Genomic DNA, 48,513 nt, shown 5'->3' on the forward strand with positions numbered 1-48,513 from the left:
TGACCGTCACCCACCGCCCAACCGGGCGCGATGCCCGTACTCACTACCGGGTGCGCGAGGAGTTGGGCGATTATACGTTGCTTGAGGCACAGTTGGAGACCGGGCGCACCCATCAGATTCGGGTGCATATGTTGCATACCAACCATCCCGTGCTCGGCGACCAGACCTACGGCGGCAGGCGTTCGCGCTCGAGTTTTGGCTTGAACCGCCAGTTTCTGCATGCGCATCGCCTCGGTTTCTGTCACCCCCACGATGGCACCTGGCGTGAATTTGTTTCACCACTGACCGATGATCTCGAAGCGACGCTGACGAAACTCCGTGTTGCCGCAGGGACGCAGCGATGAACGCCAGGTTGCCCGATCTTTCGTCCAGTGTGCTACAATGCACACGTATCATATGGCTTTTGTTGTGATACAAGGCATCTGCTATCCGAGCGCTCAGCGCAGAGGTTTAGGAGTAGGCTATGCGAAAAAAGATTAGCATCATTGGTTCCGGGTTCGTCGGATCGACCACCGCCCACTGGGTAGCCGCCAAAGAGCTTGGCGATATTGTTCTGCTTGATATCGTTGAGGGTGTCCCTCAAGGCAAGGGGCTTGATCTCTATGAAGCCGCGCCAATCGAGGGCTTTGATTGCAAGATTCTTGGCACCAACTCGTATGCTGATACGGCCGACTCTGATATCATTGTGGTCACCTCGGGTGCACCACGCAAGCCAGGGATGAGCCGTGAAGATCTGATTAAGGTCAATGCTGATATTACCCGCAGCTGCATCTCGCAGGCCGCCCCACTCTCTCCCAATGCCGTGATCATTATGGTCAACAACCCGCTTGATGCGATGACCTACGTCGCCGCAGAAGCCAGCGGTTTTCCCAAAGAACGGGTGATGGGGCAGGCTGGCGTGCTTGATAGTGCGCGCTATCGTACGTTTATTGCGATGGAGACCGGAGTGTCGGTCGAGGACATTCAGGCGATGTTGATGGGCGGGCACGGCGACGAGATGGTGCCTCTGCCCCGCTTCTCCACGATTGGTGGTATTCCTGTCACCGAGTTTATTGGCCCCGAGCGCCTCGCGGCGATCGTCGACCGCGCACGCAAGGGCGGCGGCGAGATTGTCAATCTGCTCAAGACAGGTAGTGCCTACTATGCACCCGCCGCTGCAACGGCCCAGATGGTCGAGGCCGTGCTGAAGGATAAGAAGCGGGTCATTCCCGTCGCTGCCTATCTCACCGGGCAGTATGGGCTCAATGATATCTATTTCGGGGTTCCCGTGATTCTTGGGGCCGGCGGCATCGAGAAAATCATCGAATTGCCGTTAAATGAAGAAGAGATGGTGTTGCTCACCAAGTCGGCCAGTGCCGTGCGGAGCACGCTCGATATCTTGAAGACGCTCGGCTAGTCTTTGCGCTACGAGGAGGGAGGCCTGGATACGCCAGGGCCTTCTGAAACACTGGTTGTTGGCAGCAAACTTGCCAACAACCAGTCCATAACCCATCATATGGGGCAAGCACCAGCGCCGCACACATACGTCCTGTTCTGTCAATAAAGATGGTTCTTAGATGTGAAGGCCACAACAACAGCGAGTGAAATGTCTGGTTCGCAACCTCTCCAGCCCAAGCAGTGGATATTGCCTAAGGGCGAGCGTTTTTATGCGCTGGCCCGCTGGTTGACCATCCTGCTGCTGTTTTTAATTACCAACTTTCTCACTGATCAACCTGTATGGCCTGTCTCCAGTGCCAGTCCTCCCCTGGTCATTGTCTTTTGGATCTATGTTGCGGTGAGCGTACTGGCAACGATAGCTCTCTTTATTCCACCTGTCGCTTCCTGGCTCGAACTCACATATCTCATCGACATTGGCTTTATCTCCCTGATGATGTTTTTTGGTGGCGAGCAGATCGTCATCTTTTTTCCCCTCTATCTTGTCCCATTGATTAATGCGGCCATCCGCCAGACAAAGCTTATAAGCTTGCTTTCGGGGATCGTCGCTGCCCTCTGCTATATCGCTGCCTTTATCGGCTGGCGCCGGGTCTTTGCCTCTGACCTTGAGACAAGCTTCCTGGAGTATGTCGCCCTCTTCTTGCGCGGTTTGACCTTGATTTTTGTGCCCTGGATTACCGCCGGGTTGGCTGAACGCTGGAGCGAGAATAACCGGGCGAGTGTGCAAAACGCCCGCCACGAGGCTGAAAAGGCGCTCGAAGAGGCCCATGCGTATCGCGCCCAGAGCCGGTCGCTCTATGAGGTGGCCTATACCCTGTCGAGTACCGTAGACTATGGGCAAGTCCTGGAGGTGACGCTCCGCGAGAGTTATAAGCTGACCCCCTATACAGCAGGCATGGTGCTGCTTTCGGCGGGTGTGCCCGACGAACTGTATATTGGCGCAAGCCATCTTTTGAGCATCAGTGATCAGGCGCGGCAGATCAAGGTCACGGCTGGGCTCGCCGAGGCCTTGCATAAACCGAACCCTCACATCCTTGATCTTGCCACCCCCGATCCCGACCTGCTGCTCTTTGATAGCCTTACGAACTGTCGGTATGCCTGTCTCATCCCGCTCCGGGCCAACTTGCGCACCTATGGCATCGTGGTCTTTGCCATCGAGCGCGCTCAAACGTTTGCCGAAGATGAGATCGCAGGCTTAACCGCCCTGGTCAACTATGCCATTATTGCCCTGCATAATGCCCAGTTGATCTTCGATCTCCAGGAAGAGCGGAATAAGCTTATTTCGAAAGAAGAGGAAGTTCGCCATCAACTTGCCCGTGATCTGCACGATGGGCCGGCCCAGGCCGTTGCGGCGATCACGATGAATGTTGAGTTTATCAAGCGGTTGCTCGAACGCGACCCCGAGCGTGTACTCGATGAACTCGATAAGCTGAGTGCCCTGGCGAAACGTACGACTTACGAGGTACGTACGATGCTGTTTGAATTGCGCCCCCTGGTGCTCGAAACGCAGGGCCTCAAAGTGACGCTTGAACAGTATTTGCAACGCTTTCAGCAGAATAGTACCGGTACCAAACTCGTGCTTGAGGCTGATGGGCTTGAGGAAGTCCACCTCGAAACGAAAACCGAGGGGACGCTCTTTAATATCATTCAAGAATCAATTAATAATGCGCTCAAGCATGCGCGAGCCAAACATATCTGGGTGCGTCTCCAACGTGATGGCAATAACCTGATCGCCGTCGTGCAAGACGATGGAATTGGCTTTGATCTGAACGAAATTATGCGCTCATACGAAAAGCGTGGTTCGTTTGGGTTGCTTAATATCGATGAACGTGCCCGCCTGGTGAATGGGACAGCGGAACTGGCCTCTACCCCAGGGCAGGGGACAAAAGTTACGATTACGGTACCAATCAACACCAGTGGCTAAATCGATCGCTTTGCAACAATGAAAGGAACAACGGGTCTTCCCTATTTTTCATGAAAACATCACCACCCGAGCCTGATGAAGTGGCAACGAGCATTGCCCGTGTCCAGCGTGGCTGTCTCTTTATGGCAGCAATTGTGGTCGCACTTGCTATCTTGTTAACCAGTTCAACCGGTAATCTTTTTTTTCTGACGCTGCTCGTTGTTGCCGCTGCTATGGTCGTCTTGCCCCGTCTGCTGAAATAGGGCGTCGGAGGAGTTGACCTATGTTTTGTAGCTCGCCCGAGGAGTAACCGATGCGTGTGCGCTTCAGTGCCCGTACCCATGTTGGTATGCGGCGCGAGGTTAACCAGGATGCTTACGCGAGTAAGCAGTTTGGTTCAATCAACCTACTGGTTGTCTGTGATGGTATGGGTGGCCATGCTGCTGGTGAGGTTGCGAGTGAACTTGGGGTAGAGACGATTATCTCTGCGTTTCGGCCCGAGGTCGAACCTGAGGATATGCTACGTGAGGCCTTTATCGGGGCCAATCGGGCGATCTATGAAGCAGGGCGTGGCAGTATGGGCACCACCGGCGTGGCGGCCCTCTTTACCCCTGGTGGTCTCTATGTCGCGAATGTTGGGGATAGTCGGGCTTATCTCGTACGCGAGGGCCAGATTACCCAGATTTCGCATGATCACTCGTTTGTTTCCGATCAGGTGGCAGCAGGCTTGATGACCCCCGCCCAGGCCCGTTCTTCCAATATTCGCAATATTATTACCCGCGCCCTTGGCCATAGTTCCGAGGTGGAGGTCGATCTCTTTGCCCTTGCCCTGCGCCCCGGTGATACCGTGATTCTTTCGACGGATGGAATGCACGGCTTGATTACCGATGAAGAGATTGCCGAACTCGCGGGGATGCTGCCGCCTGATGCGGCCGTCGAACGCCTCGTTGATCTCGCCAATGAGCGGGGTGGTGTTGATAATATTACGGTGATGGTGGCCCAGGTTGATACCCTTACCGGCGATGATGATGAGCCACGCACGCATACCGCTGATGCCTCCAGCGTCGTGACCGCCCCCCGTAGCGCACCGGTCGAACGCCCTCTGACCCCGCTGGGAGGCCTGCTTGCACTGGTGATGCTCTTGCTCCTGGTGAGTACGGTGAGTTATGTCTGGCTCTCCCTTCCGGCTGGAGAGCTCCCCGCCGCCCAGCCCTCACGTGTCCCTCCTGCCGCGACCCTTTTTCCTCTCCCTCCCTCCCTGCCTACCGCTACGCCCTTGCCAACACCTGCCAGTAGCCCGACCCCAGATTTGTAGGAAAGGTATGCTGGCGCAAACGGCCAGTTTCGCTGGCCGTTTGCCAGGGCTACGCTGAAAATGGGCGAACCACGTTCCCCACGCCCCCGTTTTCCTTAGCTTCTTGGGGTATGGTATACTAAGCACGCAAACATGTTCGCACAAGGAGGGTGTGATGCCTATTCGGCTGCTTGATGCGACGGTTGCGGCGCAGATTGCCGCCGGTGAGGTAGTTGAGCGCCCGGCCTCGGTCATCAAGGAACTGGTGGAGAATGCGCTTGATGCAGGTGCGCGCCGCATTGCGATTGAGGCGCGTGGCGGTGGCCTGCGTGAGTTGAAGGTGCAGGACGATGGGGGCGGGATTGCAGCCCACGAACTGGAACTCGCCTTTGAACGGCATGCAACCAGCAAGCTCACTACCTCCGAGGATCTCTGGCGCATTGGTACCCTCGGGTTCCGTGGTGAGGCTCTGCCTTCGATTGCCAGTGTCGCCCAGGTGATCTGTGTGAGCCGTACCGCTGCCGAAGAGGTCGGCACCGAGTTGCGCCTGGCCGGGGGTGAGGTGCAGTCGCGTACCCCGCGGGGGTGCTCGCCGGGGACGAGTTTCAGTGTGCGCAATCTTTTCTACAATACGCCAGTGCGCCGTGAGTATCTGCGTAGTGAGGCCACCGAGTTGAGTGCGATCAGCGCGGTGGTGCAACAGTATGCCCTGGCCTATCCCGAGGTGCGCTTTACGCTGCAACTCGAAGGGCGCCTGGCTTTGCAGACCAGTGGCGATGGCGACCTGCGTGCCGTGTTGATCGAGCTCTATGGCCTTGATGTCGCCCGCCAGATGCTGCCCGTCGCCGCCGAGGTTGGCGAAGGTGAGCAGGAGATCCGGGTGGAGGGCTTGATCTCGCCGCCCGGCCTGACCCGTGGCTCGCGTAGCTATCTGCATCTCTTTGCCAATCGGCGAGCGTTGCAGCCACGTGGGGCGTTGCCTGCGGTGGTTGAGGATGCCTACCATACGATGTTGATGCGCGGGCGGCATCCACTTGTGGTACTGAATCTCTTTGTGCATCCTCTGGCGGTTGATGTCAATGTGCATCCCACCAAGAGTGAGGTCAAGTTCCGCTATGCGCCCAAAGTGCATGGCACCCTCGGGCGGGCCGTGCGCGAGGCGCTGGTCGCTGGGGCCGGGGTGCCAACGTGGGAGGTTGATGAAGCGACGGCGCAGCGCCGGTTCGAGTTGCGCCAGCTTGGGCAAGCGGCCCCGAGTGAACCTGAGCCGTCAGCGTGGGGGGTTGGCGCATCGGCATGGGATCGCGAGCGCAGTCGTTGGGATGCTGGGGGGAACGAAGCCCCCTTCTCATCTGGCGAAGCTCTTGCACCATCAGTTAGCCCACCGCCAACGGCTAACGCGTACGGTGATGCTTCCAGTGACGCTGCAGGTGACTGGCAGGGTGCCTTGCCGCAGCCCCGCACGGCAAACGATCTTCCCGCAGCCGAGCCGCTGCGTCAAAGCGGTAAGCTGCCACCGTTGCGTGTGGTGGGGCAGGTCGGATTGACCTATATTATTGCCGAGGCCCCCGAGGGGATGTATCTGATCGATCAACATGCCGCCCACGAACGCATTACGTATGAGCGCCTGATGACCCAGTTTGCGAGGGGCAGTGTTGAGTCGCAGGGCTTGTTGCTGCCTCGTTCAGTGCCCCTGACCCCGGCAGCAAGTGCGCTCCTGCTTGGCAATCCTGAGCGCCTGGCCGAATGGGGCTTTGTCCTCGATGAGTGGGGCGAAGGCGTGATGGTACGCGCTGTACCCGCCACCCTTCCTGCCGATCAATTGCCCCGTGCCTTGCACGAACTGGCCGATCACCTGGCTGGGCGCGGTGGTTCGACCCCGCTCGACTGGCGCGAAGCAATGCTCACCACCCTTTCGTGCCATACCTCAGTGCGCGCCGGGCAGACGCTCTCGCTCGAAGAGATGCGCCAGCTTTTGCAGCAACTCGAAGCCTGCACCAGCCCGCGTACCTGTCCGCATGGTCGTCCGACGATGATCCTGATGACCCCGACCCAGCTTGAACGCCAGTTTGGCCGATGAAGGGTCTCCTTTGCCGGTGCCAACACCAGCCATGCTGTCGTTCGCACCGGCAAAGGAGACGGATCAGGCCAGGGTGACCGGCGTAAAAGCTGCCTGACAGGGCGCATCAGGCGCAACATAGATCACGCCGTTGTGAGGATCAAGCACTAGCCCACAGATGCTCTCGCCCCGGTCAAGTCGGGGGACACGCATATCGGGGAGGCGACAGATGCAGCGTGGTGCCTCATGGCGGTCGCGCAGGATCGCTTGAAGCGTCAGCACATCAAGGGCACCATACCCCATCCGCAGCAACTCCCAGGCGCGCCCCTGGCGTTCACGCGAGGTCGAGGTTGCCTCGAGCGGGCATTCGCCAGCGGCGGCGGTTTGATCAACGCAATGGTTCGCGTGCGCCAGCAAACCATCTTCGGCCCAGACCTCAGCCACACCAGTCGGACTTATTTCGAGGCTAACCAACTGGCCCGTGGTAGTTGCAAGGGTGACACAGGATGATCCGCCAGCGGGAACGTGATCGGCCAGGGCGCGAGCATCAGCAAACGTCGTGGCCTGCAACATCTTGCGGAGCAAGATATGGACAGGCATGCCGACATGTTGCCCATCACTCTGCGAGCGTAAGAGATTCAACCCGACCACCAGGCCCGCGCTATTGAGCCCAACCTTCGCCAGCATCCCGGCTTCGGTCATCGTCAAGATTGCTGGTTCACCAGGGGCATGCACCCGGAGCATAAGGCACGCAGCACGCTGATCACCCTGCCAATCCCAGGTCTGGGCCAGCAACATCCGGCCATCGGTGGTTGCCGGGCCATAGGCAGCGGCGGTCGTACACTCGCCTGTATCACGGTCAAGTTCAGGCGCATCGGCGACCATGCCCAGGTTCAGCGGCTGCTCGTCGGGATGTTCCGGCACCCCGGCGGCGCGATTCCGCGCCATCGCGGCAGCGCCATCGGGGTGATAATAGCCAATTGGGATGCCCGCCATCAACTCGGTACGCACATTGAGCGCCACAATCTCGGCCAGCGCAACCCCGGCACCATCGGCAAGCCCACGCATCTCTTCAAGCAGATCAGGGGCCACCTCGGTCAACAAGGGCACAAAACGCAGCGCCTCGGCCTGGCTTGCCGCCCAATCGAGGGCGCGGCGATAGGCAAAAAGGCGCGCATAGCTCGCGATGCTGTGACGAATACGCGAAGGAACTGCCGCACCGTACATACGCCCACGTTCATAGGGCGTACCAGCAATGGTAATTTCGGGAAACATCAGGGCTGCCTTCATCATGCTCTACCCTTACACTCTAGTTTCAACATGGATGGATGATAGTATATTATACGTGTGACGCCTTCCACGGCGAAAGTTCGTGGGATTCAAGAGGAAAGGGCTGCTAGCCCAGGGCGAAAGCTCCTGGGGTTTACGCCCTCTTTCTCTAAACATCAGGGCGACGGCCTCATACACCTTCACCTTAGGGCGATCGCGCTAACAAACCTCGTTGGTACTGGCTGTTTTCGTCTGTACCAGCAAGATGCTTGGGTTGGCTGTAACCCCCAAGCTCCCGCCGGAGGCCTATGCTCAACACACGCGACCGCATCTTGAAATTAGTCGAAACGGGGCAAGTCTCTTCGCATGAGGCGGCTCAGTTGCTTGATGCACTGGCAGCAGAGACAAGCCCAGTACAACAGGGACAGACACGTCTGGTACGGGTGCGCGTCACCGATCTCCACACGAGTCATCAGAAGGTCAATGTAGCTATCCCTGTGGGCCTGATCAATGTCGGCCTACGGCTGGGGGCACGGCTCGTACCGCACCTCAGCGAGGCCGCACGGGACGAATTGCTGGGGAGCATCGCCCGCGGTGCGACGGGACGGTTGCTCGTATGGAACGACACCGAAGAGGGTGAGCGGATCGAATTGCTGGTTGAGTAGCCAGGCATAAGCCGCGACTCACTAGACATGATCGGGAGGGACATGCTATATTGCAATCCTACATCATTTTTGAAGGTGCTGTGTGCTTGCGTGCGGCGTAGCCGCGCGCAAGCACACAAACACTTTGACAAACCCGTTCGGGTTGCAATAGTGTTATGAGGGGCAGGTGTAAGCAGCGTGGCAGTGGCAATACCCTTTCAGATCGCCATTAGTGGGCAAGGAACGACTGGATATACCCTTCGTGCGACGAGTCCGGGCGGAGTTATTGAAACCCAGATCGAGTTACCCATGCTCACCAATGATATGGTGACCAATGGTGAAATGCTCGGGCCGATACTCTTTCCCCCGCCGGTGCATCAATTGCTGCTCGAAGCCGCCCACACCGCCAGCGAAGCGGGGAACCACGTCCAGATTCAGTTGCACATGGCCCTGCCTGAGGTGGCGGTTCTGCCCTGGGAATGGATCACGCTGGGGCGTTCAACCCCGTGGCAACCAGCGATCCGTGACGATTACCCACTGATTCGGGTTGGCCGCATCACCCGTTCGCGTCCCGCTTTGCCTTTGAGCGGCCCGATACGCCTCTTGATTGCGTGCGCACCAGGGGCGGCAGCGGCAGCAGCGGCACCATTGGGCCATGCTCTGGCGCAACCAGTGCGCGAGGGCCGCCTGGTCGTTGATCTGTTGCGCGATGCTGACCCGTTCATGCTGCGTGAGGCCCTAGCTGAAGAGCCGTGCCATGCCCTCCACCTTGTTGCTGCTGATGCAACGGGGCAGGGGGCGGCAGCGCGTCTACGCCTGGGTCGTGCGCTTGATGCCGCAGGTTTGGCTGGCATTATTGGCGATTACCAGGAGTTGCGCTTACTCACCCTTGCGGCTGATCTGGGGGCTGAAGCGGCAGCTCTGGCGAGCATTGCGGGGGCCGTGCATGACCGACTTGGCCTGGCCACCCTCGCGCTTGGCGACCTGGATAATGCAGGCGTTGCCACCTTTTGTGGGCCATGTTATGAAGCGCTGGTCGCTGATGAACCAGTTGATCTGGCCACAACTGATGGACGAGCAGCACTCGCGGATGCCGAGGATGCCTGGGGATCGCCGCGTTTGTGGGTGGTTCCTGGGAGTGAATATCTCTTTAATACCCGCATGGCGAGCGTCTCTCGTCAGTCTGTGGCTGCTGATGCGGTTGCTGGCGAGGCTGCGCCGGTGGGCAAGCCACTGCGTACCGAGCGTACGTTCGCCGAGGCTGGGCACATCGCTTCGCGCGCCTTGACGAGCGCCAAAGCATTTGTCGTCGGTACGACGACCGTAGGTGAGCCAGCCCAACGCGCTCGTAACGAGACCCCGCGCAAGCAAGGCTTTTCACCAAAACTGGTGGCGCTGATTATTGCAGTCCTGGTGCTGATCTTGATGATCAGCCAGGTGCTGCCCTCCTCTAATCCTCCGCCCCCTGTGCCAACCGTGGTACCCACGTCGGCTTTACCATTGCTGGAACCCTAGTTGGGGATGACGGTACGCGAAAACCAATTCCTTCACTGACCAACAAAGCCAGCGTAGCTGGCTTTGTTGGTCAGTGAAGGAACAATTCTTGGGGCTGCAGGTTGGCAAAAAGCGTCACCTAAATCCCCAGAAAACGGTATACTAAGGGAGAACCATTTTGACTGAGTGAGGAGTGGCTATGGAATTGCCCCAGCCTCAGGCGACAACGATCTTGCGCCCTTTGTTGATCATCGCTTCGCTGGTACTGATCCTGGGAGCTATGCGGGTTGCAGCACCGTTGCTCAACCCGTTGCTTCTGGCCCTTGTGATTACTTTGCTGTGTAATCCGATCTATCTCTGGCTGCAAAAACGTGGTATTGCTTCGTGGTTTGCGCTGCTGATCATGGTGTTCGGCATGATCGCCTTTGCCGCGATGCTGACCACCGCACTCGGGGTATCAATTACCCGTCTGACGTCACAACTTGGCACGTATCAACGTCTGCTCGCGCAACAAGAGCAAATGCTGCGTGAGTGGTTGGCAAGTTATGGATTTGTTGCCAATGAGTTACAGTTTTTTGGCTTGCTCAATAGTGTTTCGCTCGTGGGTGTGTTGGGATCGATCCTGGCAGGCATCGGCAACGTGCTGGGCAATTCGTTGATCGTGACCGTACTGGTCCTCTTTTTTCTCATCGAAATGCCGTCGCTCCGCAAGCGCCTGAGCTCGGGGCTTGGCGAGCAAAGCCCCCTCGTGCATCGGCTTGCCACTTTCGGTGGCAGTGTGGTGCGTTATTTTGGGGTGCGTACCTATATCAATCTTACGGTTGCCGTTGGCTCAACGATCGGGATGGTCTTGCTGCAAGTGCCGTTTTCGTTGCTCTGGGGGGCCTTGATCTTTGTGCTGGGTTATATTCCCTATGTTGGCATTCCGATGGCAGCCTTGCCAGCATTCTTGCTGACCCTGGCGGAACAGGGGCTGGTGCGGGCGATCATTGTGATTTTGATTATTACGACGATCAATCTGGCGATGGAGAATCTGATCGCACCTTCATTGATCGGACGCGAGTTGAGCCTGTCACCTGCCGTTGTGTTTGTGGCTTTCTTTTTCTGGACGTGGATTCTAGGTCCGCCTGGTACCTTTCTCTCGATGCCAATTACGGTTCTGGTCGTCGTGCTGCTCGATAGTTATGACGAAACACGCTGGATGGCGCGTTTGATGGGGCTGTCGCTCACTGATAAACTCGCGGAACAGGTCGAAGAATATGCGACGGGCGCAGCTTCGCCGCCGTCACCGTTGTCTGATCATCAGTCGTAGGGCAAATACGACGTATGCGTTCGATGCGCAAAAAGCCAGCTTAGCTAAGCTGGCTTTTTGCGCATCGAACTACATGCTTACATCAGTGCGCCTCGGGCTCTTTTTTGCTTGTCTTCTTTGCGACAAAAAAGCCCAGGCCGAAACCGACAAGCAAGCCAAGCAACGTGGGCATAATCCAGCCACCGGGCTTTTCAGGGACTGATTGTTGGCTTATCGTGGCGATCTGCTGACCACTATGCTCAAGATTTTCGCCAACCTGCGAGGCAAGCTCACGTGCGTCACGGGCAACTTTGCCGCGGGTTTTTTCGAGATCCTTGATCGCCCGATCAACCCGACGACTCGCCTTTTTCGCCGCTTTTTCCAATTTTTTCCGCCGTTCCGCAACCTGGTCACTCAAATCGAGTTCATCAACCCGACGGGCGAGCTGGCTCAGGTGAGCGGCCACTTCTTGGCCTACTTCGTTATCAAACCGACCACGGATCGTGCCGGCAAGCTGTCCAACCGCCTCGGAGGCATGTGTTTCAAGCGTATCTAACTGTCGCTCAAACTTGTTCTTCCGTCGCCACATTTGCTTCTCCTATCACTACAACGCGCATGTGTGCTATACTACCACCTTGAGGGATCGCCACGCGGCGAGGAGTAAAGATGGCCGCACAAGGCAATAAGAAACCATCCACTGGGCGCAAACCTGCTACCCGTACCAGCAAAGCACCGCGAAAAAGTGCGCGTGCGACGCCCCCCCCTGCCTTGATGCGCCCTGAACATCAGCGTGACCTCTTTGCTCTCGGGTTGTTGACGCTGGCCCTGGTAACCGTGATCTTTTTTGCAACTGGGATTGCCGGTGGGGCTGGGGCGCTCTATGTTGAGGTGATGCGTCAAGCCTTTGGCGGGGGCGCTGTTGTTGTACCAATTATACTCGGTTTGCTGGGTATTGCGATCTTGATTCAAGAGCAGTTTCGTGACTCGCGGCTTACCACAACCCACCTGATCGGGACACTCCTGATTATTGCCTCGATTCTCAACCTGCTCGAGTTTCCCGTGCATGATCTGTCGTTCGAGGCTCGGCTCAAGAATGAAGGGGGCGGATGGGCCGGTTTCTGGCTCGTGCAGGGCTTTGACAGCATTATTGGGCGCCCGGCCGCTGTGCTCGTGACGGTTGTGATTGGCCTGATCGGTGTGCTACTGACGTTTGATCTGACGCTGCGTGAGTTGCTCGGTGGGGCGGTTGCACGTACGGCGGCGTTTTGGCAGTTGCTTTGGAGTGCGCCGCGCCGTTCGCAGGCCTCCCGTCGGCCTGAGCCTACGGCACGTGCCGATACCGATCTTCCGTTTACGCCGCCACCTCAGGGTACCGACGATACGATTGTGCCCACGCCTATTGCGGCTCGCCCGACCCGCGCCAGTCTCTTTCAACGGCCTGGGACGTCAACCAAACCCGAACCAGCCACCACCGTGGTGCCTCCTCTGGCTACTCCTGCTACGCCCGACCCCGTGGTGCCTTCGGTTCTCGCTAAACCGTCGGTCGAATTGCCACCCGCCCGGCCCCACGAGGTCGTACAAGAGGCACTCGATGGTTTCGAAACGGCTTCCGTCCATCGCGCATGGCCGTTGCCTTCGTTGGATATGCTTGATCCGGTAACGATCGTTAGTCAGGTTGGCGATGATGTGATTCGCCATCGCTCACGGTTGATTGAAGATACCCTGGCGAGCTTCAAGGTTGAGGCGCAGGTCGTTCACGTCAATCCTGGGCCTGCAGTGACCCAGTTTGAGGTGCAGCCGGCGGTAGGCGTCAAAGTTAGCAAGATCACCTCGCTCGAAAAAGATCTCGCGCTGGCGCTCGCCGCGTCGTCGATTCGCATTGAGGCCCCGATTCCTGGCAAATCGGCGGTGGGCATCGAGATTCCCAATTCCTCGATTGCGCTGGTCAGTTTGCGTGAGGTGATGGATGGCGAAGAGTTTGAGGTGAGCCGCGCTCGTCTGAAACTGCCGCTTGGCAAGGATGTGAGCGGTACGCCAATGATTGCCGATATGACCCGTATGCCCCACTTGCTTGTCGCTGGTGCGACCGGCTCGGGCAAGTCGGTGGCGATCAATACGTTCCTCTGCGGGTTGCTGCTGCGCCATACGCCCGATGAACTCAAGCTGATCCTGGTTGATCCCAAGATGGTCGAGATGATTGTCTATAATCATATCCCCCATCTGCTCTCGCCCGTCGTTACCGAGCTCGAACGGGTGGTGCCAACGTTGAAATGGGCAACCCGTGAGATGGAGCGGCGCTATAAGATTTTTGCTCGCCACGGGGTGCGCAATCTTGATAGCTATAAACAACTTGCGCGCAAACGCGCTGACCTCGAGCCGATGCCCTATATTTTGATCATTATTGATGAGCTTGCCGATCTGATGATGATGGCCCCCGATGAGATCGAGACCTATATCTGTCGCCTCGCCCAGATGGCCCGTGCGACCGGTATCCATCTCATTATTGCCACCCAGCGTCCCTCGGTTGATGTCATTACAGGGCTGATCAAGGCCAATTTTCCTTCGCGCATTGCCTTTGCCGTCACGTCACAGGTTGATAGCCGGGTCATTCTTGATGTGCCCGGCGCCGATCAGTTGCTCGGACGCGGCGATATGCTCTATATGGCGGCAGATGCCGCCAAACTCGTACGCATCCAGGGTACCTATGTCTCGGATCGCGAGGTCGAAAAGATTGTTGACTTCTGGCGCAAGGCGATGCCTCCTGACGAAACTTCGACCAATCCGACGCAGAAGCCCGGTGGTTCGCTCGGGGTCAATGGCCCGCCCTTTAGCGGAACCTTGCCCGGGCCTCGTCCGGCTGAGACTGGGACGCAATCTGCGAGTGCGTCTGATGAGACGTTTAAGCCCCCCGCCGAATTTCTTTCGGTTGATGAACAGGATGCACTCTTGACCCAGGCGATCGATCTGGTGCAACAACATCAGCGCGCCTCGGCCTCACTGTTGCAGCGCCGCCTCCGCATTGGTTATAGCAAGGCTTCCCAGTTGATCGATCTGCTTGAACAACAGGGCGTTGTCGGGCCAGCCGAGGGAGGCCGCTCGCGTGAAGTGTTGCGCTCGTCGTCGCCTGATCGTTAACACGGCGACCGCCCTCACACGCCGCGTGCCTCTGCTGGCGACAACGGCCAGCGAGAGCGACCGTCCTCGCCCCTCGCGTGCCTCTGCTGGCGACAATGGCCAGTGAGGGCGACCGTCCTCGCCCCTCGCGTGCCTCTGCTGGCGACAATGGCCAGTGAGGGCGACGGCCCTCACACGCCGCGCCTCTGCTGGCGACAACGGCCAGTGAAACTGGCTGTTGTCGCCAGCAGAAACCTTTTTCTTGGGGCCGTAGGCCCCCAAACCCCCTCCCCGCGCAGGCGAGGATTTCATAGGTATGGGGCACAGCCCCAACAAAGCCTTCCCTCCCGTCGTATAATGAAGAGAGTACGAACAGGGAGGTTTTTATGTCTATTGAGTCTTTCCGCGATAATGCACGCGAAATCCTTACCAATATGCTGGCCGAAACGCCCAGGGCCGATCGGCACGAGTTGATCGAGGTCTATACCGATGCGATGACCCGCCTCTATGCAGTCGAGGCCCATCGTCTGCTCAGCGAGGTCATTGAGGATAGCCGGACCCGCCTTGATGCCCGCCTGTCGCCTGACCCGGTGCGCCAGACGATTGCGGGTGTCCAGACGACGATTCAAGACATCTGGGATAATCTGTGGAAGTAGTTGCTGTCGAGCCCGGGGCGTTGCTGGTAACTGCCCCTGCAACCACGCCGATTGAGACGCTGCACGAGGAGCTTGCGCCTTATCGGCTTGCGTTGCCGATCTTTCCGCTTGTGCCTGGTCTGACGTTGGCCGATCTGGTTGCCTGCAATGCGGGCGGTCGCCGACGTTTCGGCTATGGGACAATTGGGCGTTATCTGCGTGCGGCGCAGCTCACGTTGCCCGATGGCACAAACCTGAGCATTGGTGGCCCGACGATCAAGCGGGCCACTGGCTATGGCTTGCATCGGGCACTCGCGGCAAGCCAACTCGATCTGGGCGTTGCCCACGAGTTTACCTTTAGTCTGCGCCCTCTGCCCGCCGATCGCGCAACAACGCTTCTGCATTGCCCCTCGCTGGCCGAGGCATGTCGCCTGGCTGCCCAATTGGTGCATGCAGGGCTTGCGCTCAGTGCCCTGCCAGTCGCTGAACAACCCGATGGCACTGGGGCGCTGCTTGTTGAGCTTGAAGGACTGTCAGCACTGCTGGTGCGCCAGGTTGGTCTGGTGAGGGAGATCGCGGCTGACACTGCTGCAACTGTGATGCCTGTCGGCGAGGGCGATCCGTGGCACCAGTGGTACGACCTGGCGGCTGCGCATCTGAAATCGACAGCGCTTCGTCGTGATCTGACGCTCCCTCGCTCCGCCTTGCCCGCTTTTGTTGCCCGCGCCCGCACGCTCGCTACGCGGTACCGCTTGCCCCTCACTATCTGGGGCGATGCCGGAGTCGGGACGTTGCACCTCGGTCTCGCTACGCCAACTGATGAAGCTGAACAGTTGTTGCGCATTCTGCAGGCTCTTGCGACCGAGGCCGGCGGTACGATCACCACCGAGATGGGGATGCCAACGCAGGATGCCGAGCACAACCTGATGCTGGCAGGCTTGCGCGAGACGGCCCTTGCTCCATTGTCGCCATTGCTAAGCTCGTCCGACCTGGCGTTGCACGAACGATTGGTGCGCCAAACTGGCCGCGAGCAGATCCTGACGACCCTGCGCTCGGTGGTTGGGGAAACTTATCTGCTGACGCGCAGGGAAGATCTTGCCTGTTACGACCAGGATGCCTCGATTGCACAACCGCTTGGACAGGCGCTGGCGGTTGCGTTGCCAGCAACTACCAGCGAAGTTGCTGGTTTGATGCGTGCTGCGGCAACCTATGGCTTGCCAGTTGTGGTACGCGGGGCGGGCAGCGGGCTTGCTGGTGGATCAACGCCAACGCCGCATGCACTGATCCTCGGGCTCAATCGGCTTGACCAGATCACGCTTGACAAGGAGCAGATGGTTGCCCACGTCGGCGCAGGCGCGATTACCGCCGAGATCCAACGGGCCGCCGAGACACGGGGCCTCTTTTATCCACCTGACCCCTCCAGCCAGACGGCGTCGACGATTGGGGGCAATCTGGCATGCAATGCCGGTGGGCCTCGTTGTGTCAAATATGGCGTGACCTCTGACTATGTGCTCGCCGTCACGGCGGTGCTTGCCGATGGTACGATCGTGCGCTGGGGTGATGGTCTCGCCGGGCAAGGTGCCGAGCAGAGCCTTGCCCAACTGCTGGTTGGCTCAGAGGGCACACTTGCCGTGATCACCGAAGTGACATTGCGGCTTGTGCCGCTGCCGCCCGCTCGGCGCACCACAATGGCCCTCTTTGCCAAGCTTGAGGATGCATGCGCAACCGTCGAACAGATCATGGCCTCGGGGTTGGTGCCGTCGGCGCTTGAGTTGATGGACGATACGACCCTCGCCGCCGTCGAGGCGTACCTGCACCTTGGCCTGCCCCCCGAGACGGGGGCCATGCTGTTGATGCTCAGCGATGGTGAGCCTGAGACAGTAGCGCACGACGCCGAGGCGCTCGCCGCGCTGGCTCGTACCGGGGGTGCCCGGCTCGTCCAGGTGGCCCAGAGTGCCAGCGACGAAGCGAAACTCTGGAAGGCGCGCCGGGCGGTCTCGATCGCGCTGGCTCGCATTCGCCCTAACCGGCTTGGCGAAGATATCGCGGTGCCACTGACGCGCATTGCCGAGAGTGTACGCTTGATCAAAGCACTCGCCGAAGCCCATCAGTTGCCCATCGTCGTCTTTGGGCACGCCGGCGACGGCAACTTGCACCCAAATATTCTCTTCGATGCCCGTGACCCTGCCGAAAGTGCGCGCATCTGGCCGTGTGCCGAAGCAATTTTCCGCATTGCGCTCGCCGTGGATGGCACGCTCTCGGGGGAACATGGCATCGGGACGCTGAAATTAGCGTTTATGCGTGAGGCGCTGGGGGCAACGCAGCTTGCGGTGCAGCACCGCATCAAAGCCTCGTTTGACCCGGGGGGCCGCCTCAACCCTGGCAAGGTCTTGCCCGCGCCGTGACGAAGGAGTCTGTGACGCTCCGCAGAGGCAAAAGCCTCGCGGCTTCTTAGGCAACGCATGCGGCAATCCGCTACGTTGGCGCCTAATGGCTCCGTCCGAGCCGTGTCCCCGAAGGGACGTGTTGCACCAGTTCGAGGAACACCCGAAATGTTTTACGCCGCGCAGGAGTTCGGCGCGGCAACCGGCAACATTTCCTGCTGTTCAGGTGCGTCGCCCGAAGGCGAAAGCTGTGCAGCCCGAAGACCCACATTGGAAGCAGTATAGCACATGTGTTCACTGAGCGCAATGATCTGGCTGAAGCCAGACGAGAAGCCCGCCTAACCGCACGCGCTCAAGCGCGGCGGCTTGCGGCGGGCTACCGAAGGTCAACTCAGGTTGCTGATGATTTGACGCAAAGGCGCAAAGACGCAAAGGGTGTTTACGTAAGTTTTCTCGCTTTCCTGGGTGCGCGGGCGTCTCGCCCGCTGGTGTTCCCGAAGCGAGCGGGACGCTCGCGCACCCAGACTCGCGCCACATCAGGAGCGGGCCGCGAGTCCCTCGTACACACGGAGCGTGCCAAGCGCAGTGCGGCGCCACGAAAAGTCACGGGCACGCCGGGCACCGCGGGCCGCGAGATCGCGGCGCAAGAGCGGATTGTTGAGCAACCGCCAGAGTCCTTCGGCCATTTCAAGCGCATTGAAGGGATCCACCGTGAGCGCGGCCTCACCCACGACCTCAGGCAGACTCGAAGCATAGGCACAGAGCACCGGCACACCACAGGCCATTGCTTCGAGCGGGGGTAGGCCAAAACCCTCATAATACGATGGGAAAGCAAAGACGGTCGCACCACTGTAGAGCGCGGGCAGGTCTTCGTCGGCCACATTGGGCACAAAGCGAACCCGGTCGGCGAGACCACGCTGTTTGACAAACTGGTGCAGACTCGTCTGCCCGCGTTCGGCATGACCGGCCAGCACCAGCGTCCAGGCACCGGGGGTCTGGCGCGCTTCAAACTCCAGCATCCGTTCCCACGCCCGCACAAGGCGTTCAAGATTCTTGTGTGCCTTCTGGGAACCAACATAGAGCACATAATCGTTGGGGAGCGCATAACGCTGGCGCACCTGGGCGACAACTTCTGCTGGTTGGGGTTGAAACCGGCGCTCGGCGGCGAGAGGCGTCACCACGAGGCGACTGGCGGCATAGGGGTAGACATACGCAAGATCGGCGCGCGAACTCTCCGAAATCGTCAGGATGCGCGTTGCGGTGCGCAGCGCCAGATCCATCGTCAGGCGGTAGAAGAGCCGCCCCCGTGCCGAGAGCGTGCGCGGATAGCGCCAGCCGATCAGGTCATACACGGTGACGACCGACGGGCAAGGTAGGCCAAGATACGGTTTGACCACATAGGGCGAATGCAACACATCCAACCCGAGGCGACGGGCGAGGGATGGCAGCGCAACCTGCTGCTTGAGACTAAACGGCCCTGCCGCCAGATGCGCCGTCTCGACCCCGGGCATCGCCGCGATCGCCGCCAGATCATAGCGACTCTCGCGCAACTGACGGGGATCAACAATGAGCACCAGCGTATGGCCGTGGCTAATCTCGGCGAACGCACGGGCGAGACCGACGGTATACCGGCCAATCCCTGGAAAATGCTCGGTGGCATAGCGCGCATCAAGCCCAATTCGCATCCATCACACCCTTTCCCGCCGCTCACCGCCCCGCTCGCGCAGCACCTCATCGATGCCCCGCAGGCGGGTCTGAAGCAACGCCTGGGCACGTGTAATCGCGAGGCGACAGTTGCGGGGGCGCCGGATTGGACTCGTGGCACTGAGCCCGGCGGGGATGCCGGTGGGATCGATCTGCCACGCCTGTGCGATCAGGCAACCCATTGCATAGCGACTGACACAGCTTGCCCCGGCGATATGCAACACACCCTGGTAGGGGAGTGTAAGCAATTCGAGCAACGCAGCGGCGAGATCTTCGACAAAGATCGGGCAACGGTACTCATCGGTGAACAAAGCCGCAGCGGCACGCCCCTCGGCGACATCGAGGACAAAGCGCGAAATCTTATCAATCGGGTCGAACCCATAGATCAGCGACGTACGCACCAAGACCGCCTTGGGATGCGCCGCCGCAACAAGCGCCTCGGCGTGCGCCTTGGCGCGCCCGTAGTCAGTGACGGGCTCCGGCGGGTCATCTTCGGTATACGGGGTGTCACGTTCGCCATCGAAAATAACATCACTCGACAGATGGATCAGACGTGCATTGACCGCAGCTGCCGCAACCGCGACATGGCCGGCCCCTTCGCCGGTAATTGCCATCACCTCGGGGCCGTTCTGCAAAAAAGCAGTGTGGATAACCCAGGCTGGGTGCACCGCTTCAACGAGCGACCGAACGGCGTGCGGATCGCGCACATCCAGCGCCGCCCAGGTCACCCCAGGCACCGGCACAGGTATCTGCGTGTAATGGGTCGCCACCACATCATAACCTAGTGCGCAGGCCTGGCGGATCAACACCTGCCCAAGATAGCCCGTACCGCCTGTAATCAGACCTCGCGTCATGCTGGATCATCCTCAACAACAGCCAGGCGATGCAACGCCTCCTGGGCAGCGGTTTGCGCTGCGGCTTGCTTATTCAAGCCGCGACCAATGCCGAGCACCTGCTCACCAACGCGAACTTCCATCGTAAAGACACGCTGATGGGCCGGCCCATCCTCTTCAATCACGCGGTACATAGGGGTCTGACCATAACGAGCCTGAGCGACCTCTTGCAACCGGGTTCGATAGTTCACCTCGCCGCCACCTGATTCAATCGTCTTCATCTGGCGTTCGAGGAAGGGGGTCACAAAGAGCGCCACCCCTTCAACGCCCTGGTCAAGATAGATTGCCCCGAGCACCGCTTCAAAGATATCGGCCAGCAGCGCATCACGGTTCCGTGCCGCAGGCGTATCTTCGCCACGGCTAATGCGAATATAGGTGCCGAGATCGAGTTCACGCGCAAACCCGGCTAGCGTCGTTGTCTTGACCAGTCCCGAACGAAGGCTGGTCAATTCACCTTCACTGCGATCTGGGTAGCGCACAAAGAGCCACGCCGCCGTCAGGAAATTGAGCACCGCATCACCAAGGAACTCAAGCCGTTCATTGGAAGAGAGCCCCGGCACCCGTTCGGGATGTTCATGCATAAACGAACGATGCACAAACGCACTCTGCAACAACAGGGGATCGTGGAAGGTAACGCCAATAATCTCTTCTAAGCGGCTCGGCATAAGCATGACTACCTGGTGTATCCTGGAGGGCTACTGCCTTCCAACATAGAAGCGCAATTCTTGGGGATTGCGCCCCAAACCTGACTTCTTCGCTGGTTCAAACGCCAGTTACGCTGGCGTTTGAACCAGCCGGCGAACATCCTCCACTTCAGGCAACAAAACGCTTGAGCACGAGACACACATTGTGCCCACCAAAGCCAAACGAATTGCTCAGCACAACATTAATCTGGCCAGGTCGGGGGATGTTTGGGACATAATCAAGGTCGCAGGCAGGATCGGGGCTGGTCAGGTTGATCGTGGCAGGCAAGAGATTATGCTGCATCGCCAGCACGCCGACGACCGTCTCGATTGCACCGGCGGCACCAAGCAGATGCCCAAACTGTGATTTGCTGGCACTGATTGGCGGGGCCGTTTCGCGTCCCCCAAAGACCTGCTTGATCGCCAGCGATTCGACCGGATCGCCCGCGGGCGTGCTCGTCGCGTGGGCATTGATGTAATCGACCTGATCAGGGGTTATCTCGGCACGCTTGAGGGCCAGGCGGATCGCACGGGCGACGCCTTCGCCATCCTCAGACAGATTCGAGATATGGTACGCATCAGAAGTCGAGGCATAGCCGACCACTTCAGCCAGGATCGTTGCGCCGCGGTTCATCGCCTCTTCGGCATCTTCCAGGATGAGTGAGGCGGCACCTTCACCCATTACAAAGCCATCGCGGGTCGCATCAAATGGGCGTGAGGCTGTAGCCATCTGGTCATTATTCGTCGAAAGCGCCCGCATCGCATTGAACCCGGCAATCCCGATTGGCGTAATGCTCGCCTCGCTGCCCCCGACGATCACCGCCTTGGCCCAACCCCGCCGAATCGTCTCGGCAGCCTCGCCAATCGCATGGGCTGAACTCGCGCAGGCCGACGTTAGACAATAGCTCGGCCCACGCGCCCCGCTGACAATCGAGACCTGGCCTGCCGCAAGATTGGTAATCATCGAAGGGATCAAGAATGGACTGATCCGCCCCGGACCGCGTGCCCGCAACACATCGAGTTGCTCGCTCAGGGTGCCAATACCCCCAATGCCACTGGCGATAAAGACCCCAATCTCATCACGGTTCGCTTCGGTAATCTTCAAGCCTGAATGATGCAGCGCCTCATTCGATGCGGCGACGGCCAGTTGCACAAAACGATCAGTCCGCCGTGCCTCTTTGCGATCCATAAAATTCGCCGGATCGAAGCCCTTGACCTCAGCAGCAAAGCGTGTGTCAAAGCCGGTCGGGTCGAACAGGGTCAGTGGGCCAACGCCACTGCGCGCCTCAACAATGCCCTGCCACAACTCGGGAACACTCAGACCAAGCGGGCTGATCGCCCCCATCCCCGTCACAACGACACGCCGCTCCTTCATAATGCTCTCCTCACCTGTAGGCTGACAATCTCAACGTGCGGAATTATACCATGCCTGCTTTGCCCGAGATGGTTCATTCGAGGTGATGGTATACTATCAGCAATACGCTTCTGTTCTCGCCTCCACGGGGGCAAGACGTGGGAGCCTACGCTTGCCAAACATGTTTACTGGTCGGAAAGCCCTGATCGTGATGGATATGGGCCTACGGCCCATATCCATCACGATCGAAGAGAAAAACATATGCTTGACCGTGCCAATGCGCTCGCCGCTGAACTCGTGCGTCTCCGGCGAGATCTTCATACGCACCCCGAATTGAGCTTTGCCGAGACACGGACGGCGGCCATGGTGGTCGATACGCTGGCCGAGATTGGGGATATCACGGTACGTACGGGCATTGCGCGTACCGGCGTTGTCGGCGAACTTGGCCCCGGTGGTGGGCCAACCATTGCGATCCGCGCTGATATGGATGCACTCCCGATTATTGAGGCAAATGCAACCGCGTATGCCTCACAGAATCACGGCGTGATGCACGCCTGCGGCCACGATGCACATACCGCCATGTTGCTCGGGGCGGCCCATCTGCTCCGTGAACAATTTGCCAATGAACGCCTACGCGGGCGCGTACGCTTCATCTTTCAGCCCTCAGAAGAGAGTTGGGACGACGAAGGCAAGAGCGGCGGCCTGCGTATGGTCGAAGAAGGCGTCATGGAGGGTGTCGACGCCGTGATTGCGCTCCATGTTGATTCGACGTTGCCAATGGGCAAAGTGACCATCCGTGGCGGCTGGACCTCGGCGGCCGTGGATGATTTCACTGGTTCCTTGCTTGCCACAGGCGGCCACGGGGCCGCACCCCACGAGGGCACTGACCCGATCTACATGCTCATCCCGGTGCTCACGGCACTCTATGGCATCAAGGCCCGGCGCATTGATCCCGTCGAGCCAACCGTGCTCAGCGTTGGCGTCGTCGAGGCGCAGGGGGCGTCAAATGTCATCCCGAGTGAGGTGCGCTTGCAAGGGACCTTGCGCAGCTACAATCCGCGGGTGCGTGAACAGTTGATCAGCGAGGTCGAGAAGGCGTTCGCCGTGACCCGTGCCTTCGGCGGCGATTATCGGTTGAAGATCGGGCGTGGCTATCCTGCAGGCTGGAATGACCAGCGTGTCGCGGGCTGGCTTGAACAGGTAGCCGGCTCGATGCTCGGCAGTGACGCCTTTGATCATGCCCCGGCAGGGCTTGGGGCTGAGGATTTTGCCTATATGTGCCAGAAGGCTCCCGGGGCAATGTTGATGCTTGGGGCTGCCATTGATGACGGTGTGATGCGTGCCCATCATACGCCAATCTTTGACATTGATGAACGCAGCCTCCCTATCGGCTCCGCTATCCTCGCTGAAACTGCGTTGCGCTTCCTCCGCGGCACCGTACGGCTCTAGCTCCCCAAGAATTATGATTGCAGACACACACGACCAGCTTCGCTGGTCGTGTGTGTCTAGGAATAGAACCTATGAAAAGAAAAGACACCTTTCTGATCGGCATTGTGGTTGGAATTGTTGTGCTCGTTGTGGTTGCGTTTGTCGTTGCGATGATGCGCCCTGAGCCAACATTTCAGCCTGAAACAACGCCCGAAGGGGTGGCCCATAACTATTTGCTTGCGCTTCGCCAAGGCGATTTGGCACGTGCGTATGGCTATCTTGATCCTGAGTTGCCCGGGTTTCCAGCGACGCTTGAGCTCTTTACGCGTGATATCTCTTCTTATACCAGCGGCCTCGAGATGAACCAGAGTTCGTCATCCTGGGAGGTTTTGTCGAGTACGGTAACCAATAACCAGGCGACAGTGAATGTGCGTCAAACCTATTTTTCGCAGGGGGGGCTCTTTGGCAGTGGTCAGTATAGTTCTACCTTTGTCATGTCACTCGTGCGCGATGCCCCCGAGGCAAACTGGAAGTTGACCGGTGCTGATCGCTACTGGGCTTGGTGCTGGAATGAGACGGAAGGATGCAACTAACGATGGCTACCATTCGACGTTGGTATATCCTGCTCGTTTGCGCTGTCAGTCTCCATGCGACAACCTGGGCCACGATTGCCCTTCTTCGCGGGGTTTTGCAAACCGATGGCCGCGATCCGGTGGCTGCCGTTGCCTTTCAGCTTGCCGTGATCATTATTGGATTGCCGATCTTTCTCGGTCACTGGATCTGGGGGCAACGCCTGGCGAGCGGCGATCCTGAAGAACGCGGCAGCCCCGAGCGGCGGTTTTATCTCTATGCGACGATGGCCGCGCTGCTCTGGCCGGCGATTTTCAATGGCGTGAGCCTCGTGCAAGCGCTGCTCACCCTCATTTCGAGCGGATCGGGTTCCTCGTTCATTGGCCGGTTTACCGCAACTGAACACCTGCTACGCAGCCTCGTTGCTATCGTTGTCCTTGGGTTGCTCTGGTGGTATCACCACCGGATCGTCAATGCCGATCGTGCGGCACTCCCCGAAACGGATCTCACGGCTGGTTTCCGCCGGTTCTATCTCTTTGCCTTCAGTACCACCGGGTTGATCATGGTCGCCTCCGCCGCAACGAGTCTGCTCCGCTGGCTCCTTTTCCAGTTCGGCTCCGGCTCCGGGTTGACAGGAGCGCTCTCACTCTTGAGCCTCTATGATGACATTGCCCGCCTTGCCATCGGCGTGCCAGTCTGGCTCATCTTCTGGAGTTGGGCGCAGGCGCTCTTTGACGGGCCAGATCAAGATGAGCACGAATCGGCACTGCGCAAGCTCTATCTCTATGCGATCGTCTTTGTGACGGTGCTGGCGGCAGTGACGAATGCGACTTTTATTCTTGCCGGTCTGTTGCAGCAACTGCTCGGTCTCTCACCCGAAGGCGATCTGCGTGAGCCGTTGACGATCATCATCGCCTCGGGGATATTCTGGGCGTATCACGCTCGTGTGTTACAGCAGGATGCCACACGATCCAGCGAGGTTCCGCGCCAGGCGGCAGTGCGTCGTACCTATCTCTATCTTGTGGCCGCGATTGGCCTGGCGGCGGCGCTCGTTGGTGGCGGGGGCATCCTCAGTGTGATCATCCGCGCCTTTGCTGACCGCGGCTTTACCGATCTGCTCAGTACCCAGCTTGCCTGGTTCACGGCGGCGCTGATAGCTGGCATTGCGGTCTGGATCTGGCCTTGGCGCCGCATTATGGTGGCAGCCGAACTCTCCGGGCCAGCGGGAAGTGCCGAACGCACGTCGCTTGTGCGCAAAATCTATCTCTATGGATATCTCTTTGTGGCAACGATGGTGGTGCTCAGCGGGGCGATCTATGTCATTGCCCGCCTGCTGCGCCTGATTCTCGGCGACCCAAGTGAAGGCAATCTGCTCAGCGATCTTGGTCAGGCAATTGCCTTTACCCTCCTCGCTGGCCTGGCCTGGCTCTACCACGGTTCCGAGGTGCGTGCCGATGGACGGGCCCAGCGGCGCGAGCTTGCGGCCCGCCTCGCTGCGCTGCGCGTAGCGATTGTTGCGCCCGGCGACGGTACCTTTGGGCAAGCCGTCGCGACCCGCTTGCAACAGGAACTGCCTGGCCTTCAGCTTGATCTGATCAGACCTGATGGGGACGCCAGCGTTGCCGCTGCCCAACTCGCCGAGGCGGGCTTGATTGTCGGACCGTGGACGATGGCAACAAGTGGCCCGGAAGGTCTGTCACCCGAACTCGTGCAACTGGTTCATACCAGCCCGGCCCGCAAACTGCTTGTCCCCACCCGCAGCAGCACCTGGCAATGGATCGGCGTCGAACCGGTCAGCACCGAAACCCTGATCACGCAGACGGTACGCACCGTCCGGCAGATCGGCGAAGGCGAAGAGGCTCGTCCGTCACGGTCGCTCAACCTGGGCAACATCCTTGGCCTCGCCGTGCTCGGGTTGGTCGCGTTATTCGTTATTTTGTCGCTGGTGCTCGGGTTTGTGGGGAATTTGTTGTTTTAGGATCAGCGTACCGAAAACCGCCAGTGTAGCTGGTGGTTTTCGGTACGCAATGAATGATCGGTCGTTGCTAGGTTACAAGCGCTCAAAAATCCCAGCGGCACCCATACCACCACCGATGCACATCGTGACCATGCCATAGCGCCCGCCGCGCCGCTCGAGTTCGTCGAGGATCTGGACGGTGAGCTTGGCCCCGGTGCAACCCAGCGGATGCCCGAGTGCGATGGCCCCACCGTTGACGTTGAGTTTCTCGATGTCAAGGCCAAGCTCACGCGCAACGGCGAGAGCCTGCGCCGCAAACGCCTCGTTGAGCTCGATCAGGTCGATCTGGCTCAACTCGAGACCGGCCAACTTGAGCGCCTTGGGGATCGCGACGACTGGCCCGATGCCCATCACTTCCGGGGCTACGCCGCCAACGGCAAAGCTGAGGAAGCGTGCGCGAGGCTTGAGCCCCAGGGCATCTGCTTTGCGACGACTCATCACCAGCACAGCGGCGGCACCGTCGCTTGTCTGCGAGCTATTGCCTGCCGTTACGCTACCAGTGGCGCTGAAAGCTGCTTTGAGTTTCGCCAATGCTTCGAGTGACGTATCGGCCCGCGGACCCTCGTCGCGATCAAACGTCATCGTGCGTGTCTGCGCCCGTCCAGCAACCAGTTCGGTCAGTTGCACCTCAACCGGCACGATCCCGGGGGCAAAATAGCCCTCTTGCTGAGCATGCAGCGCCTTCTGATGCGAACGGAGCGCAAACGCATCCTGGTCTTCACGGCTCACCTTGTGGTCGCGGGCGACATTCTCCGCAGTCAGACCCATGCCGAGATAGACGGCCGGATCGTGCTGGGCGAGGTGCGGATTGGGCGAGAACTTGTTGCCCGACATTGGCACCATGCTCATGCTTTCGGCCCCACCGGCGATAATCACGTCAGCCTGCCCCATCATGATCTGCTGCGCGGCCATCGCGACGGTCTGCAGACCCGAGGCACAGAAACGGTTGACCGTGACGCCACAGACGCTATCGGGCAACCCGGCTCGCTGGGCGGCAACACGTGCCAGATTGAGCCCCTGCTCACCCTCGGGCATCGCACAGCCCATAATCACATCTTCGACCTCACGCGGGTCAAGCCCTGGTGCGCGAGCGATGGCCGCCTGCACAACCAGCGCGGCCAATTCATCGGGGCGGGTCGTGCGCAACGTACCACGGCCTGATTTCCCAACGGCGGTACGGGCACCAGCAATAATGACAGCTTCGTCCATATGTGATTGTTCTCCTGATATATCCTCTTGTCTGATATCGGTACCGTGCGTATGCTGGTGCAAACGGCTAGCGAAGCTAGCCGTTTGCACCAGCATACGCGAACTTCCTTAATTACGCAGGGGCTTGCCGGTCTCCATCATATGTTTGGCCCGTGCAAGCGTGCGCTCGTCCTGCCCAAGGAACAGGAGGGCTTCGCGCTCGAGGCTCAAGAGGTATTGCTCATCAACGAATTGTGGGTTGCTCAATTCGCCCCCACACAGGATGTGCGCAATCTTTTCGGCAATGATGGCATCATACTCAGTGGCGAAGTTGCCCTGACGCAACTGGTAGATAGCGATCCGCGCTGCTGCCAGGCCGTCACGTCCGAGGGCGTAGCAGTGATTGCCCGGCGTGGGCGGCGTATAGCCCTCGCCGACGAGCTGTAGCACCTCGCGTTTCGCTTCGCCGATCAGGTAGTCTTGATTGAAGACGATGCGATCGGTTGATCGCAGATAGCCGAGGTCACGGGCTTCGAGGGCGCTGGTTGCGATCTTGGCAAAGGCCAGGGTCTCGAAGACCTGCTGGAAGGCCTTGAGCGTATCGCCGCCATTGCGGGCTGTTTCGGCAATAATGCGCCGGTTGAGTTGCGTACAACCACCCCAACCCGGCACCAGACCAACGGCAAACTCGGGAAGACCCATATACGTTTCAGCCGCAGCAACGGTCACTGCGCCGTGCATCGCAAACTCAGCCCCGCCACCAAGCGTGTGGGCAAATGGTGCGGTCACCACCGGCTTGGCCGCGTAGCGCAGGTTGTAGAAAGTCTGCTGCACCAACTCGATCAACTCGCCAAGGTCGTCCCAGGCACCCATCTGCACCGCAGCGCCCAACTCGTTCAGGTCGAAGCCTGCCGAGAAGCGCGCCCCCTGGTTGCCGATGACCATGCCGACCCACTTGTCGTTCTTCAACTCTTCTATCGCGCCGAGCAGGATCTCGACAACCGGCCCGCCGATCGCATTGGCCTTCGAATGGATCTCGAAGCAGAGCACACCGTCACCAAGGTCAATCAGGCTCGCTGCGGCATTGCCAAGCACCTCGTGCCCTGCGGCCTTGAGGGCCGCCAGATCGATAGCGCGTGGGTCACGCACAAGCGGCTCGTGACGCCCGGTGGCAACATTGTAGGCTGTGCCGTCGCCGTAGAACTGCGCATCGCCTTTGGCGATCAACTGATCGACCCAGGCTGGCACGTCCAGACCCTGGCTCTTCATCAGATCGGCGCCCTCAGCGACACCGAGCGCATCCCAGATCTGGAATGGCCCAAGTTGATGCGCAAAGCCCCAACGAATAGCACTATCCACATCGGCGACGCTATCGGCAATCTCGGGCAACCGACGTGCCGCATAGGCGATCATTGGCAAGATGGCCAGCGTGACAATCGCGGCCCCCCGGTCATCGGGTTGCTCGGCGGCACGACGCAGCATAAACCGCAAACGCTCAGGCAACGCCTTCTGCTTTTTGGCCTCGTTGATAAACGCATCAACCGACGCGGTGCCTTGCGGCGCAACATACTCGAAGCTCTGCAAATCGAGAGACCAGAACTCGCGCTTCTTGCCCTCACGCACCTCTTTGTAGAAGCCCTGGCCGACCTTCTTGCCCAGACGACCGGCGGCGACCATGCGCTCGAGCAGGTCATTATTGGTATAGACCTCGCGGCTCTCGTCTTCGGGAATAGCTTTGTAGAGATTTGATGCCACGTAGTGCATCACGTCCACGCCAACCTGGTCAAGCAGGCGGCAACTGGCCGTATTGGGTCGCCCGATCAGCGAACCCGTCAACGCATCAAGCTCTTCGACCGTATAGCCACGGGCGAGTGCCTCATTGAGCACAACCTGGCCGGCATAGCTAAAGATGCGGTTGCCAATGAAATTGGGCCGATCTTTGCAGATCACTACACCCTTGCCGAGCGTATTTTCGGCAAAACTGCGGAAAGCCGCCACCGCCGCCGGATCGCTTGCCTCACCAGGGATCAACTCGAGCAACTTGAGATAACGCGGTGGGTTGAAGAAGTGGGCCCCAAAAAAATGACGCTTGAACTCATCACTGCGCCCCTCGGCGATCAACCCGATGGGAATGCCCGAGGTATTGCTGGTGACAATCGCACCCGGCTTGCGCACCGCCTCGATCCGCTCCATCAAGGCCTGTTTGGGGGCCAGTTGCTCGATAATGACCTCGACAATCCAATCGACATCGGCCAATTTTTCGAAGTCATCTTCGGTATTGCCAAGAGAAATGAGTTTCGCACTGTTTTGATTGTAGAGATTGGAAGGGCGAGCCTTGCGCATCCGGTCAAAACCGGCCTGCACAAACCGATTGCGAACAGCGGGGTGAGCGAGCGACAGCCCCTTGGCTTCCTCTTCGGGAGTGAGTTTGCTGGGCGGCATGTCGAGCAAGAGCACTGGCAGACCCGCACCGGCAACCAGGCCAGCAATCGCCGCACCCATCGTGCCAGCCCCAATCACGGCCACACGCTTGATCTGATAGGGCATCTGGTCCTCCTTGACCGTTGGTGTTCAGACGTTCATATTACGCGATGCGTTATAGATATCAATATCATACCACATCTTTCGCTCATCTGGGAAATCTTTGGGGGCCTGTGGCCATATCAAAGGGTTTCACTATAACGCGCCCACCCAGAGCACGCCTATGCTGCTGGTTGGCCTTTTGTGTTCAGGCAGATCCGTCAGTTGTTCGGATAGGGCTACACATCAACGATGAATCGTGTACACTATGGGGAGCGTGGTCTGGCGACCATCAACGAAGGATTTTTCTATAAAACTAAGTTTTCGACAGAGTGTTATCAGGCGGAGGAACCTATGGCCGTTATGATGCCCGAGCCAAACCCGACCGAGGAGGTGCTCGACTTCCTGCTCTCGGCGCCTACACCGGAGGCGGTCATCGCGTTGCGGCCCTCGCCTGTGGCCCAGGAGCGCTTGCGCTACCTGCTCGACGGCAACCGCAACACGACCTTGAACGATGCCGAGCGTGCTGAACTGGAGAATTATCTGCAGCTAGAGCACTTTGTACGCCGCCTCAAGATCCGCGCCCGTGAAAAACTGGCAGCCGACGTATGACCTACATCCCAGAGGCACTGCGGCGACTGGTCGCCGAACGGGCAGGCGACCGCTGCGAGTACTGCCAGATGCACGAGGATGATACCTTCTTTACCCACGAGGTCGACCACATCTATGCCGAGAAGCACGATGGGCCGACAGTCGAGTGGAACTTGTGCCTCGCCTGTGCTGAATGTAACCGGAACAAGGGCAGCGATATCTGTTCACTCGATCCGGAGACTGGCAACGTGGTGGCGCTTTTCCATCCACGGCGCGACCGCTGGGCCGATCACTTTTTGCGCGTCGACACCGGCGTGATCGAGCCACTGACTGCTCACGGGCGCGTCACTGCACGCCTTCTGCGCATGAATCGGCTAGACCTGGTCGCCGACCGAGCCAGGCTCATCGCCCTTCGGCCTTATCCAGGCGAAGAGAGCTGAAGCGCATGTAGCCACGAGGTGGCCTGCGCCTTGCTCGCCGAGGCGTTGACGTCCACGGCACGGCCCCCAACTCTACCCGCCGGAGGCACTACCCTACGGCAATTTCGTAGATCTGGTGAATTTCGTGATCGACCCCGGTCAGCCCGATGGTCAAGGCGTAACGGCCCGCTTGCGTTGGCGTGAGCCGCAGTCGATCAACAATGATCGGGAGGCAATCAGCTGGCAGGTTGACCCGGTGGCGCACTTCGGCGAGCACGTTGCCGCCAGGATCGCTCAGCCGCGCTTCCAATTGCGCCCCGACAATGCCCCGCCGTGCGTCGTTGACCACACTCAACGCGAGCGTGATGGCCTCGCCGATGCTGTACATTCGTGGCTCAAAGACGCAGTAGGCGTATTGTGGGCTGTAGGCCATGCGCATGGCCTCGTAGGATCGTTTGGGCACCCGCCAGTAGTCAACGACGCTCCAGAGTACCGCCGGGTGAGGGTCGAGCAAGAGAAAGGCGATGATGCCGCCCGTTGGACGGTATTTGTTGTTGCGTAGCCGATCAATGTAGTAGCGGTTGATGAAGATCTGGTAGTCCTGCGAGAGTTTGATGACGTTGGCGAGCGATCCGGCTTGCCGCCACGGCAGCCAGTTGTCCATGATTTCTGCCTGCAAGCCATGGCGCGTGGCGAGTTGCGTAATCGCTTCATCAGTCAGCGGATCAGGCATAAAACGCAAACTACTCTCAAGATTTGGGAAACTCTGCGTGCCAAATTCGGTCACAAAACGCATGTTATTTGGAAATCGTTTTTGCATCACCTCGGCGTCGCGCAGGTCGCCATAGTTGCGGTACCAGCCAAAGTAGGCGTGGCCGTCAGTGCCTTCCCGCAGATAGGTGATGTCCAGTTCGCCTGATGAGCGCACCACAGGCCGCGTCGGGTCTTCTTGCTCAACAATCGCTTTGAGTTGGGTGTCCATCACATTGCGATTCCAGTTTGGCCCAAAGACGCTCAGTTGCATTTTGATCCGCGTCCAGATGCCTTCATCAGCCGTATCTTCGATCAAAAAAGATTCGTTGTGCATGCACCAGATCGCGACCGAAGGGTGGCTGCCAAGTTGATGCACCATCACGCGCACCTGACGCCGCGCTTCTTCAAGAATGCTCGAGGCATAGAGCCATTGCAACGGGAAGTCTTGCCAGAGCAGGATGCCCGCCTCGTTGGCCGCTTCGTAGAGCGCCGGGTGATCAACATGGGCATGCACACGCAGCATGTTCATATGACAGTTCCGTGCCAGTTCAAGATCGGCGGCACACCGGGCTTTGTCCATCGTGGCAATCCGCATGTCCCCTGGCGGGTAGTTGTTGCCCTTGACCAGAAAGCGTTCACCATTGAGATAGGGCAACCAGTTGCGCAATTCGAAGGTACGCACGCCAAAGGTGATGGGTAGAACATCGCTTATGTGCCCGTCAACCAGCACCTCAACGGTCACATCATAAAGATCCGGTCGCCCCAGGTCGTGTGTCCACCAGAGGCGCGGTTCGCGCAGTTTGATCAGCCCGCCAAGTTGCTGCGGGCCACGTCCAAGGCTGCGTTGCTGCTCGATCTGTTGCGCTTCACCGGCAAAGGTGCGTGGGGTAAAGGTCAGGCGCACGGTTGCGTCGCACGCGGTCGCCGCGTCAATTTCGAGATCAAAGCGGATCTGCGCAAAACGATCATTGCACGTGAGGGTCAGCAAGCGCCCCCGCGCTAGCCGTACTGCTCTGCTGTGATGCAACTCAACGGGTAACCAGATTCCGCCCGGATTCGCCTGCGGATCAAGACAGTCCCAGTGCGAAAAGACGCCGGTGATCATCGTCTTCCCGCTCTTGTTGCGTTCATCAGGGCACTCAACCTCCACCAGCAACGTATTCTCGCGTTGCAACAGGCCCGTGATCTCGCGTTCGTGCGGCTCGAAATAGCCCGTATGCGCCCCCAGGTCTACCCCGTTCAGGTAGACACGCGAATGATAAAAGACGCCATTCAGCCGCAGCCATCGGCGGCGCACCGCTTGATCCGCTGCCTCTGCATCCGACCACGGAAACCGACAGCGGTAGACAACTCGGCCTGCATAGTGTTCAAAGCCGCTCAGTTGTTGCCAGTGAGCAGGAACATGCGCCGGAAACCAGCCTTCATCATCACGTGGATAGATGCCCTGCCGAAAGGTGTCAACCGGGTGGATCTGCCAGTGGTCGGCAAGCGTTTGATCATACATAGAAACACTATTCTATAAGGTTCGCAAAAGATCCCGATACATTGCTATTCGTGTCCGACGCAGCTCAGGACGGTGTCCAAGACGTAATTTGAGCCATTCGCTGACCAGTTCATAGGCAAAACCCAGGCGCAAGAAGATGCGCAGGCAGGCTGCCCAGCGCCAGCCATACCAGATCCGCGCCAGCAAGAGGCGGCTCTGGCTAAAGTTGAGGTGACGAGCCGCTACCGCTTGCTCGCTGCTTTTGCCTTCGTAGTGGATCATCACCGCGTCGGGCACAAACCTGATCCCGCCCCACGCCTGGTGCAGCCGGGCCTGCCACTCCAACTCTTCACTATACATAAAAAAGCGCTCGTCAAGCAAGCCTGCCCGCACAATTGCCTCGCTGCGCACCAGCAGCGCGGCCCCGACAAGCCAGTCGACCGGCTGGGCCACGGTCTCTGGCGTCTCGGCACAGCGGTACCGCCGTGCCCACGGATTCTCAGGCCAGAGCCGATCAAGCACGGTGCTCTCCCAGAAGAACGTGGCACGGGTCGGAAACCGACGCCGGGACGACTGGATCGTCTGGTCACCGTAGCGCAACAGTGGGCCGACCGCCGCCAATTCGGGATGCGCCACCAGTTCCTCTACGAGCCGGGGGATGGCCGCGCCAACAACCTTGATGTCGGGGTTGAGCAGAAGGATGTAGGGGCTGTGTTCGCCTTCCGAGGCGATGATCTGCCGTAAGGCCAGATTGTTGCCGCCGGCAAAACCAAGATTGCGCCCCGGTTCAAGCAGGCTCACCTGCGGATAGAGCGTGCGCACCATCGCTGGCGTACCATCGTGACTCGCATTGTCCACGACGATGATCTGATACTCCAGATCACTTCCGGCCAGCGATGCCTCAATGCTCGCAAGGCACGCTTGCAGCAACTCGCGCACATTCCATGACACAATGACAATGCGCAACCCAGGTGTAGGTGGTTGTCTGCCCCGCATACTCACCCGCTCTGTCCCCTGGCGATCAGCGTAACCTGCCCGGCTGTCCCCGTCTCGCCAAAGATCCATAGTTCATTCTGGGTTGTTAGCCATGAAACAGGCACTTTATACGCTTCTTGTGGCCCGGGTTGCCAGAAACGAGCCAGGTTGCGCCCATTGAGCCAGAGGTGCCCTTTGGCAAAGCCGTCAAGCCGTAGGCTCAAGCGTGCTGTACTCGCTGGTAACTCGCTCCGGGCAAAAGTGACACGGTAGAAAGCCGGCCCGGTTGAACTGGCTCTGGTCGGCAGATCCGGGGTCACTCCGGCGCGAAAACTCCAGCGGGCTTGCAACGGGCGTTTAATTGGATAACTCACCAGCGTCGCCTGCCAGGGGGTTCCGGCATAACCCTGCAAAAAGAGGGCCAGCACATTCGCCCCCGGGCGCAACCAGTCGGTCACGTCGTGCTTGAGAAAACCTCCGCTACGATGACGGCTAAAACGCTCGATGGCTTCACCATTCACAAAGAGCGCCCCCGAGCTCCGATCACCAGTGATGTGCAGCAGATAGCGCCGCCCAGGTTGCACCTCAAGCGTCCGCAGCAACCAGACCGCAGGCCCGCTAAAGGCAAAATGGCGCAGATCGACTGCGTCCTGGTCGGGTCGAAATGCGCCGGGTTGCGCATGTGCCACGGCCTCACCCGCAAACTGTACCTCCTGCCAGAGCGCCGACCAACCTTGGGAGAGATCCTGCTCTTCGCCATCAAGATAGAGCGTGTCGAGCAATCCCTTGAGTTCGCCAAGCTTCAACCCATAGTTAAAGCGCCCCAGGTTGTCAACAAGCAGGCGCACGTCGTGCGGCCCGGCCTCAAGCTTCAGCGGCAGTGTATACCGTGGCCCGTGCTGACTGACCCCGAACCAGCCGACGTCCACGCCATCAATCAGCAGCCGCGCCCGATCATGCAACCAGGGCGCAACCAGCCGCGTTTCGAGCGGCTCGTCCAATTCCAGGGTCGCCCGGTACCAGCCGTACCCATAATCGCATCCCAGGCGCTCGAGCGGTTCGGGACGGGTAAGGTTCCGCCAACCCTCATGCGTGATCATTTCGACCACGCCAAACCGCTCGGTCGGGAGATTCAGCTGGGTCACCTGCAGAGGCGGAGGTGGCGACGGGATTTGAAGCGTACCGTCGGGCAGCAATTCGCATCGCGCCGCCGCAGCGTCGGTCACGAACATCAGGCGCAGATGACGGGCACCACAGCGAAGATCGAGCATACCCGGCGTCTCATTGATCCAGTAGTGTACCTGGATGCTATCTTTGTGTAACGAGGTCTGCAGGCCAGGGGAAGCCATTGTCAAAACGGGGGGCGCCTCACCATGCTGATCAAGCAGTTCCACCATGCCTTGCTCGCCAGGTTGCCCATAGATGATTAGCAGATCACGTTCGCGGTAGCGCCAGAAACCGAGAATGCGCCCGGTATGACACACCAAGCGCAACTGGTCGTGCAAAGGCAAATTGGCAAAGATCGGGCGGATCGTCGCTGGCTCAACCTCGACGGTCAGATGACGATCAGGATGCGCCAGAAAGACCTGATAGGTCTGCCCTTCTAGCCCGGCATTCATCAGGAACGTAGCCTGAAAATCGCGCCACGCCTCTGGAGCGTCCGGGCTGGCGCGTACCGTCCGGTACGGCTCAGTTCCCGGCTCATTGCGCCCATAGACGGCTGGCGGGCTCAGCACGGTCAGCCCACCCGGCACCGCATCGGCCAGGATCGGCGCCAGGCGTGCGCCCAGGCTCCCCAAAAAGAGGTGATGCCGACGCGCCACGAGCGCCTTGGCGCGCAATTCGCCATATTCGCTCACCGGGGCATCGTAGTCATAACTGGTGGTCATAAAGACCAGATCGCCGCCGACCGTGCGCCCTCCCCACGAACCAAAATTGGTACCACCGGCCCACATCCAATGTGAAAAGCCAGCCGCACCGACAGCCGTCAACTGATGTAACGTCATATCGAGTTTCGCTGCCGTCTTGCGCGTCTGGCGACTGGTACCCCAACTATCAAACCAGCCACTCCAAAGTTCACTCACAATCATCGGATTATCCGGCCAGAGGCGCCGAGTCTGGAGGAGCTTTTCGGCAATGCCACTCCATCCATTGCGCAATTCAGGTCGTCCGGGCATCGCCCCGACACACGTATATTGCGGCACCTCGATGCCGCGCGCCGTTGCCGCTGCCGCAAGCGTCTGCTGATGAAAATCGTGGGCATAGACCCCCGACGCCCAGTGCTCATTCTCGATCTGACAGAGGATAAGCGGGCCGCCCCTGGTATACTGACGCGGAACGAGCACCTCCATCAACCGGTCAAACCAGCGTTCAACAGCTTTGAGCGCCTGCGGATCATCAACACGCAAACGTATCCCAGGGGTCGCCGTCAACCAGGCCGGCAGGCCACCATTTTCCCATTCGGCACAAATATAGGGCCCCGGACGAACGATCACTTTGAGCCCGATCACCTGACAAAGATCGAGGAAAGCCGCAAGATTGGCCTCATCAGCAAAATCAAAGTGACCAGGACGAGGTTCGTGGCGATTCCATGGTATGACCGTGTCAATCGTATTCAACCCCGCCCGGCGGGCTTGGGTCAACAACGAGCGCCATTCTGCGTGAGGCCAGCGGAAATAGTGTATACAACCAGCCAGGAGATAGAAAGGTTGCCCATCAAGCAACAGACCATCACGCCCAAGCGTTACCGCAGGTGCCACGGCACACTCCCTTAGCTCTACTGCACCACCATTTTCTATTGTACTTCATCTTCAATGCTCTTGACGATTACCAAGCAACAGACTACACTATTTACGTAGATCAACCAGGAGGAAAGGAGCCCGTATGACTCCAGTCTGTTCAAATACGCAGCCATCTCACAAGCATCTCCCTATTGCCTCCTCAGGTGATAGTGTAAGTGTCTCACCTATGGCGCTGCGTGCGTTGCTATTGTTGAGTGAGGCTGTCAGTCCTGGTGATGCGTCACTTGCGCGTCTCTCTGATGAGGATCTGGCGCTCCTCCGTATGACGCTCATGCGTCTTGGCGGTAGCGAACGCAGAAATATTGCCTGACACCCTGCAACCACGTGTGGCGTGGACAAGCGGCCAGTCTCATTGGCCGCTTGGCCGAGCCAAGCGAGATAAGCTACCCCACCCACTCAGGATGTCCAGGTGTCCATTGCTCAAGTTGAGGGAGTCGCCGAAACCATGCGCCCTGACGCCGAATAAAGCTGTGGGTATCATATTTTAGTCGCTCGATACAGGCTTGCAGGTCGGCCTCACCTTCGAGATACGGTTTGAACTGGATATACCCGAGGCTCGACATTGCCGGGAGGTGCCAGCCGTACCCGGCGGCAACCAGCGCCTCTACCTCCTCAACAAGGCCAGCCTCCAGCATCGCATCCACCCGTGCATCGGCCCGTGCATAGAGTTCTTGACGTGGGCGAGTAAGCCAGATGGTACGAATCTGGTACGGCGGTGGTTGCCGCGTCTGCTGGGTCGAAATTGGTTCGCCCGTCACGAGATAGACCTCGAGGGCGCGAATAATGCGGCGCACGTTGGTCGGGCCAATCTGCAGGGCGGCCATTGGATCAACTGCCGCCAACCGCTCATAGAGCTGTGCTCCGCCGTCGTGCTCGGCTTCGGCCAGCAATTCGGCCCGCAACGCGGGCTGTGGGGCCACCCTGGGGATCTGCCATCCTTCAAGCACCGCCGCGAGATACTGACCGGTTCCCCCTACGAGCAAGGGCAAGTGCCCACGTGCGACCACCTCAGCAATGCTCGCCAGCGCCAGATCCTGATACCGCGCCAGCGAGAAAGCTTCATCAGGTTCACACAGATCAATCAGGTGATGCGGCGCAGCAGCGCACTCGGCTGCCGACGGTTTCGCCGTCCCGATCTCCATCCGTCGGTAGACCTGACGTGAGTCAGCCGAGATAATTTCGCCATCCAATCTGTGCGCCAGAGCAATTGCGAGCGCTGTCTTGCCTACAGCGGTAGGCCCCACCAGTGCGATCAAGGGTGCCGTCACGCGAAACTCCATCTTTGGTTATCCACTGGTAACGTTTGTATGGTACAATACCATCATGACGCACTGCGGCATAAAACATCTCTCAACCAGTGCGCACAAAGTGCCGAGGCAAACATGCATGCATTGTGCCACGGCCAGGAGTAAAAAGTCATGGGGACATTATTAACCTTAGAGCAACCAGATTCACGGGCCATTGTTACCCTTGAAGCTCGTGATGGCCGCCGGGTGAAGGTGCGCCACATGCGCCGCGAAGATGCTATTTTGCTCAAGCGGATGTTTTACCGTCTCTCGTCAGAGACGCGCTACCGGCGTTTTTTCGTGCCCCTTGATAAGGTTGAGGAAGAACGGGTTGATCTTGAAGCGCACCGCCTGGCCTCGATCGATCCGACCCACGAGCGGGCCCTGATTGCCCTGGTTGAAGAGCAGGGGCGCGATGAGTGCATCGGGGTCGCCCGCTACGGTCTTCTGGATCACCGCCGTGATACCTGTGAAGCGTCGGTCGTCATCCGTGACGATTATCAAGGCTCTGGTCTGGGGGGGCAACTCTTTGATCTGCTTGTTCAGGTTGCGCTCGTCACTGGCGTGCGCCACATGATCCTGTTGACCCATGCCGATAATCTTGGCATGATTGCCCTGGTGAAACGGGTTGGGTTGCCCTTCAAGGGCCGGTATAGCGCCGGTCTCTACGAAATCGACCTCATGCTCTCGGATGCGCTGAAACCCTTTTTTCCCTTTACCTCACCCGAAGCGTGATTGGCTGTGCGTCACTTCAAATGTACGTTACCCACTAGTATGGCTGCCAGGGCAGGCTCAGGGTAAACCGACTCCCTTGGCCCAGGCTGCTGGTGACGGTAAGGTCGCCGTTGTGGAGCTTTGCCAGCCGCGAAGCCAGCACAAGCCCCAGTCCAATCCCACCGTAATGCCGTCTTAGGCCGCTGTCAATCTGCACAAAGGGCTGGAAGAGCCGCGGAAGATCGGCTTCGGCGATCCCGATGCCCGTATCAACGATATGAAAGAGCGCCCGACCTTGCTCGGCGTTGCCGCGTAGTTCGAGCCGCACCACGCCCCCAGCATGACTAAATTTTACGGCATTGCTCAACAGATTGATGAGCATCTGTTTGATGCGCCGATGATCCCCGTAAAGCTCGGTCATCGCTGGGTCAAGCTCAAGTTGTACCTGAACCTGCCTGGCACGTGCCGCTTCGGCAACCACACGCACACACGCAACACAGAGCTCGTACACCTCAAGCAGGCCAAACTGCAGCTCAAGCGTGCCTGCTTCAATCCGGGTCAAATCGAGCAGATCGCTGATCAAGGTCTGCAAATCGCGCCCGTTCCCCTCCAGATCCTGGATCGCACGCTTTTGCCAGGCATTAAGCGGGCCATACAACTGTGCCCGAAGCAACTCGACCTGCCCAAGGATTCCATTTAGCGGCGTACGCAACTCGTGGCTAAGATGAGCCAGAAATTCGTCTTTGGTGCGGTTCGCCCGATCAAGCTCTTGATTCATAATCAAGAGCTCGTCACGGCTCTGCCGTAATTGCTCAGCAGTCCGCTTGCGCTCGGTAATATTGCGTGCGATGCCTTCAATGGCAACAAGGGTGCCGTTGTCATCGCGTAGCAGCGTACTCTGAACTTCAAACCAGAGGGGTGAACCATCACAATGCTGACCGCGCAACTCGAAAGGGCCAATCAGCAACGTTGGATCAGCGATGCTCTGCGTCAGCATTGCCCGATCTTCGGGGAAGAGAATGTCGCTCACCAACAGCGGTGAGGCATAAAACTCTTCAACGCTATAGCCCGTCAGTTCCTTAATCGCCGGACTGATATAGGTAATCTGTGGTTGAGGTTGCAGATCCACGCGGTAGACAATATCAGGCGCATTCTCGGCAAGTCGCCGGTAACGTTCCTCACTCTCGCGGAGCACCTGTTCAACCTGAGTTCGTACGATGATCTCGGCTTGAAGGCGTTCATTCGCCACGCTTAATTCATGGGTACGCTCGGCAACCCGTTGTTCGAGGGTGGCATTGAGTTCGCGCAGGGCTTCTTCGGCTGCTTTGCGGGCGGTAATGTCCTCGATAATGCCCAGGACCTCAATAATCTGGCCATCAATATCATAAATCGGTGAAACCGTGACCTTGACCCAAATGATCGCGCCGTTCTTGTGATAGAGCCGACGCTCGATCGTATAGGTTCGCAGTTCACCACTCAAGAGTTTGCGGGCCAAAACGCCATCGACTTCGTTATCATCGGGATACACAATATCGTGCAGTGTGAGCCGACTTAGTTCGTCTTTGGTGTAACCGACAATATCACAATACCGCTGATTGACGCGCATAATGGCACCATCATAGCGGATATGGCTCATCCCGACGGCAGCCTGCTCAAAGGAAGCACGAAAACGCTCTTCACTGGCACGCAGTTCATCGAGGAGTTGTTTTTCTGAGGGCAGCATCGATAGAAACTCGCTCTATCGTTAAATAAAAGTTAAGGGATTTTCTATAGGTCAAATTATAACACGTTCTTCCTTGATCTGATTCTGACACCCTATGGTGACAACTCGGCCAAGTTGTGGTATACTCCTCGGAATACAGATCTCCGATATTAATATGGATGCTATTTCCGATCCGGAAACGTTCAAGATTGTGGTGCCGTTGTTCACACTCATTGAGGTGTAGGCGGTGGCAAACACTTCGTTGCGGCTTGAGCAGGTACACCTGTGTTGCACCTGCGATCTCGCCGTGGGCCACGACACCACTATCAGTCAACCTGCATTGCTGACTTTGCTCCGCGAGGTTGTTGTCCAGAACTGGCGCGGTACCGCGTACCCCGGATGGGTAGTAGACAGCCGAGGCCGCCGTCATCCTCAGTCTGGGCTCGCCAATGGCAATTGGTTCGCCTCCGACCAAGCCTCGATCCGCGTCAACGAGCAGAACGAAGCCTGTCATGCAGAAAGAAGCACCAAGGTTGTCTGGAAGATTATTTGGACAATGAGATCAATCGTTGCAAAGCCACAAACGAGATACCCCTATGAGTGTACTAGAAATCCATGCTGAGAATTTCGTTAACGACGATTTCAAAGAAATGTGTGGTGAGTGGAGCTTCGGGTTTGACCGACTAGCATGCCGACCAGATAATACCCCAGCTCCGCAAGCAAGCATCTGGATTAACCCTGAGCAGTTGAAGCTGAAGATCGAGCAGATGCTCAACCAACCCTATAAAACAGCAGCTCCTCCGCAACAAGCATGATCACACTAGTCTAACCCTGCTCACGTGGTCACACGAGATGCCAGGAACCACAGTTCCTTGGTTCAGAGCCGTGAACCTTATGCGCTAAGCCCCACAGGCGCTCGCGGCGCTGCGCAACAGCCTCCTGGCGCTGTGGCGGCGTGCGGGTTAGACGAATATTGCCGCTTCCGTGCGGGCGACCGCGGCTTCCGTAGGGGCCGCGCTTGCCCTGATTCGTGTCCCTCCCACTTTGACGTAGCCCTACGAAAAAGGTGCATGCTCTGCCAAAATAGACCGACGTGTGTTAGCATGAGTTGCAAAGCTCGTTCTTGATAACATAAGGCACACGCTGGCTGGAGGATACGCCCTGGCGCAAGGATGATTGAGAAGAACCGTATGCAACCAGGTGAAGCCGACATTCTATATTCATTCTCACCACAGGCCCTCCTTGATGCCCTTTTTGCTTTTGTTGGTGTAGTGACGTTTGATGGCATCCTGATCGAAGCTAACCAGTCTGCCCTCAAGGTGGCTGGCTTGCAACCATCCGATGTCATTGGTAAGCCATTTCACGAGACCTACTGGTGGTCGTACGATCCTGACGTTCAGGCCGAACTATGCCTGGCCCTTGCGCGTGGCCAGGCTGGTGAGACCTCACGGTATGATGTGATGGTGCGGGTCGCCGACGAGCGCCTGATGATGATCGATTTTATGCTGGCCCCGCTCCGTGACGCATATGGCAATATCCGTTACCTAATTCCTTCGGCGATTGATGTCAGCGAGCGCTATAGCATCCAGCATGAACGAGAGTTTCTCCTTGCCCGCGAGCGCATTGCGCGCCAGATGGCCGAGCAAGCCGTGCGACGGGTAGAGCGTCTACAGGTGATTACCTCAGCCCTTTCTGAAGCCGTCACGCCGCTAGATGTGGCGCGTGTCGTTGTTGAAGAGGTGCGGCAGACCCTCGATGCCCACCAGGTAGCAATGTATGTTCGCAGTGCCGATGGCACGGCGCTCGAAGTCTTACATAGCACCAATGCCCCCCCCACTGGTGATTCAGCCCCTGTGCCGATCACGATGCTACTCGACACCACTCATCCGCTTGGCGAGACCTTGAAGACTGCGCTCCCAGTCTTTCTTGTTTCACAGGCCGATAGGGAGGCGCTCTATCAATCAGTTACCCTTCCACCGCCACTCGCGGCAGATGCGCACGGTCTGGCTCTGCTGCCACTGGAAGTCGAGGGCCAGGTGATGGGCGTCTGTATGGTTAGTTTTGCTGAGCCGCGTCAATTTCCCCAGGATGAACGGGCTTTTCTGTGGGCGATCGCGGTGCAATGTGCCCAGGCGCTGCAGCGGGCCCGCCTCTATAGCACGATGCAAGAAGCCGTCACCACCCGCGACCATTTCATAGCTGTCGCTTCACACGACTTGCGTACCCCTCTCACCGTGATGCTCGGCCAGGCGCAGTTGCTCGACCGCCGCATGCAACACGCCCAGCTTGGTGAAGCCTTTACCCGCCCGATTCAGGCGATTGTTCAGCAGAGTCTGCGTCTCAACCGGATGTTGACGTCGTTGCTTGATCTATCACGCATTCAGACCGGCCAATTGGTTATCGAACGCGACTGGTTTGATCTGAGGAGGCTGGTCGAGCGGATCGTGGCCGAGGTGAGCCCGACGCTGAGTCGGCATACCCTTGAACTGCTGGCCACCCCTGATCCGCTGCCGATCTTTGCTGACGAACTGCGCATTGAAGAAGTAATTCAGAATATCATCAGCAATGCCATCAAATATAGTCCGGCAGGAGGCCCCATCCTCCTCACCCTCGAGCAGAGAGACGAACATCTTTGTGTGGCGATCAGCGATCAGGGTATTGGTATCCCTCTCGAGGCACAACAACACTTGTTTGAGCAGTTCTATCGTGCCGCCAATGTTCAGCACAGCTCGTTCACTGGTCTGGGCATTGGCCTGTACATTGTTCGCGAGATTGTGCAGCAGCACGGCGGCATGATCAGTTGTACCAGCCAGGAAGGCCAGGGGACAACCTTTACGATCTGCCTCCCACTGAGCGACCATAACTAGGCTGTTGCCCGAGCAACGCATGCATGTGTGGTGGCAAACAGCCAGTTTCATCGGCTGTTTGCCACCACACAACGCGTCTACCATCCCCAGGTTCCAGGCCCCCCCTTGAAAGGCCCGACAATATCCGACGTAATCCAACCCCCATAGAAACCGCCTGGTTGCGGCGTCACCCGTTCGCCATCAACAAAACATCCATCCATTGGGTCAGGGTAAAAGGCCAGAGCATTGGCAAGCGCCTCAAACCCCTGGGTTGGTCGTGGATAGGCCCAGGCAACATCTTCAACACGCTGGTTCTCAATCTGAAGCGTATAGTAGATCGCCTGGCCTTTGAATTCGCAGAAACTACTGCGCGCCGTACGAGTCAAATAACGCATCTGCACATCCTCGGGAGGGATATAGTAGACCGGAGGATGGCTGGTTTCGAGCACCCGAAAGGCCCGCCGCGTATCGGCAAGCAAAATGCCTCCAAAATAGATCTGAAGATGGCGCGAGGTCGCTTCGAGTCGCGGTGGCCGAGGATAATCCCAGACCGACTCCTGACCTTCACCCGGTGGAATGCGACGTATCATCTTTAATTCCTCCTTTCTTTCACTATAACATAGCTTCGCGGCGTATCCTTTGGCGTGCGCCAGCGGTATAAATCATGCAAGCAACTTGCCAAGCACGCACGGGCGTGCTATAATAGAACAGATTTGCGGGCGAGTCAATCTGCGTTGACAGCGCCCCTCCCTCATAGTAGAGTAGAGAGAAGGAGAAGCACGAGTGTCAGCACATAACGGAGGAGCGCCCGCGATGGCAATCGCGCCCGAAAAAGAGAAGGCCCTGGCTGCCGCAATGAGCCAGATCGACCGCAAATTCGGCAAAGGCTCGATCATGAAGATGGGCGAGGTCAACTCACGTCTGGCGATTGAGGCGATCCCCACTGGTTCAATTGCCCTAGACATTGCACTGGGCATCGGTGGCTTGCCACGCGGTCGCGTCGTCGAAATCTTTGGCCCCGAGAGCAGTGGCAAAACAACGTTGGCCCAGCATATCATCGCTGAGGCCCAGAAACTCGGTGGTGTCTGTGCGTTCATTGATGCTGAGCATGCCTTTGACCCGATCTATGCCAAGCGCTGTGGTGTCCAGATCGATGATCTACTCGTCTCACAGCCCGACACCGGTGAACAAGGGCTTGAGATCTGTGAAACCCTCGTCCGTTCCAATGCCATCGATGTCATCGTCATCGACTCAGTGGCGGCCTTGGTGCCTCGGGCTGAAATCGAAGGCGACATGGGTGACAGCCTACCCGGCCTCCAGGCCCGCTTGATGAGCCAGGCCCTGCGCAAGCTCTCAGGAGCGATCCACAAGAGCCGAACCATCGTTATTTTTCTCAACCAGTTGCGTATGAAGATAGGAGTGATGTTCGGTTCGCCCGAAACCACTACGGGTGGGCAGGCACTCAAGTTTTACGCTTCGGTGCGCCTCGATATTCGCCGCATCGAGACGCTCAAGTCGGGGCAAGAGGTGATTGGTTCACGGGCACGCGTCAAGGTGATCAAGAATAAGGTGGCCCCACCCTTCCGCCAGGCCGAGTTTGATATCCTCGCCAACGAGGGCATTTCGCGTGAGGGCAATATCCTTGATGTTGGCGTCGAGATGAATATCATCCGCAAGAGCGGGGCCTGGTTCTACCTTGCCGAAGACCGCCTCGGACAGGGGCGCGAGAATGTGCGTAACTTCTTGAAGGAGAACCCGGCGCTGACCGAAGAGATCGAGCGCCTGATCAAAGCCCAGGGCCTCTCGAATCCGATCGTGCTGCCCGTTGCAACCATTGCCGACGATGAAGACGCCGGCCTCTTTGAAGACGAGGAGTAGCTAGTCAGCCACGATGCCCGCAGGCACCATTACCGCCATCACTGCGCAGCTTCACGATAGCCAGCGTGTCAATATTTTCATTGATGGGGCCTTTGCCCTTGGGATAAGCCTCGCAACCCTCGCCCGTGAGGGTTTGTGGGTCGGTCTGACCCTTGATGATGCCGCCTGGCAACGCCTGGCGGCATCAGCACAGGTAGAACAGGCCCTCCTGTCCGCCATGCGCTTGCTCGATGCTCGGCCTCGTAGCCGCGCCGAGGTGCGTTTGCGCCTGCGCCAGAAAGAGCATCCCCCCCAGGTGATTGATCAGGTTCTCGAGCGTCTGCAAGACCTTGGGTTGCTTGATGATGCGGCGTTTAGTCGCTACTGGGTCGAAAACCGGCAACGGTTTCGCCCCCGGGGGGTGCGTGCACTCGTTGCCGAGTTGCGCAACAAAGGCGTAGATCGTGATACAATCGCAGCAGCACTGGCCGAGGCCGGTGCCGATGCCGAAGGAGAACGGCAGGCGGCGGAACAGGTAGCGCGATCAGTCCTTGCACGGTACTGTGCAAGCCCCGACCGCGCCACGTTTCAGCGCCGTCTCGGCGGTCTCCTCCAACGACGAGGCTTTGCCCTCGCTGTCATTCGTCCGTTGCTCGAAACCCTCTGGTATGAATGTTCTGCCTCGCAGGGTGACGAGACGTGAGGCGGGGTATGGCCCCGTGTCTGTTATTAAAGAGGCGCGCTGATGCCTGATGTGCAATTTCTTGGTCATGCCTGTTTTCGCCTGCGTGGGCGCGATGGTACCGTGCTCTGTGATCCCTTTAATCGCTCGCTTGGCCTTGATATCGGTCGCCCAACCGCCCATATTGTGACGATTAGCCATAATCATCCTGATCACAATAATGTGGCCGCCGTCAAGCCATTGCGCGAAAAGCTCTTTGTCGTTGAGTCGCCCGGTGAGTATGAAGTCAGTGGCATCATGATCACCGGGGTGCGTACCTATCACGATAAAGAACGTGGGGCTGAACGTGGCTACAATACGGTCTATGTGATCCACCTTGATGAGGTGGTCTTCTGCCATCTCGGTGACCTCGGTCACGAGTTGACTCAGGCCCAGCTCGAGGCCATCGGCAATGTTGATGTGCTCTTTGTGCCGGTCGGTGGCGGCGAGACGATTGGCCCAGCCGAGGCGATCAATGTGATCAGCCAGATCGAGCCGCGGATCGTTGTGCCAATGCACTATGCCCTTGCGCAGCTCTCGTTCGATCAGCCGTTGCTGCCCCTCGAACGCTTCACAACCGAGATGGGCCTCAAAGAGTTGACCGCCGAAGATAAGCTGACGCTCAACGCCTCGCAGTTGACCGCCGAACGTGAAGAGACACGCCTGGTTGTGTTGCGCCCGATCCTGGGCTAGGAGTAAAGAAATGGTCAAGTACATCTTTGTCACTGGTGGTGTTGTCTCATCGGTCGGCAAAGGTATCGGTGTGGCTTCTATTGGTCGCTTACTCAAGAGCCGTGGCTTAGGGGTTTCGATCCTGAAACTCGACCCCTATCTGAATGTCGATCCCGGCACGATGTCACCCTATCAGCACGGTGAGGTTTTTGTCACTGAGGATGGGGCCGAAACGGATCTCGACCTTGGCCACTACGAGCGGTTTATTGATGAAAATCTGACCCGCCTGAGCAATGTGACTACCGGGCGGATCTATTCATCCGTGATCGCGAAAGAACGCCGCGGCGATTATCTCGGTGGTACGATCCAGGTGATTCCGCATATTACCGATGAGATTAAGGCTCGCATTGTCGCCGTCGGCCAGCAGAGCAACGCTGATGTGGTGATTGTGGAGATTGGCGGGACGGTCGGTGATATCGAGAGTCTGCCGTTTCTTGAGGCGATCCGCCAGATGCGTAAGGATGTTGGGCGTGATAATGTGCTCTATATTCACGTGACCCTGTTGCCCCATATCGGGTCAACTGGTGAACTCAAGACGAAACCAACCCAGCACTCGGTGATGGCGTTACGCAATGTTGGCATTACCGCCGATGTGATCCTCTGCCGCGCTGATTTCCCGATTACCGACGAGATTCGTGACAAAGTGGCTTTTTTTGCCGATGTCGATGCCCGTGCCGTCATCCCTGTCCAAACCGTTGAATCGATCTATGAGGTTCCCCTGGTACTCGAACAGGCCGGGCTTGGCGAATATCTCTGTGATCACCTTGATCTGCAGAATATCGCCCCCGATCTCAATGTTTGGCACGATCTCGTCAGGTTGATCCGACAACCCAAGCGTGTCTTGCCGATTGCCCTGGTCGGCAAATATATCGAATTGAAAGATGCCTATATCAGTGTGGTCGAGGCCCTTCGCCACGCCGGGTTGCATCAAGAGTTTGATATTGATATGCATTGGATCCACGCCGAACAGGTCGAACGCGATGGCCCTGAACGACTGCTTGCCAAGGTCTATGGGATTGTGGTTCCCGGTGGTTTTGGCGACCGTGGCATCGAGGGTAAGATCCTGGCGGCTGACTATGCGCGGCGCAACCAGATCCCCTACCTCGGGCTGTGCCTCGGGATGCAGTGCGCAACAATTAGCTTTGCTCGCCATGTGCTCCAGAATGCCGAGGTCAATAGTACCGAGTTTATGCCTGATACGCCCCATCCGGTGATTGATTTGATGCACGATCAGCGCGAGATTACTCAGAAGGGCGGTACGATGCGCCTCGGTGTCTATCCATGTGTGTTGACCCCAGATACCCGGGCGTATGCAGCGTATGGCGTTGACCAGATCAATGAACGGCATCGCCACCGCTTCGAGTTTAACAATGCCTATCGAACGCTCCTCGAAGAGGCCGGGTTTGTGATCAGTGGCCTTTCACCCGATGGTCGCCTCGTCGAGATTATTGAACTCCGCGACCACCCCTGGTATGTCGCCAGTCAGTTTCATCCCGAGTTTCTCTCGCGCCCCAATCGCCCCCATCCGCTCTTTCGTGAGTTTATCGCAGCCGTGGCTCGTACCCTGCGTGCCAGCGAGCCGGAACAACTCCCCCTCGCCGACCCCGAGGATATGGCAATAGGACTGGGAAAGAAGGGGCCATAGGCCCCTTCTTTCCCAGTCGATATCTTCCTCGTCCCAGGTGGGTTCGATGCGTCTCGGCCCCTTCTTTCCCAGTCGATATCTTCCTCGTCCCAGGTGGGTTCGATGCGTCT

At 58.4% G+C, this 48,513-nt stretch carries 39 protein-coding genes (1 of these 39 running past the window's edge); 25 read left to right on the plus strand and 14 right to left on the minus strand.

Features of this window, described 5'->3' with window-relative positions; genetic code table 11:
• The 6 genes from EYB53_RS05330 to mutL form a co-directional block, all read left to right on the plus strand.
• Positions 1-344, plus strand: partial view of an RluA family pseudouridine synthase gene (locus EYB53_RS05330; protein ID WP_135477171.1) — the 3' portion only. It extends 610 nt beyond the left edge of the window; only the last 344 of its 954 coding nucleotides appear in the window; its start codon lies off the left edge, out of view; the stop codon is at positions 342-344.
• A 119-nt stretch (positions 345-463) separates the two neighbouring features.
• The gene (gene mdh / locus EYB53_RS05335; protein WP_135477172.1) at positions 464-1,396 is read left to right on the plus strand and encodes a malate dehydrogenase; all 933 of its coding nucleotides are present in this window, start codon (positions 464-466) and stop codon (positions 1,394-1,396) included.
• A 189-nt stretch (positions 1,397-1,585) separates the two neighbouring features.
• Entirely contained in the window at positions 1,586-3,358 is a 1,773-nt protein-coding gene (locus tag EYB53_RS05340) for an ATP-binding protein (RefSeq protein WP_135477219.1), read from the plus strand.
• Between the two features lie 50 nt (positions 3,359-3,408).
• Positions 3,409-3,600 (plus strand): hypothetical protein, encoded by a 192-nt coding sequence (locus EYB53_RS05345; RefSeq protein ID WP_135477173.1) that lies wholly within the window; start codon positions 3,409-3,411, stop codon positions 3,598-3,600.
• Positions 3,601-3,650: 50 nt separating this feature from the next.
• Entirely contained in the window at positions 3,651-4,652 is a 1,002-nt protein-coding gene (locus EYB53_RS05350; RefSeq protein ID WP_135477174.1) for a PP2C family protein-serine/threonine phosphatase, read from the plus strand.
• A gap of 154 nt (positions 4,653-4,806) precedes the next feature.
• The gene (gene mutL / locus EYB53_RS05355; protein ID WP_135477175.1) at positions 4,807-6,711 is read left to right on the plus strand and encodes a DNA mismatch repair endonuclease MutL; all 1,905 of its coding nucleotides are present in this window, start codon (positions 4,807-4,809) and stop codon (positions 6,709-6,711) included.
• 63 nt (positions 6,712-6,774) lie between these two features.
• Here the strand turns inward: mutL and EYB53_RS05360 are convergent, their stop codons facing one another.
• A complete protein-coding gene (locus tag EYB53_RS05360; protein ID WP_254150903.1) occupies positions 6,775-7,983 on the minus strand; it encodes a C45 family autoproteolytic acyltransferase/hydrolase in 1,209 nt (402 codons plus the stop codon).
• Positions 7,984-8,267: 284 nt separating this feature from the next.
• Here EYB53_RS05360 and EYB53_RS05365 point away from each other — a divergent pair, with 284 nt between their 5' ends.
• From EYB53_RS05365 to EYB53_RS05375, 3 genes are all read left to right on the plus strand, one after another.
• Positions 8,268-8,624, plus strand: a complete 357-nt coding sequence (locus EYB53_RS05365; RefSeq protein ID WP_135477176.1) for a hypothetical protein — start codon at positions 8,268-8,270, stop codon at positions 8,622-8,624.
• A gap of 183 nt (positions 8,625-8,807) precedes the next feature.
• Positions 8,808-10,118 carry a polysaccharide deacetylase gene (locus EYB53_RS05370; RefSeq protein WP_135477177.1) on the plus strand — a complete coding sequence of 437 codons (1,311 nt, stop codon included), beginning with the start codon at positions 8,808-8,810 and terminating at the stop codon, positions 10,116-10,118.
• 178 nt (positions 10,119-10,296) lie between these two features.
• On the plus strand, positions 10,297-11,409 hold the full coding sequence (locus tag EYB53_RS05375) for an AI-2E family transporter (RefSeq protein WP_135477178.1): 1,113 nt from the start codon (positions 10,297-10,299) through the stop codon (positions 11,407-11,409).
• An 82-nt stretch (positions 11,410-11,491) separates the two neighbouring features.
• On the opposite strand, the gene EYB53_RS05380 is transcribed toward EYB53_RS05375, so the two are convergent.
• Positions 11,492-11,977: a hypothetical protein gene (locus EYB53_RS05380; RefSeq protein ID WP_135477179.1), complete on the minus strand. Its 486-nt coding sequence runs from the start codon at positions 11,975-11,977 to the stop codon at positions 11,492-11,494.
• 77 nt (positions 11,978-12,054) lie between these two features.
• Between EYB53_RS05380 and EYB53_RS05385 the strand changes: the two genes are divergently transcribed.
• From EYB53_RS05385 to EYB53_RS05395, 3 genes are all read left to right on the plus strand, one after another.
• Positions 12,055-14,523, plus strand: coding sequence for an FtsK/SpoIIIE family DNA translocase (locus EYB53_RS05385; protein ID WP_135477180.1), 2,469 nt, complete (start codon positions 12,055-12,057; stop codon positions 14,521-14,523).
• Between the two features lie 365 nt (positions 14,524-14,888).
• Positions 14,889-15,158, plus strand: coding sequence for a hypothetical protein (locus tag EYB53_RS05390; protein WP_097654664.1), 270 nt, complete (start codon positions 14,889-14,891; stop codon positions 15,156-15,158).
• Positions 15,149-17,542 carry an FAD-binding oxidoreductase gene (locus tag EYB53_RS05395; RefSeq protein WP_135477181.1) on the plus strand — a complete coding sequence of 798 codons (2,394 nt, stop codon included), beginning with the start codon at positions 15,149-15,151 and terminating at the stop codon, positions 17,540-17,542. The genes EYB53_RS05390 and EYB53_RS05395 overlap by 10 nt, the downstream gene beginning before the upstream one ends.
• A 515-nt stretch (positions 17,543-18,057) precedes the next feature.
• Here EYB53_RS05395 and EYB53_RS05400 read toward each other — a convergent pair.
• From EYB53_RS05400 to fabF, 4 genes are all read right to left on the minus strand, one after another.
• Positions 18,058-19,206: a glycosyltransferase family 4 protein gene (locus EYB53_RS05400; RefSeq protein WP_216863582.1), complete on the minus strand. Its 1,149-nt coding sequence runs from the start codon at positions 19,204-19,206 to the stop codon at positions 18,058-18,060.
• A gap of 3 nt (positions 19,207-19,209) precedes the next feature.
• Positions 19,210-20,079: an SDR family oxidoreductase gene (locus tag EYB53_RS05405; RefSeq protein ID WP_216863583.1), complete on the minus strand. Its 870-nt coding sequence runs from the start codon at positions 20,077-20,079 to the stop codon at positions 19,210-19,212.
• The gene (rnc, locus tag EYB53_RS05410; protein WP_135477182.1) at positions 20,076-20,783 is read right to left on the minus strand and encodes a ribonuclease III; all 708 of its coding nucleotides are present in this window, start codon (positions 20,781-20,783) and stop codon (positions 20,076-20,078) included. The genes EYB53_RS05405 and rnc overlap by 4 nt, the downstream gene beginning before the upstream one ends.
• A 148-nt stretch (positions 20,784-20,931) precedes the next feature.
• Positions 20,932-22,176, minus strand: a complete 1,245-nt coding sequence (fabF, locus tag EYB53_RS05415) for a beta-ketoacyl-ACP synthase II (protein WP_135477183.1) — start codon at positions 22,174-22,176, stop codon at positions 20,932-20,934.
• A gap of 240 nt (positions 22,177-22,416) precedes the next feature.
• On the opposite strand from fabF, the gene EYB53_RS05420 reads away from it, so the two are divergent.
• From EYB53_RS05420 to EYB53_RS05430, 3 genes are all read left to right on the plus strand, one after another.
• Complete coding sequence (locus EYB53_RS05420; protein ID WP_135477184.1) at positions 22,417-23,604, plus strand: M20 metallopeptidase family protein; 1,188 nt, start codon at positions 22,417-22,419, stop codon at positions 23,602-23,604.
• Positions 23,605-23,675: 71 nt separating this feature from the next.
• The gene (locus tag EYB53_RS05425; RefSeq protein WP_135477185.1) at positions 23,676-24,176 is read left to right on the plus strand and encodes a hypothetical protein; all 501 of its coding nucleotides are present in this window, start codon (positions 23,676-23,678) and stop codon (positions 24,174-24,176) included.
• Between the two features lie 2 nt (positions 24,177-24,178).
• On the plus strand, positions 24,179-26,131 hold the full coding sequence (locus EYB53_RS05430) for a DUF5671 domain-containing protein (protein ID WP_135477186.1): 1,953 nt from the start codon (positions 24,179-24,181) through the stop codon (positions 26,129-26,131).
• 72 nt (positions 26,132-26,203) lie between these two features.
• Here EYB53_RS05430 and EYB53_RS05435 read toward each other — a convergent pair whose 3' ends face one another.
• Both EYB53_RS05435 and EYB53_RS05440 read right to left on the minus strand, forming a co-directional pair.
• Complete coding sequence (locus EYB53_RS05435) at positions 26,204-27,379, minus strand: acetyl-CoA C-acyltransferase (RefSeq protein WP_135477187.1); 1,176 nt, start codon at positions 27,377-27,379, stop codon at positions 26,204-26,206.
• 108 nt (positions 27,380-27,487) lie between these two features.
• Complete coding sequence (locus tag EYB53_RS05440; protein ID WP_135477188.1) at positions 27,488-29,905, minus strand: 3-hydroxyacyl-CoA dehydrogenase/enoyl-CoA hydratase family protein; 2,418 nt, start codon at positions 29,903-29,905, stop codon at positions 27,488-27,490.
• Between the two features lie 327 nt (positions 29,906-30,232).
• On the opposite strand from EYB53_RS05440, the gene EYB53_RS05445 reads away from it, so the two are divergent.
• Both EYB53_RS05445 and EYB53_RS05450 read left to right on the plus strand, forming a co-directional pair.
• Complete coding sequence (locus EYB53_RS05445; protein ID WP_135477189.1) at positions 30,233-30,490, plus strand: hypothetical protein; 258 nt, start codon at positions 30,233-30,235, stop codon at positions 30,488-30,490.
• On the plus strand, positions 30,487-30,909 hold the full coding sequence (locus tag EYB53_RS05450) for an HNH endonuclease (RefSeq protein ID WP_135477190.1): 423 nt from the start codon (positions 30,487-30,489) through the stop codon (positions 30,907-30,909). Before EYB53_RS05445 ends, EYB53_RS05450 begins: the two co-directional genes overlap by 4 nt.
• Positions 30,910-30,997: 88 nt before the next feature.
• Here EYB53_RS05450 and EYB53_RS05455 read toward each other — a convergent pair whose 3' ends face one another.
• From EYB53_RS05455 to EYB53_RS05465, 3 genes are read right to left on the minus strand one after another with little or no spacing between them, the layout of a single operon-like run.
• The gene (locus EYB53_RS05455) at positions 30,998-33,145 is read right to left on the minus strand and encodes a glycoside hydrolase family 2 protein (RefSeq protein WP_135477191.1); all 2,148 of its coding nucleotides are present in this window, start codon (positions 33,143-33,145) and stop codon (positions 30,998-31,000) included.
• Positions 33,146-33,157: 12 nt separating this feature from the next.
• Complete coding sequence (locus tag EYB53_RS05460; protein ID WP_135477192.1) at positions 33,158-34,120, minus strand: glycosyltransferase family 2 protein; 963 nt, start codon at positions 34,118-34,120, stop codon at positions 33,158-33,160.
• A gap of 2 nt (positions 34,121-34,122) precedes the next feature.
• Positions 34,123-36,858, minus strand: a complete 2,736-nt coding sequence (locus EYB53_RS05465; protein WP_135477193.1) for a beta-galactosidase — start codon at positions 36,856-36,858, stop codon at positions 34,123-34,125.
• A 124-nt stretch (positions 36,859-36,982) separates the two neighbouring features.
• On the opposite strand from EYB53_RS05465, the gene EYB53_RS05470 reads away from it, so the two are divergent.
• A complete protein-coding gene (locus EYB53_RS05470) occupies positions 36,983-37,210 on the plus strand; it encodes a hypothetical protein (protein ID WP_135477194.1) in 228 nt (75 codons plus the stop codon).
• Positions 37,211-37,283: 73 nt separating this feature from the next.
• Here EYB53_RS05470 and miaA read toward each other — a convergent pair whose 3' ends face one another.
• Positions 37,284-38,180, minus strand: a complete 897-nt coding sequence (gene miaA / locus EYB53_RS05475) for a tRNA (adenosine(37)-N6)-dimethylallyltransferase MiaA (RefSeq protein WP_135477195.1) — start codon at positions 38,178-38,180, stop codon at positions 37,284-37,286.
• A gap of 138 nt (positions 38,181-38,318) precedes the next feature.
• Between miaA and EYB53_RS05480 the strand changes: the two genes are divergently transcribed.
• Complete coding sequence (locus EYB53_RS05480) at positions 38,319-38,921, plus strand: GNAT family N-acetyltransferase (RefSeq protein ID WP_135477196.1); 603 nt, start codon at positions 38,319-38,321, stop codon at positions 38,919-38,921.
• Between the two features lie 34 nt (positions 38,922-38,955).
• Here EYB53_RS05480 and EYB53_RS05485 read toward each other — a convergent pair whose 3' ends face one another.
• The gene (locus tag EYB53_RS05485) at positions 38,956-40,623 is read right to left on the minus strand and encodes a PAS domain S-box protein (protein ID WP_135477197.1); all 1,668 of its coding nucleotides are present in this window, start codon (positions 40,621-40,623) and stop codon (positions 38,956-38,958) included.
• A gap of 575 nt (positions 40,624-41,198) precedes the next feature.
• Between EYB53_RS05485 and EYB53_RS05490 the strand changes: the two genes are divergently transcribed.
• Both EYB53_RS05490 and EYB53_RS05495 read left to right on the plus strand, forming a co-directional pair.
• Positions 41,199-41,417, plus strand: coding sequence for a hypothetical protein (locus tag EYB53_RS05490; RefSeq protein WP_135477198.1), 219 nt, complete (start codon positions 41,199-41,201; stop codon positions 41,415-41,417).
• A 375-nt stretch (positions 41,418-41,792) separates the two neighbouring features.
• Positions 41,793-43,469 carry a sensor histidine kinase gene (locus tag EYB53_RS05495; RefSeq protein WP_167857270.1) on the plus strand — a complete coding sequence of 559 codons (1,677 nt, stop codon included), beginning with the start codon at positions 41,793-41,795 and terminating at the stop codon, positions 43,467-43,469.
• 77 nt (positions 43,470-43,546) lie between these two features.
• Here the strand turns inward: EYB53_RS05495 and EYB53_RS05500 are convergent, their stop codons facing one another.
• Positions 43,547-44,038, minus strand: coding sequence for a DUF427 domain-containing protein (locus tag EYB53_RS05500; protein ID WP_135477200.1), 492 nt, complete (start codon positions 44,036-44,038; stop codon positions 43,547-43,549).
• A gap of 223 nt (positions 44,039-44,261) precedes the next feature.
• Between EYB53_RS05500 and recA the strand changes: the two genes are divergently transcribed.
• From recA to pyrG, 4 genes are read left to right on the plus strand one after another with little or no spacing between them, the layout of a single operon-like run.
• Positions 44,262-45,326 carry a recombinase RecA gene (recA, locus tag EYB53_RS05505; protein WP_135477201.1) on the plus strand — a complete coding sequence of 355 codons (1,065 nt, stop codon included), beginning with the start codon at positions 44,262-44,264 and terminating at the stop codon, positions 45,324-45,326.
• A 13-nt stretch (positions 45,327-45,339) separates the two neighbouring features.
• Positions 45,340-46,008 (plus strand): regulatory protein RecX, encoded by a 669-nt coding sequence (locus EYB53_RS05510; protein ID WP_135477202.1) that lies wholly within the window; start codon positions 45,340-45,342, stop codon positions 46,006-46,008.
• Between the two features lie 42 nt (positions 46,009-46,050).
• The gene (locus EYB53_RS05515; RefSeq protein ID WP_135477203.1) at positions 46,051-46,719 is read left to right on the plus strand and encodes an MBL fold metallo-hydrolase; all 669 of its coding nucleotides are present in this window, start codon (positions 46,051-46,053) and stop codon (positions 46,717-46,719) included.
• A gap of 10 nt (positions 46,720-46,729) precedes the next feature.
• A complete protein-coding gene (gene pyrG / locus EYB53_RS05520) occupies positions 46,730-48,403 on the plus strand; it encodes a CTP synthase (protein ID WP_135477204.1) in 1,674 nt (557 codons plus the stop codon).
• Positions 48,404-48,513: the final 110 nt, after the last annotated feature.

Source organism: Candidatus Chloroploca mongolica (genome assembly GCF_004762035.2).
In the GTDB taxonomy this organism is placed as follows: Bacteria; Chloroflexota; Chloroflexia; order Chloroflexales; family Chloroflexaceae; genus Chloroploca; species Chloroploca mongolica.

Coding starts and splice junctions, on each gene's coding strand:
- EYB53_RS05400 (WP_216863582.1), bottom strand. CDS start 19,206: ATGCGAATTGGGCTTGATGCGCGCTATGCCACCGAGCATTTTCCAGGG.
- rnc (WP_135477182.1), bottom strand. CDS start 20,783: ATGCCGAGCCGCTTAGAAGAGATTATTGGCGTTACCTTCCACGATCCC.
- mutL (WP_135477175.1), top strand. CDS start 4,807: ATGCCTATTCGGCTGCTTGATGCGACGGTTGCGGCGCAGATTGCCGCC.
- mdh (WP_135477172.1), top strand. CDS start 464: ATGCGAAAAAAGATTAGCATCATTGGTTCCGGGTTCGTCGGATCGACC.
- EYB53_RS05480 (WP_135477196.1), top strand. CDS start 38,319: ATGGGGACATTATTAACCTTAGAGCAACCAGATTCACGGGCCATTGTT.
- EYB53_RS05485 (WP_135477197.1), bottom strand. CDS start 40,623: ATGCTGCCCTCAGAAAAACAACTCCTCGATGAACTGCGTGCCAGTGAA.
- miaA (WP_135477195.1), bottom strand. CDS start 38,180: ATGGAGTTTCGCGTGACGGCACCCTTGATCGCACTGGTGGGGCCTACC.
- EYB53_RS05385 (WP_135477180.1), top strand. CDS start 12,055: ATGGCCGCACAAGGCAATAAGAAACCATCCACTGGGCGCAAACCTGCT.
- EYB53_RS05375 (WP_135477178.1), top strand. CDS start 10,297: ATGGAATTGCCCCAGCCTCAGGCGACAACGATCTTGCGCCCTTTGTTG.
- EYB53_RS05420 (WP_135477184.1), top strand. CDS start 22,417: ATGCTTGACCGTGCCAATGCGCTCGCCGCTGAACTCGTGCGTCTCCGG.
- EYB53_RS05430 (WP_135477186.1), top strand. CDS start 24,179: ATGGCTACCATTCGACGTTGGTATATCCTGCTCGTTTGCGCTGTCAGT.
- fabF (WP_135477183.1), bottom strand. CDS start 22,176: ATGAAGGAGCGGCGTGTCGTTGTGACGGGGATGGGGGCGATCAGCCCG.
- EYB53_RS05425 (WP_135477185.1), top strand. CDS start 23,676: ATGAAAAGAAAAGACACCTTTCTGATCGGCATTGTGGTTGGAATTGTT.
- EYB53_RS05390 (WP_097654664.1), top strand. CDS start 14,889: ATGTCTATTGAGTCTTTCCGCGATAATGCACGCGAAATCCTTACCAAT.
- EYB53_RS05350 (WP_135477174.1), top strand. CDS start 3,651: ATGCGTGTGCGCTTCAGTGCCCGTACCCATGTTGGTATGCGGCGCGAG.
- EYB53_RS05365 (WP_135477176.1), top strand. CDS start 8,268: ATGCTCAACACACGCGACCGCATCTTGAAATTAGTCGAAACGGGGCAA.
- EYB53_RS05435 (WP_135477187.1), bottom strand. CDS start 27,379: ATGGACGAAGCTGTCATTATTGCTGGTGCCCGTACCGCCGTTGGGAAA.
- EYB53_RS05455 (WP_135477191.1), bottom strand. CDS start 33,145: ATGTATGATCAAACGCTTGCCGACCACTGGCAGATCCACCCGGTTGAC.
- EYB53_RS05490 (WP_135477198.1), top strand. CDS start 41,199: ATGAGTGTACTAGAAATCCATGCTGAGAATTTCGTTAACGACGATTTC.
- EYB53_RS05460 (WP_135477192.1), bottom strand. CDS start 34,120: ATGCGGGGCAGACAACCACCTACACCTGGGTTGCGCATTGTCATTGTG.
- EYB53_RS05440 (WP_135477188.1), bottom strand. CDS start 29,905: ATGCCCTATCAGATCAAGCGTGTGGCCGTGATTGGGGCTGGCACGATG.
- EYB53_RS05360 (WP_254150903.1), bottom strand. CDS start 7,983: ATGATGAAGGCAGCCCTGATGTTTCCCGAAATTACCATTGCTGGTACG.
- EYB53_RS05500 (WP_135477200.1), bottom strand. CDS start 44,038: ATGATACGTCGCATTCCACCGGGTGAAGGTCAGGAGTCGGTCTGGGAT.
- recA (WP_135477201.1), top strand. CDS start 44,262: ATGGCAATCGCGCCCGAAAAAGAGAAGGCCCTGGCTGCCGCAATGAGC.
- EYB53_RS05515 (WP_135477203.1), top strand. CDS start 46,051: ATGCCTGATGTGCAATTTCTTGGTCATGCCTGTTTTCGCCTGCGTGGG.
- EYB53_RS05445 (WP_135477189.1), top strand. CDS start 30,233: ATGGCCGTTATGATGCCCGAGCCAAACCCGACCGAGGAGGTGCTCGAC.
- EYB53_RS05495 (WP_167857270.1), top strand. CDS start 41,793: ATGCAACCAGGTGAAGCCGACATTCTATATTCATTCTCACCACAGGCC.
- EYB53_RS05345 (WP_135477173.1), top strand. CDS start 3,409: ATGAAAACATCACCACCCGAGCCTGATGAAGTGGCAACGAGCATTGCC.
- EYB53_RS05470 (WP_135477194.1), top strand. CDS start 36,983: ATGACTCCAGTCTGTTCAAATACGCAGCCATCTCACAAGCATCTCCCT.
- pyrG (WP_135477204.1), top strand. CDS start 46,730: ATGGTCAAGTACATCTTTGTCACTGGTGGTGTTGTCTCATCGGTCGGC.
- EYB53_RS05450 (WP_135477190.1), top strand. CDS start 30,487: ATGACCTACATCCCAGAGGCACTGCGGCGACTGGTCGCCGAACGGGCA.
- EYB53_RS05380 (WP_135477179.1), bottom strand. CDS start 11,977: ATGTGGCGACGGAAGAACAAGTTTGAGCGACAGTTAGATACGCTTGAA.
- EYB53_RS05340 (WP_135477219.1), top strand. CDS start 1,586: ATGTCTGGTTCGCAACCTCTCCAGCCCAAGCAGTGGATATTGCCTAAG.
- EYB53_RS05510 (WP_135477202.1), top strand. CDS start 45,340: ATGCCCGCAGGCACCATTACCGCCATCACTGCGCAGCTTCACGATAGC.
- EYB53_RS05405 (WP_216863583.1), bottom strand. CDS start 20,079: ATGACGCGAGGTCTGATTACAGGCGGTACGGGCTATCTTGGGCAGGTG.